Raw genomic sequence first — 57,671 nt, forward strand, 5'->3', positions numbered from 1 at the left:
TCTTGCCACGCTCTTTCAGCGTCACCAGTCGCTCATAGCCTGAGCCCCAAAAGTCTTCCATATGACCAACATTGGCCGCACCATGCGTGAGCGTCCCGATATCATGAACATAGACGATATCCACATAATCGGTCCCGAGACGACTGCGGCTGCTGTCCAAAGAGGCTTCGATACCATCGCCCGAGTAATCATACCGCACAGCGTTGGGAAGCGGGTTGATAAACCCATCCGCCTCGTCGAGCGGCGACCCCGGGGACAGCACCCGTCCAACCTTGGTCGAGATCACATAGGTGTCGCGCGGCTTGTTGTACAGGAACTGTCCAAGGCGCATTTCGGACAGTCCACGCCCATAGTGTGGCGCGGTGTCGAAATAGCGAATACCCGCCTCCCACGCCGTCTGCAGAACCTCCTGAGCCTGGGCATCGGAAATCTCACGATAGAGATTGCCGATACTGGCGCAGCCAAAGGAGACGTCACTGACCCAGACATCCGTGGTCCCGATGCGATTGCGCTTCATGATGTGAACTCCCCCGTCAGCCGTCCGAAAACAAGAACGCGTCTAGCGTATCTTCTTTCATTTCTATCGAAAATCCGGGCGCATGCGGCGCCTGATACGCTCCGCCAGTGACAATGCAGGGGTGTTTGAAATGCTCATGCAGGTGGTCGACATATTCAATGCGTTTGCTGTCTTTTTCCCCGCAGATCGCGACATAGTCGATCATGGACATGTGCTGCACATATTCGCAAAGCCCAACGCCCCCAGCATGCGGCCAGACAGGAAGATCATATTTCGCGGCCACCAGCATGACGGCTAGAACCTCGTTCAGTCCCCCCATGCGGCAACTGTCGATCTGCACGATGTCGAGCGCGCCGCTGGCGATGAACTGCTTGAACATGATCCGGTTCTGACACATCTCACCGGTGGCAACCTTGATCGGCGCCACGCCCTCGCGGATGGCCTTGTGTCCCAACACATCGTCGGGGCTTGTGGGTTCCTCGATAAACAATGGACGGGCGAAGGCGAGGCGGTTCACCCAGTCGATAGCCTCGTCAACTTCCCAGACCTGATTGGCATCGATCATGATATTCATGTCCTCGCCGAGTTCCTCACGCGCGATGGTGAGGCGGCGGATATCGTCCGACAGATCCCGGCCCACTTTGAATTTGGTGTGGGTAAAGCCCGCCGCGCGCGCCTCGCGGCACAGGCGGCGCAGCTTCTCATCAGAATAGCCGAGCCATCCTGCTGAGGTCGTATAGCAGGGGTACCCCTCCTCTATAAGACGCGCGATGCGCTCTTCCTTGCCGGGTTCTGCAGCCTTGAGGAGGTCCAAGGCCTCTTCGGGCGCCAGCACATCGGTCAAATAGCGAAAGTCGATCAATCGCAGAATCTCGGCAGGCGACATATCCGCCACAAGACGCCAAACGGGTTTTCCTGTATCCTTGGCCCAGAGGTCCCAGACCGCATTTACGACCGCGCCCGCCGCCAGATGAATGGCCCCCTTGTCCGGCCCGATCCAGCGCAGCTGACTGTCGCCCGTCACATGGCGCCAAAACCGGCCCATGTCTTCTCGGATCCAATCCAGATCGAGCCCGACCACCAAGGCGCCAAGCGCCTTGATCGCCGCGATGCAGATCTCGTTGCCGCGCCCGATGGTGAAGGTCAGACCGTGGCCTTCATGCGTACCTTCTGTTTCCAAGATCACATAAGCGGCGGAATAATCAGGATCGGGGTTCATCGCATCGGAACCATCAAGCCCCTCTGACGTGGGGAAGCGCAGATCATAGGTGCGCAAGCCTGTGATCTTGGTCATTCTGCTGCCTCTGTCACCTGTCGCTGCACACCGAGCCCCGCGATCCCCAGCTCCATCACGTCACCGGGTTTCAGGTAGGTCTCGGGCGTTTGCCCCATGCCAACGCCCGGCGGCGTACCGGTTGAAATTACGTCACCCGGTTGCAAGCTCATGAATTGCGACAGATGCGAGATCACCGTGGCCACATCAAAATGCATCGTCCGGGTGGACCCGTCCTGGTAGCGATGCCCATTGACCTCGAGCCACATCGCCAGGTTCTGCGGATCTGGGACCTCGTCGCGGGTCACCAACCAGGGGCCGATAGGACCAAATGTATCAGCGGATTTGCCCTTTACCCATTGGCCGGAGCGATGCAGTTGAAAGTCACGCTCCGAGAGATCATTCACCACGCAGTAGCCCGCAACGTGATCCAGCGCCTCATCTCGGCCAATGTATTTCGCCGTCTTTCCGATCACCACGCCCAGTTCCACTTCCCAGTCGGTCTTGACCGAGGTTCGCGGAATTTCGACAGCATCGTTGGGCCCGCAGATAGCAGAGGTCGCCTTGAAGAAGATCACCGGCTCCTCAGGCAGGCTCATGCCGCTTTCGGCGGCATGGTCTGCGTAGTTCAAACCGATGCAGATGAATTTTCCAACCTGTCCGACACAAGCGCCGATCCGAGGCGTGCCCTCGACCAGAGGCAAGCTCTGGGGATCAAGAGCGCGCAGGGCATCGAGACCCGCATCACCGAGCGTCGCAGCGCCAATATCTGCAACCTGCCCGGAGAGGTCGCGGATATTGCCGTCCTGATCAAGGAGTCCGGGTTTTTCCTGACCCAAAGGGCCATATCGCAGCAATTTCATGTGAAGTAACTCCTGTCGTCAAATCGCCCAGCCGCCGTCGATGGCGTGGGTCTGTCCAGTGGTAAAGCCGCTCTCATCGCTGGCGAGATAGAGCGCGAGCGCCGCAATCTCTTCAGCCTTGCCAATGCGCCCCATGGGCTGACGTGCGATGAAATCCTTGCGGGCCTGCTCATAATCGCCCGTAGCGCGCAGCCGATCATGCAGGCTGGGACTGTCCACCGTGCCGGGGCAAATCGCGTTGCAACGGATACCTTGGGTCACAAAATCTGCGGCAATGGATTTGGTCATGCCGATCACCGCCGCCTTTGACGCGCAATAGGCAAAGCGATTTGGCACCCCTTTCAGGGAGGAGGCCACCGACGACATGTTGATGATAGAGCCACCGCCGTTTTCCAGCATGCCGGGCAAAACCAGTTTCGTGAGGCGATACATGGCTTTGACGTTGAGGTCGAAACTGAAGTCCCAGTCGTTCTCATCGCAGTCCAAAATGCTGCCACTTGCGACATATCCCGCGCAGTTGAACAACACATTCAATGGCCCTGCATCTTGGATTGCGCGCGCAACTGCGGATGCATCCGTGACATCAAGCGCAAGGGCCGTGATCCCATCGACCTCCGCGAGTTCTGCCAATGACTCTGCATTGATGTCGCAGGCGATCACCTTGGCGCCCTCAGCCGCAAAGAGTTCCGCGCTGGCGCGACCGATCCCCTGCCCCGCAGCAGTAATCAAAGCTGTTTTTTCGGCCAGCCGGCCTGTGTTCTGTGTCATCGTGTTCAATCCGTGTGAAAAACTTCTTCCATCATCGCCCATTGCTCTCCGGCGTTGCGCGACGGCAGCGGAGACTGACAGGGGTCGGTGAATGCCCACCATTCCTGCGTACGCGGGTCTTGGGCCATCCGCGCCATATCGGCGGCAAAATCGCTGCCGTGGTATTCCCAGTACCCAAACAGCAGATTCTCCGGCTCGCGCAGAAAGATCGTGTAGTTGCGAATATTGCTCTGCCGGATCTGCGCCAGGACATCCGGCCAAACCGCCGCATGCAGGCGTTTGTACTCATCGAGCCTCTCGGGCTTGATCCCGATCACCATTCCCATTCTCTGCATCATGCACCTCCAATGGAGCGCGCGCCGATTTCTTGCGCTGTGATGGCGTCCCAATCCCAGTCGATGCCCAGACCGGGCTCATCCGAAGGCACGGCATCGCCATTACTGATCTGCATGTTCTGGCGGGTAACTCCATCGAGCTGCGGGATGTATTCGAGCCACTTTGCATTGGGCACCGCGCAGACAAGCGGCAGGTGCAATTCCATCAGGAAATGCGGGCACACCATAACACTATGCGCCTCGGCCAGATGCGCGACCTTGAGCCAGGGTGTGATGCCGCCAATCCGGGCGACATCCACCTGCACGATCTGCGCCGCCCCCACCTGCAGATAGTCCTTGAACTGGCTCAGCGAATACATGCTCTCGCCCACGGCAATCGGCACATGCGTGCGCCGCGAGAGCTCTTGATGCGAGAGCACATCATCTGCAGGAAGTGGCTCTTCGAACCAGCCGATGCCGAACTCCTCCAGCACTTTGGCACGGCGGATCGCCTCGGAAAGCGTGAAGCCCTGATTGGCGTCCGTCATGATCTCGTAGCTGTCGCCCACTGCTGCGCGTATCGCCCCAAGACGGGCACGGTCCTCACTCAGATGCGCGCGGCCAATCTTGATCTTGGAGCCGCGAAATCCCTGCTCTTTCATCGCCAAGGCGTCTTCGACCAACGCGGCGGTCTCGAGATGCAGCCAGCCACCCTCGGTCGAATAGAGCGGAATACGGTCGCGGCTCCCGCCCGCGGCCTTCCAGAGTGGCAGCCCCATCTTTTTGCAGCGCAGATCCCAGAGCGCGATGTCGATGGCTGCCAGCGCCAGCGAAGTGATCGGACCAACTGCGGTGGCATGGGTCAGGAACAACAGATCCCGCCAGATGCCATCGATCCGATCCGCATCTTTCCCGATCAGAGCAGGCACGAGCGTCTGCTCCAACAGCGCCATGACAGAGGGGCCACCGGTCCCGATGGTGTAGCTGTAGCCCGTCCCCGATGCCCCGTCGCTGTCATGAATCGTGACAATCGGGGTCTCCTGACTGACAAAGCTCTGGATGGCGTCGACCCGCTCCACCTTGGGCTTGAGGTCGATCATGCGCAATTCAACGCGAGTGATCCTGGCCATGCCGCTACCCTCTCAGCGCCTTGCCGCTTTTGCGGTCAAAGACGTGACATTTGTCGAGCATCAGATGAAACGGCAGCCGTTCGCCCGGCTGCACGGGACGCGGGTTGAGCATCTTGGCCTGCACCTCACGGCCCGCAAACTCGGCAAAGAGAAGTGTTTCCGTGCCCAGAGGCTCCGTCAGGGCGACCTCCAGTTCCAGCGGGGCCATCTGCCCGCTTTCCTCGACCGAGTGGCCGTCGGGCATCAGATTGTCGGCCCGGAAACCAAAGCTGATTTCCTGACCTGGCCGCACAGCACCGCGGGCTTCGCTCGGCATCGGCAACGTGATGTGATCACCAAGTCGGAGCGCACCGGTTTCGGTGACTATCCCATCAACGAGGTTCATCGGCGGTGAGCCAATAAAGGTGGCGACAAAGGTATCAACTGGCGCATTGAACAGGTCGAGCGGTGTGCCAGTCTGCACGATATGACCATCGCGCATCAACACGATCCGATCCGCCAGCGTCATTGCTTCGACCTGATCGTGAGTCACATAGATCACTGTATTCCCGACTTTCTGGTGCAGCTTCTTGATCTCGACCCGCATCTGAGTACGCAGTTTCGCATCAAGGTTTGAGAGCGGCTCGTCGAACAGGAACACATCCGGCTGACGCACGATCGCGCGCCCCATGGCAACCCGCTGGCGTTGCCCCCCAGAAAGCGCGGCAGGTTTGCGCTCCATCAACTCGTCCAGGCCGAGAATTTGCGCGGCTTCTGTGACGGCGCGTTCGATCTCAGCCTCAGGGCGCTTGGCAATCTTCAGTGAAAAGCCGAGGTTCTCGCGCACGGTCATGTGCGGATAAAGCGCGTAATTCTGAAACACCATGGAGATGTTGCGCTCGCGCGGGGGGAGATCATTCACCACCCGTCCACCGATCTTGACCTCTCCACCAGAGATATCCTCAAGCCCGGCAATCATGCGCAGGGTCGTGGACTTTCCGCATCCCGAGGGGCCAACCAGGACGACGAACTCACCGTCCTGAATATCGAGATTGATGCCATGCACAGCCTGATGCTGGCCATAGCGTTTGATCACGTCTGTCAGAGTAACTTCGGTCATCTCTTATCCTTTGACGCCGCCGAAAGTGAGACCGGCGATCAGGTGTTTTTGTACGATGAAGGTCAGGATGAGGGCGGGCACGATCATGAGCACCGCAAGCGCGCACATGCCGCCCCAGTTGATTGTAAATTCGGCGGTGAAGTCCAAAAGCCCAACCGGCATGGTCTTGGAGCCGACCGAACGGGTAAGCTGAGAGGCAAGTGCAAACTCATTCCAGGAGGTGAGGAACGCAAAGATCGCGGCAGAGGCCACGCCCGAGCGCGCGACGGGAAACTCGACCCGCCAGAAGGCTTGCCAGCGGGTGCAGCCGTCGATTTCGGCCGCCTCATGCAGCTCTTTGGGGATCTGGCGGAAAAAGCCGTCCGTAAGCCAGATGGTGAAGGGCACATTCATCGCCACATAGGCGAGGATCAGGCCAAAATGCGTATCGATGATACCGACGCGGGCAAAAACGATGAACAGTGGCAGCGACAGCGCCACGCCCGGCACCGCGCGAAACAGCATCAGCCCGACAAAATACCCGCTTTTGCCTTTGAAACGGTAGCGCGCAAAGGCATAGCCACCGGCCATCCCGATCAGGATCGCGATCAGGGTTGAGGTGACAGACACGATCAGGGAATTGCGGAAGTATTGAAAAACGGGCACCCCACCTTCGCCCGCACCGCCAAACATGGCACGATAATGCTCGAGCGTGAAAGACGGCGTCCAGACCGGCGGTTTTGCCATGATCTCCACCGTGGGGCGGAAAGAGTTGAGGACGATCCACAAACCCGGGATGCAGATTACGGCCATGGTCAGGAACAGACCGGTAAAATGCAGCGCCTTCAGCATACGTCGACGGTTGCGGTGATTGAGATTGCGGTCCATATCCGTTACCCCGCCATGCCCAGCTCGGCGCGTGCCGCGCTGAGTTTCCGGAAGAAATAAATGGTGAAGACAATCGAGAGCAGGATCGAGACATAGCCCATGGCATTGGCAAGCCCCATGCGCGCATCGACGTAGCCGGTACGGCTCATGAGGGTCCACAACAGCTCTGTGCGCCGGGCTGGACCGCCTCCGGTCATGATCTGAACGATGTCGTAGGCGCGTGCCACATCCAGCGAACGGATGGTCATCGCGATGTAGATAAACGGCATCAAGAACGGCAGCGTGATATGGCGAAAGGTCTGCCACGCGGTGCAGCCGTCGACCTTTGCGGCCTCCAGCGGGTCGCGCGGCATCGCAAAGAGCCCCGCAAGGATAAGGATTGCAAAGACGGATGTGCTCATCCAGATCTCGGCAAAGATGATCGAGAACATCGCCAGTTTGCCATCCACGAGCCACGGCAGGGCGGCATCACTGATCCCAAGCGATTGCAGCGCGTTGTTCACAAGCCCGATGTTGTCGTTGAAGATGAACTTGAACTGAAACCCGACCAGGATCGGTGAGAACATCATTGGAAACATCAGGACCGTGCGCAGGGTGCGCTGCCCCCATGTCACCTTGTTCATCATCAGCGCGATGCCCAAGCCGAGCAGCAACTCGAGATTGAGAACAATCGTGAGGAAGAGCACCGTGCGCCCAAAGGCCGACCAGAACTTCCAGTCGCTCAGGATCTTTTCATAATTGTAGGTTCCAACCCATCGCCACAACGTCGACGGACGTGTGAGCTTGTAAGGTGTGAAGCTCGAATAAAGTGAGAAGAGAAGCGGTATCAGCACCACTGCAGCCATTACGATGAAGGCGGGCAGAAGCAGCACGAACCACTCTGGCAGGCGTTTGGGTCGCATGACAGTCCGATCGCGTCAGAAATGAGTGAGGAAAGAGAGCCCCGGCCAAGTCAGGCGCTGGCCGGGGGTGGCATATGATTAGTAGTAGCCGGACTCGCGCATCAGCTCATCCACCGCCTCAGCCGCATCATCCAGCGCTTCCTCGACGGTTTTATCGCCAACGATAGCGGCCTGAAGTTCCGGGAAAACCAGATTGGTGGACTCGCCCCACTCCGGGATGGGCGGCACTGCAAAGGCATATTTCGCCCCTTCAGCAAAGGCTTCCAGCGCCTCGGTCCGGAACGGATCATCCCCGGCGCGCGCCTTGGCGATGTTGGCCTCCCAAACCGCCGTGCGGGTGGGCAACGAGCCGCCCGCAGATTCTGCCAGCTGGCTCTCTTCGCTCGTCAGAAAGGCCACAAGAGAGGCAGCAGCTTCTTTGTTGGCGCAGTCATCCGTCACCGAGAACCCATGATGGCCAGACCAGCCGGTGCGGGTCACCGATCCCATCGGCTGCACGGCAACACCCACGTTTCCAGCCGCCTTGGACGAGTCAGGATTATTGAAGAAGCCAGCCCAGCCGGGCCAATCGAGGTTCAGCGCTACGGTGCCACTTGCAAACCCTTGGCCAAGGTCGTCCCAGACATAAGACGTGGTACCCGCAGGCACCGCTTTGGCCTCGTAGAGATCGACAAACCACTGCAGCGCGCGCTGACCTGCGTCCGAATTGAAAATCGGTCGGTTGTCCTCATCAAGGAAATTGCCACCTTCCGCGACCACCATTTCATAGAAGCGACCGACGATAGCTTCGTCCTTGCCCGCATATTGCGTGCCATAAAAATTCGGCGGATCCGCAAAGAATATCGCCTGATCCTTCACCTGCTCCCAAGTCTGCGGCACGGCCAATGGATAGCCGAATTGGGCCTCGAATGCCTCGGCTTTCTGCGCATCCTCATAGTTGGACTTGAGGTAATACAGCACCGAAACATCAAACTGCGCCCGTGGCAGCATCAACAGATCCCCGCCAACAGTAGAGGCCGTAATGGTGCCTGGCACGAACCCCTCAATTACGCTTGCGTCGACATAGTCGTTCAGATCGACATAGAGGCCCTCGTATTGAGGCGCAAAGGACGAATGATTGGAGCCAATGCACCAATCAGTTGTGCCCGCGGCCATATCCGATTTGATCTCACGGTCGATTTCAAAGTGGCTCTTCTTCGAGATAATTTCGACCTTGGCACCGGTTGCAGCCTCCCAGTCTGCAATGCGGCCATAGAGCCCTTCATACTGCTGACCACCGATCAGCTTGGCTTCGATTGTCACGCCCTCGAATGAGCCCCAATCGCTCGACAGCGCCGATTCTGCTGATGCAAGGACCGCGCAACTTGCCAACAAGCCTTTGGTAAATTTGGATTTCTTCATGTTTTCCTCCCTTGCGAGGGACGGTAGAAGACTTGCCTCGCCGCTCGCACATTCAGATATAAAACATAAATTCATCTATCAATCAAGCTTGACAATTTTCCCGCCTGACAGCACTTTTCAATGAACACGAAGGACCATTAATCAATGACCCAAACCGCCGACAAATACCGCGCCCCGGCCCTTGAAAAAGGGCTCGATATCATTGAGTTGCTTGCAGATTACGGCGACGGGCTGGCCCAGGGCGACATCGCGCGGGCGCTGGATAGATCGCAAAGCGAGATCTACCGCATGCTCACAACTTTGGTGCGCCGCGGATATGTCGTGCGCTCTCCCGGCGATGATCTCTATACGCTCAGCCTCAAGATGTTTGCCCTCTCACAGCGCCACCCGCCGATCGGTCGGCTCTTGGAAACTGCAGCGCCGCAAATGCGTATGCTCACGCGCAAGGCCTGGCAGTCCTGCCACCTCGGCATGGAAAGCAACGGCGATGTCGTGATCGTCGCCTCGGCTGAATCGCCCGGGAACTGGGGATTGGCCCTGCGTGTTGGGACCGTCATTGGCCTCGGCAACACTGGCACCGGCCGGGTTCTGGCAGCATTTCGTCCAGAAGACGAATTGTCCGATCTCGTCGCGCAGCATCGTCTCGCCGTGGGCGAACCGCCGATCGACGCCTTCGAACTCAGGGATCACATCGCCAGAATTCGCGAGCTGGGCTATGAACGGATGCCCTCTGCCACCGCTGTAGGCGTCACCAACCTGTCCTACCCAGTGTTGAACCAGGACGGCCGCGCGATTGCCGTGCTCACCTGCCCGTTCCTCGAGCGCATTGACGACATGAAACCTCCGTCTCAGGACGAGGTACATCGTATGTGCAAAGCACTGGCCGAGGATTTGACCGCGTTCTATTGTGGCACCGGCGACCGCACGCTCTTTGAAGGTCTCGAGCCGTGATAGACACACATCAACACTTCTGGCGCCTGTCCCGGGGCGGTTACGCCTGGATGCCAGAGGACCTGCCCGCGCTCAATCGCGACTATGAACCCAAAGATCTACGTGACATTCTGAATGACACTGGGATCACAGGGACAATCGCGGTGCAAGCGGATGACTCCGTCGCGGAAACGGAATTCCTGCTCTCCCTTTCAGACGCTCACCCCTGGATTCTGGGAGTCGTTGGTTGGGTTGATCTTGAGCACGCGGACGCTACCCGTATTCTGACGGCTCTGGCGGAGCACCCAAAGTTTCTGGGTATTCGTCCGATGATTCAGGACATTTCTGACCCAGAATGGATGCTGCGCCCTACGCTGGCGGCCGGTCTCAACAGGTTGGTCGAGCTTGACCTTACCTTCGATGCACTTGTTCTGCCACATCATCTCAAGACGCTTGCGCGGTTCATGGAGCGATATCCTGAACTGCGCGTGGTGGTGGATCACTGCGCGAAACCCAATTTGCGCTCAGGTGCGCTCGATGAATGGCGCGACGGGCTTGCGGCAGTCGCGGCGCATCCAAACAGCTTCTGCAAGCTTTCCGGCCTCCTGACCGAAGCCCCTCCGGGCGCGGGGCTTGCTGAGCTGCGCGACTGCTTGGATCATGTGTCGCAGCTTTTTGGCCCAAATCGCCTGCTATTTGGGAGCGATTGGCCCGTCCTGAACCTCGCCACTGACTACGCGAAGTGGCAGCGCATCATTTGCCAATATATTGACGAGACCCCGGGCCTCGCGCAGGACACCATCGGGCAGTTGAATCCACACTTTGCCTACACGCGACTTTCACAACACTGTACAAATCCAAACGGCGCCGGTGCGTGACATTAGCCCCGCGCCAATCCTGCATCCTCCAGCCGTTCACGATCCGGAAGATCCTGTAGGGTTTCTAGATCGAACGCGAGCAGAAACTGATCGGTAGTGACAAAGGTATAGGGCGCGCCCCGCCGCGGCGCGCGCGGCCCGTTTCCAATCAGTCCGCGATCGTGCAGACGTCCGATCAAATCACGGCTGATGTCCTTGCCAAAGATGTCTTTCAACCCTTCTCGCGTGATCGGCTGGTGGTAGGCGATGGCCGCCAGAACAGCGACATCAAAGGCGTTTAGATCCATCACCTGATGGCCCGCGCTTTGTGCGTCGCGAATGGCGGAGGCGTAGGCACTGCGGGTACGCAGAAACCAACCATCCTTAACATGGGCGACCTGAAACGACCGGCTTTCGAGTTCAGCCGATAAATCGTCAATCAGAAGTTCGACAGAGACCCCCTGCCCCACTACGCGCGCCAGAGCCTCTCGGGACACCGGTGTGGCACTGGCAAACAATACCGCTTCAATTCGGCGCAACCATTCATACCAGCGCTGGTCCGGGGGCAACGCCTTCAACTCTCGGTCCAGTTGGGGCTCTGGTGTTTTGCGCATGTCTACACCCCATAAAGCCGAAAACTGTCGCGCCCACTCAGTTCACGCAAAACACCGAGCGAGGTTAGTCGGTCGCATAGCCTGCGCGCGGCACGGTCCGGCAAGGGCAATGCAGAGGCCGCCGCCGCATCCTGCGTGAGAAACACCTCCACCGCCCCCGCAGCTCCCTTCGCCCGCAGTTTCGGCACCACGGCGGCCAGATTACGCACACCTCGTGTACACTCGGAAATGTGGCGTAATATTTCAATAATCGCGACCTGCAAAGCCTGATGACAGGCCAGGCGCAAACTCTGATCGCGTTTTCTGAGGTCCGCGGTTGTCAACCCGAGCGCAAACACCGGAAGGATGCGCGCCCACCCTAAAGATCGGGCGAGTGCCGCGTCCGCAAGTATCAACGCTGCAACCACCGGTATCGAGTCGTCAGACACGCATTCCTCCAATACCGAAACAGCATGCTCGACCGGCGCGCGCCCTTTAGGGGCCAGACTCTGCGCAATCAGCTGTGACGAAACTGAACCAAGACCCTTGTGGAGCGCATTTGCTTGCACTGGACGCCTCACGGCCCGCTGCCAAGAAAGGTAGATCTCGCCAGCGGGCCCTGGCAGATCGCCGGGTTCCAGAAAATGTACGGCGTCTCTAAGCTCTGCTGCTGTTTCGTGACGTCCTGCAAAAGCAACCGTTACCTCTGCTGCGCGCAGCGCCAGTCGATCTCTCACCAAGTTCATTGGAACCTCATCCAGAGAAATCGCGTGATGTAGGTGCGATAGGGCTGCGCCTGACAAGAACGACACATATTCAGGGGCTTCCGCGCGCGCCGAAGTGACCCACGAGGGTAGAAAAGGTATTCTGTTCTGGTCTGTCAGAGATTCTCTGTCTGGCGCGTACATATTGCAAGCCTAGGCGCGCGCGGCGCTTTTGTCCACAAATGGGCACCCTAACCGCCGCTTGCTTGTGGATCTTATTATGTCCAATAACATTGAATTATTAGACACACTTCACCATGATTATGTCATAGCGGGCTGACACGCGTTTGAGACAGCCCATTCACCGCCCAAACAAGAGGTTTGAACCAAGGCATGGGACCGACAGAAAGCACGATTTCTGAACACACCCGCAAAGCCTATGCGACGGATTGGGCGCATTACACACGCTGGTGCCGCTTGAACGGACATCCCACGCTACCACCCTCAGTCGCACACATTGAGAACTATCTGACAGATCTGTCACGTTCGTCTCAACTTGCCTCGAGCAGTCTCAGGCGGCGGCGCGCCGGGATCGTGTGGAACTACAGGCAACGCGGCTTCGATCTCGAAATTCAGTCTACCCCTCTCCCGGACACGGTGACCGCGCTGCCGACACATCAAGTGCAGCGCCCAGCCACAAAAGAGGCGATTACACCGCAGGAGATGCGAGCGATGCTGGCGACTCTCCCCTATGATCTCCGAGGTCTGCGCGACCGCGCAATGTTGTTGGTCGGGTATATAGGTGGCCTGCGGCGGAGCGAAATCATCGGTCTGGACGCATCTCCAGATCGGAGTGACGATAGCATGGGCGGGCTGGAGTTTCGTGACAATTTCCTACGCGTAACAATCGAAGCCAGAACCGAGGTGCGAACCGTAACGCTCCATCGCGGGACTAGCGCGCAGACTTGCCCAGTACATAGCGTGCAGCAATGGCTTCACTTCGCAAAGATCGAGGCTGGCCCGGTTTTTGTCCGAACTTCGCGCGACGGCAAACGTGCATTGAGCGCACGCCTAAACGATCGCCACATTCCAAGGCTCATCAAGAGCACTGTGCTCAGATCCGGCATTCGCGCCGACTTGCCGGAGAATGAACGCCTGGCGTTGTTCTCCGGCCAATCTCTCAGGGTCGCATCAGCGAAGCTTGCAACAGCAGACAACCGCGTTGACCTCAATTTGACACGAGCATTGGGATTTTGACGAGCTCAGCCCTCTGCCAAAAGATGCTTCTCAATCGCCTCAAGCAGTCGTTCAACATCATCGACATCTAGGTTAGCGCGTTTGAGGTCGATCCGAACACCTTTGGGTGAAACTTCGGCGCCAAGCTCCCCACCTGAGGCGAGCGAACGGGTTTGCAATTGCGTGACCTGTCGCGGTCGCCCCCCTCGGGCCTTGTCCTTTGGGGTCGCTTCCAGCTCCGCCAGTGCGGCCTCGATCACTCGCCACTCGTCGCGTTCATTATCCGGATCCGCTGTGCCCAATGCTCTTCGGAGAACGGCCTGCCCTCCTGCACGCAACGCCGCCGCGATTTTCAGACCTGCTTTCTCAGACATTGCATTTGGGTGGCGCAACAAATCACCCAGCCCCTCGTGAACCGCTGCAAAACTGCGGACCTTGGATCGTTTCGCTTTGGATGCGGCGGCAAACAATGTGTCGACCGCCTCTTCGACGGAGGCAAATACGCCCTGCCCTGCAACCAGCACTGCGATGCGTCCGCGTTCATACGGCGTGAGGTTTGCACGCAACTCATTCTCTTCGATCATCGACACATAGGCCGTAGCACTATCCGTCCCTTGCCGAAGAAAAGCAGGAATCTCGCTAAATCCGTCGCGATTGAGGTTTAGTCGCGCAAACGCCTCAAGACGACGAAACCCTGAAACAAGCCCGTATCTTCCATCTTCAAGAGCAACAACTTCGACCGGGCTACGCAGTCCATGGCTCTGGATCGAGGCGATGAGTTCCTGCAATTCTTCTTCATCGACCTGCATCCGGTCCCGACGCAGGTAATCCCGGTCGATCTCTGCCAAGGGGATCTGGCGAACGGCCTGCCCTGCATTTTCTGCGTCGCGCCATTTGTTCGCATCAGCTTTGTCACGCGCCAGCTCGACCCGGTCGGTCACTGCGGCCATCCCGCGCAGCTTGGCGGTTTCGGCAGAAACTTTGGCGATGGGCGGCGCGCTCTTCTGCCCTGTCTCAAACGGATTTACACTTGGTTTCGCAGCGAAACCCTCATCCAGAGCTTCTATTTCGGACGCATCAGGTGCGATCAACCGTCTCCGCTTTGCCATGTCATTCCGCCTCTTTCATTTGGGTGTCACGCCACCAGCTACCGATCAGAAGTTCCTTGAACTCTGCATATGTCCGGTCGAATGTTTCCCGACCACGCACATAGGTGTCTCGATTGAAGTCGCGATAATCGGCCTCATAAATCCCGTTCACCTGCTCTCCAGCCTGACCAACAAGCGCTGTGACATCCTGCCGGTAGGCATTCATGAAATCACCAAAGTATGCCTGAATGACATTCGCCATGTCCGTTTGTTGACTTGCATCAAAGCGAGTGATCAGCGCGCGCACCACATCCCACTCGAACTTGATCTCGGGCAATCCCGCTGCGCGTTGCGCCACGTTTTCACCTTCCTCGATCGACGCAAAGGTCGAATAAAGCATATCAAAGAAACGGCCTGTGGAATCAAACTCGAGAAACGATGCCCCAAGAGGCACCAGAAGAATATCCGCCGCCGCAAGCGCGTTAATGGTGAGGTAGCCAAGCGCAGGCGGCGTATCGAGAAAGACGATATCGTATTCGTCCAGAATGCCCTCGTCCTGCAGGAAGTTGCTCAACGCATCCCAAAGCGGCCAGCTCCGCAGCCCCATACGCCAGACAGGGATCTGGAACTCTGCCCAATAAAGGTTCAGCTGAGCGCCGATCAAGTCGATATTGGGCCAATGGGTTTTTTGAATGACGTTTCGCGGCGAAACCCGCAAGGCTTCGTTCAGGGTTTCATCGAGTGGCAACTCGGGCTCACCGGCAGCGGCACGCACAGCGTTTTCCTCCACCATCGCCTTTGCATAGTCTTTGGCAATGAGCGGAAACACCGTTGACCATTCATCTTCGATCTGCCCACCCAGGATAGACGTCATTGATCCCTGGCTGTCGAGGTCAATCACCAGAACCTTGTACCCATCAAGCGCCGCAGACATGGCCAAATGGGCTGCTGTTGATGTCTTGCCAACTCCGCCTTTGAAATTCGCAACAGCCGTTACTTTTGCGGGCAACCCTTCAGGCCGATAGGGGAGGTATTCCTTGGTCGATATGCCTTCGCTTGCAAAATGCTGGCGCAGGATAAGCACCTCTTCAAGCGTGAACCACTTGGAACCGCCATCACCATCGCCTTGAGGGAGTTCAGGGTTCGCCTTCAGCACCCGACGAAGATGTTGAGGCGCGACCGGGATAAGATAACGCGTGATTTCCCAAGTCGAAAACTTTCTGAGACGCTTCTCGCCATCTGGCGCATAGCCACGCCGAGCAAGATCCTCTCTACCTTTGGTGCAAAGCGCCGCCGCCTTGGCAAAGCGCGTAGTTTGAATAGGATCTGGTAGCTTGCTTGCCGCTTTCTCTGGGTCGAGATTGAAATACGGAGGGAGTGGAGGTGTACTCATGAGGTTGCTCGATCTCGATGAATGTATGTGGATTGTTGTTATATACGGGAGAATAGAGAACATCTTTGGCGATGCATAGCCCATGAGGGGCATGAGCGACAAATTTTGTGGGTACCTTTCAGGGTTTCGCAGCGAAACCTCTGTTTTTCTAACAAAATATTGAAAGAACGAACCCAACAAAGCGTTTAGATGTTTAAGGTATTTAGAATCTTTGGATCAGATTATACCTTTAATAACAAAGCGATATCTGGTTTTGGGGACCAAAGATCAGGATGTTAGGTACCCTTTCTCGGGATCATAGGTACCCGAACACAGGATAAAGGGGTCCTGAATCCGGGTGGAAAGGTTCCGATTCTCAGGAGCAGTATCTCAAACAGTGATGTGCGCACTGATGCGAGTGTAGGCTCTATAGGCCCTAACGTGGGCTTGTTTAGACCCTAAAGGGCCGAATTAGAGTCGTTGTTCTGCGGGCGCCTGCGCGGCTCTCAGAGAGGCGCTGGGGGCAGGGCGATTCGCATTATTGATTCAATGCGCGAATCTCATCCTGTTGATGGGTACCTTTCAGAACTACCAGGTGACGACAAGTCGGAATTCTGCTGACCCTTCTTAGGAACCCATCACCCATTGTCGGCTGGGTTCCTTTTGTGGCACATTGCTTCGAAAAAAGAGGCAGATGATTCCATGGCTGACCAAAGCTTTGATGGAGACCGGCTGAGTGGCGCCTTAAGCCGAGAGACGGTGAAAAAGAACGTAGCGGCGATCCATATCAGCGGCAAACTCACCCTGCTTCAACGCAAGTTGTCAAATGTATTGTTGCTCAACGCCTATGACTCTCTGACGTCTGCCCGCAGTCATACGATCGATGCGCGCACACTTGCGATGATGGTCGGCTACAACTCCAACGACGTAGACAGCCTGCGCGCAAGTCTCAGGGCCTTGGCCGAAACCGTCGCGGAATGGGATATGCTGGATGAGCAGGGGCATCAGGAATGGGGTGTGTCGGCGCTCTTGAGTTTTGCGAAGCTCAAGAACGGCGTTTGCGAGTACGCATATTCTCCTGCGCTTGCCCAGAAGCTACATGACCCGAAGATCTACGCACTGATCAATGTGAAGATCCAACGGAACTTTACATCTGGCCACGGTCTCGCGCTCTATGAGAATTGCTATCGGTTTGTCAGGACGGGCTCCACGGGGTGGTGGAGCCTGGATATCTTTCGCAAACTCATGGGGGTCGATGGCTCCTCATATTACGAGAGTTACAAGCACCTAAACGCGAAGATCATCAAACCCGCTGTCGCGGAGGTGAACAAGAGCTCTGATATCATCATCGAACCGCAGACCCGCAAAAAGGGGCGGTCGGTGAGCGACATTCGCTTCATCATCAAGGAAAATCCCCAGATGGCGATGTTCCAGATTGATGACAGTGAAGGGCTGCGCAATCTGGCGGTCTACAAGGCGTTGCGCGGGCAGGGGGTGTCTGACCGTTTGGCGCGGCAGTGGATCACAGAACATGGGCAGGACTATGTGCAGGAGAAACTCGACTATGTTGCGGGGCAGGGCGAGGTGAAATCGAGTGTCGGCTATCTCAGAGCCGCGATCCTTGGCGACTATAGTGCGCCAGAGACCACAAAGGGGACGGTTCAGAAAAAGGTCGATCCCGAAACACAGGCGAAACTCGATGAACTTCAGCGTGCCCGAGAGGCAGAAAAAGCGGCGGAGGACGCTGCGTTCAAGGCCCGCGCCGCGGAGCGTCGTGAACGCGCGAAACACTTGGACATCGTTGAGACACTGGTTTCGCGGCGAAACCCTACACAGAAAGATGCGGACAAACGGCTGTTTGTCTCTCGGTTGGAAAGCGATCTGGACCGGGAGCATTTTCGCCAACACGGCTGGCGCTCCGCTCTGAATGCGGCGGCGATCATTTCTTTCTGGCAGGAGTTGGAGCCTGATGCCTTTGCCGAGGACGTGGAATAGGGCAGGGGACACAAAAAACGGGTGATCCCGTTTTGGAACCACCCGCATGTCCAAAACGCATGATACGACGATGTCAGTCGCTAAACATGTCTTTGTAGCTGTCTCGAAGGATGTTCTTTTGAACTTTCCCCATCGTGTTTCGCGGCAATTCGTCGACAACCATCAATTTGCGAGGATGTTTGAACCGAGCAAGCTGGCCTTGAACTGACGTCATGATCGACTCGAGGTCCGGTGAGGTACCCGTTTCCGGGACGATGATTCCCAGCACGGTTTCGCCAAAATCCGGGTGCGGAACGCCGATAACCGCGCTTTCCAACACGCCAGACTGTTCATCCAGCACCAGTTCGATCTCCTTCGGATAGATATTGTACCCACCCGAAATGATCAGATCCTTGTTGCGGCCCACAATGTGCACATAGCCATCTTCGTCGATCATACCGAGATCGCCGGTAATGAAAAAACCGTCCTCTCGCAGTTCTGCGGCAGTTTTTTCAGGCATCTGCCAATATCCTTGAAAGACGTTTGGCCCGCGCACTTCGATCTGTCCAATGTCGCCTCGTGGCAGTGAGGTACCCGTTTCCGGGTTGGTGATCTTTAACTCCACACCGGGCAGTGGGAAGCCAACAGTGCCCGCACGCCGTTCTCCGTCGTAGGGGTTTGAGGTGTTCATGTTGGTTTCCGTCATGCCGTAGCGTTCGAGAATCCGATGCCCAGTGCGCTCTTCGAATTGGATATGGGTTTCCGCCAACAAGGGTGCGGAACCTGAAATGAACAGGCGCATGTGTTGGGTCAGCTCTTTGGTAAAGCGCGGATCGCTCAACAGGCGGGTATAGAAGGTAGGCACGCCCATCATACTGGTCGCTTTGGGCAGTTGCGCGATGACGCGGTCCAGATCGAACTTGGGCAAAAAGATCATCGCGCCTCCGGCCAGAAGCGTCACATTGCTCGCCACAAAAAGCCCATGCGTGTGAAAAATCGGCAAGGCGTGCAGCAACACGTCTTTATCTGTGAACCGCCATTCCTTTACCAAGGTCTCAGCGTTCGACAGTAAATTGTCCTGCGTCAGCATCGCCCCTTTGGAGCGTCCCGTCGTCCCGGACGTATAAAGGAACGCGGCAAGATCATCGCCGCTGCGGTCTACGGTCTCAAAGTCCGTTGCCATTGCCGCTGCGCGCTCAATCAAAGAGCCGCTTCCATCTGCGTTCAGCGTCTCCACACTTGCGTTCAGACCTTCAGCAATCGTGGCCAGCGTGCTTTGGTTCTGGCCGTCGCAGATAACAAGCGATGCACCACTGTTTTCGATGAAATACGAGAGTTCATCGGCGGTATAGGCGGTATTGAGCGGCAAGAAGATCAGACCGGCCTGTACGCAGGCGCCATAAAGCGCAAGCGCTTCGGGGGATTTTTCGACCTGAACGGCCACGCGATCCCCTGGCGTGAGGCCCGCCTTGATGAGCACATGTGCGATCTGGGCAACCTGATCCAAAAAACGTGCGTGCGTCCAGACCTGGCCATCTGCCAGATACAAGAAGGGGGTCGTCTTGCCGGCGTAAACACCGAAAAGGCGATCAAACAAAGGGTTAGCCATGAGGTGAGCCTTTCTGAAACTGAATAGCGTGTGAGATCACCAGCCTGAGGTCTGGGCATATTAAAGGGGCATGCGCCCCTGTGATCTCGAAATTCCCTTGGTTGTGGGCAATTTTTCCAGAAGCGTAAAGTGCATCCACGCTCCCAATCGTTCGAAGCGGCCCGGCCTTTGTCGTTTCCTGCGCGCGCGCAGCTGCTTGTGCTGCTCAAACGTGATCTGCTTGTCGCGATTGACCACATCGCCAAGAGCGCGCGAGAGCGCCAAGCGTCAGGGGGAAGCTGACGCATTCAAGTGGATCTGCAAGGGGCTACAGGGGTTCCTTCCGGGGCGCGGGAACAGAGCTTGTCAAAACATCCGACACCGAGAGCATAGAAGGTGAGTTGCAGTAGGTTGTGAGACAACACCTTTCTAAAGAGGATTGAGCGTTCACGCTCTGCGATGCGCGATGTTAGAACAACGCGTCTCCGCAGTTGTTTTCAAACCTTTTGTATAGGTCACAAATCCAAGTGGGTTCGTTTCCCGAGAACGCGCTGCGGGTGAACAAGGTTCACGATGGTGTATCAGAAAATACCTGACCGCTCTCGCTCGGTGCCTGAGACCCAGTTTTCAGTCTAGGTGCCGTCGGCTATCTTCGGCGTATGGGATGGATTTCGACGGTCTTCGTACACAAAGCACTGGACGCTGCAGTCTCTCTTGCAAGCGCCGATGAAGATGCACGCGGGAAACTTTTCAAGAGCGTTGGTCTTGATCCTTCGGCTCCGGTTGATCCCGGCGCAATGATCTCAGATGGCGACTTCTTTGGGTTATTGGAACGCATCGCAAAACTTGATGATCGCGGTCGGTTCGTTCCGGTTCAGATGGGCGCCTCTATGTGTTGCGACGATTACGGCGCTTTTGGCCTCGCGTTCAAATCCGCACCCGATCTGCTCAGCTCCTACGCGCGGGTAGAACGCTTTGGAAAGGTTGTCACCTCGATAGCTAATTTCCGTGTTAAACAGGTGGGACCCTCCGTTTTTATGGAAGTTGTTCAAGGAGGGGACCCGCGTCTTGGTCTTAGGATGACCAATGAACTGGCTTTGGCCGCTACGATGTCGCTCAGTCAGGAGGTCAGCAGCGAGGATTTTTCTCCCGTCGCCGTTCACCTCATGACGGAGCGCCCCGAAGTCGACGACGTGTATCACGCGCATTTTCGTTGCCCTGTTCACTTTGGCGCAGACCACGATGCGCTTGAGGTGGCTACCACGGCAGCTGTCCGGTCCAATCGTCTTTCCGACAATGGGATGTCCAGGTTTTTTGAGACACATCTCGACAACCAGCTTAGCCAAATCAGTGACAGGTCCGAACTGGAGCAGGGCATTCTGGATCAAATCGGCGAAGCGTTGAGCGAAGGTGTGCCCACGCTCGCCGAGATCGCCGGGTGTATGGGGATGAGCAGCAGAACCTTGCAACGCCGCCTGTCCGCAGAAGGTCTGGCTTACCAAGACCTGGTTTCAAGCGCGCGGAAATCACTCTCCGAACAGCTTTTGAGACGCACGGACTACGCTTTGGCAGAGATCGCCTTCCTGACTGGTTTCTCCGACCAGAGCACGTTCACACGCGCCTTTAAGCGTTGGCACCAGCAGACACCCGCCAACTACCGACGCGGCACGCCTGTTTAGACTCGACCTGTTGCTTTGCTCGCAGCGTTGGCGTCTTGAGCCAAAACACTGGCGTCCGAAGCAAATACCTTGGCCTCGGACTGTGGCTATCCCTTGGACTTCGATCCACCCAAGGGAGTTCATCATGGCATCCAAGCCAATCCTTATCACAGGCGCGACCGGAAAAACCGGATCTCGCGTTATGGGCCGGCTCAAATCTTTGGGGTTTGATGCGCGCTCAGGCTCGCGCAAGGCGCCCGTTCCCTTTGATTGGGACAATCCTGCCACATGGGAGAAGGCCCTGCGCGGCATTGGGGCCGTCTACGTCAACTATCATCCGGACTATGCATTCCCCGGCGCCATCGCCAACCTAACACGCTTCACCCGTGTGGCGGCCTCCTGCGGTATTGAGCGCTTGGTCATTCTGACAGGTCGTGGTGAACACCATGCGCAACTTGGCGAGGCGGTCGTAGCAAAATCGGGCCTGGACTACACGATCGTTCGCTCTGCTTGGTTTGCGCAAAACTTCTCTGAGGGCGCCCTTTGGGAACCTGTGATGGAAGGTGTGGTACCGATGCCGGGCGCAAACCTTGCAGAACCGATCATCGACATTGATGACCTCGCCGATGTCATTGCGGTGTCTCTCACAGGCGAAGGCCACTCCGGACAGACTTACGATTGTACAGGTCCGCGGCTGCTCGACTTTGCGGAGGTCGCTGACATTTTGTCCGGCGCGATGGGGCGACGCGTCAACTATCTGCCGATCTCGTTCGATGACTTTCATGCAGAGCTCGCGGCGACAAGCGGCACAGTCTTTGCCGACATCGTCACAGGCATTGCTCGAGAAACCTTCGACGGGCGCAATGCCGTGCTTGGCGACGGCGTGATGCGCGCGCTTGGTCGTCAACCGCGGGACTTCACCGAATTTGCGCAATCAGCCGCGTTGGCGGGCAAGTGGGCCAACGCGGCCTGGGAAATGAAAACAAACAGGAGCACATCATGAAACTCAATCGCTTTCAGCAGATCATTCTCGGAATCAGTGGTGTCACCGCATGCGCCATCGGCACGCTTATCGCTCTGGCGCCGCATGCATTCTATGCCAGTTATGGCATCACACTCGGGCAAGATCCCAACCTCCTGAATGAACTGCGCGCGCCGGGCGCGGGATTGGCGGTGTTTGGGGCCCTTATGCTCGCGGGCATGTTCCGTGCGGCCATGGTGCCGATCTCCCTCGGCGTCGCCCTCACCGTGTATCTCGCATTTCCTGCAGGACGTATCGTAGGGATCGTTCTGGATGGCATGCCAGCAGGAAGCGTGATCGGCGCGCTGGGGTTTGAGATCCTCATCGCGGGCCTTCTTCTCGTCGCCTTCAGGCCGATGCGCAAAGTCGACGCCAGTGCTGAGCGGTTTGTCGATTTGTCTAGGTAGCCAGCAGCGTTGAGCCTTTTTTTGGGGGGGGCGTGGGCTAGGCCGGCAATCCATCGGTGTTCGATGAAATGAACGAAGATGCCTGTTCGGTGAGATACGCAACGCAAGAGGACCATGCCCTCGGAATTGTCAGATTTGTTGCCGCTGGGATCTATGAAACCAGCGGCAACAAACCTTCGACACTCCACGCCCGTGTCTCTCAGGAGCCTTCGCCCCCGCTCTAGCCATTCCGTCATAAGAAGGGCAGGGGGACTCGCAAAAAGGGGGCCAGTCGGCCCCCTTTCTTTCGTCTCTTACCCGCCGAAGTCGTCGAGCATGATGTCTTCGCGATCCACGCCCAGTTCCAAGAGCATGTTGATCACCGATTGGTTCATGATCGGCGGACCACACATGTAGAACTCGCAGTCCTCGGGCGCCGGGTGGTTCTTGAGGTATTCCTCGTAGAGCACGTTGTGGATGAAGCCGGTGTAGCCTTTCCAGTCGTCCTCTGGCAGCGCGTCCGAGAGCGCCACATGCCACTCGAAGTTGTCAAATTCTTCGGCCAGTTGGTCGAAATCCTCGACAAAGAACATCTCCCGTTTGGAGCGTGCCCCGTACCAGAAGGTGATCTTGCGATCACGGTTCTCCAGACGCTTGAGCTGGTCAAAGATGTGGCTGCGCATCGGCGCCATACCCGCACCACCGCCGATAAAGACCATCTCTTTTTGGGTGTCGCGCGCAAAGAATTCGCCAAACGGGCCGGAGATGGTGACCTTGTCACCGGGCTTCAGGTTGAAGATATACGAAGACATCTGGCCGGGCGGAATGCCGGTGGAGCCCGGCGGCGGCGACGCAACACGGACGTTGAGCATGATAAGGCCCTTTTCGTCCGGGTAGTTGGCCATAGAATATGCACGTTCAATGGGTTCGGTCACAGTCGATTCATACTGCCACAGATTGAACTTGTCCCAATCGGGGCGGTACTCTTCCTCGACGTCGAAGTCCTTGTAGGACAGCTTGTGTGCCGGAGCCTCGATCTGGATATAGCCCCCTGCGCGGAAGTTTACATCCTCGCCCTCGGGCAGTTCCAGTACCAGGTTCTTGATGAAGGTTGCGACGTTTTCATTGGAGCGCACGGTGCACTCCCATTTTTTCACGCCGAACACCTCTTCGGGCACTTCGATGTCCATGTCCTGCTTCACGGCCACCTGACAGGACAGGCGGTCACCACAAGAGGCTTCGCGCTTGGTGATGTGGCTTTCTTCGGTGGGCAGGATCGACCCGCCACCGGAATGCACACGCACGCGGCATTGCGCACAGGTGCCACCCCCGCCACAGGCGGAGGGGACGAACATTTTCTCGGCTGCCAGCGTTTGCAGCAGTTTGCCGCCCGCCGGAACAGAGATGGTTTTCTCACCGTTGATGGTGATGTTGACGTTGCCCGAGCTGACGAGCTTGGAACGCGCCGCCAGAATGATCGTCACCAGTGCAACAACGATCAAAGTGAACAGGAGAACGCCTAGTCCGAATGTAGTCACGTCTGCGCTCCTATCAGAGTTTCACGCCGCTGAAGGACATGAAGGCCAGCGCCATCAGACCTGCGGTGATGAAAGTGATGCCGAGACCCTGAAGCCCGTCGGGAATGTCAGAGTATTTGAGCTTCTCGCGCACGCCCGCCATGGCGGTGATCGCCAGCGCCCAGCCAAACCCGGACGAGAGACCATATGTCGCCGCCTCGGCGAAATCATAGTTGCGTTCCACCATGAAGAGCGAGCCCCCAAGGATCGCGCAGTTCACGGTGATGAGCGGCAAGAACACACCCAAGGCGTTGTAAAGCGGCGGGAAATACTTATCGAGCAGCATCTCGAGGATCTGCACCATGGCCGCGATCACACCGATGTATGAGATCAGACCCAGGAAGGTCAGATCCACATCGCCAAACCCGGCCCAGGCCAGTGCGCCCGGCGCCAGAAGGTAGGTCAGGATCAGGTTGTTTGCAGGCACGGTGATGCCCTGCACCAGCATGACCGAAACCCCAAGACCGATTGCAGTGGAGATCTTCTTGGACACCGCCAGGAAGGTACACATGCCAAGGAAGAACGACAGGGCCAGGTTCTCAACAAAGATCGCCTTGACCGCGAGGGACAGTAAGCCTTCCATCAGTGGGCCTCCACCGTCTGAATTTTATACTCACGCTCTTCGACCTGTGCCGGTTTCCATGTGCGGATCCCCCAGATCAGAAGGCCGATCACAAAGAAGGCCGACGGCGGCAGCAGCATCATGCCGTTGGGCACATACCAGCCGCCGTTGTTCACGGTCTCCAGAATGGTCACACCAAAGAGCGATCCGGCGCCGAAAAGCTCGCGAAAGAATGCAACGATCAGCAGCAAAAGCCCGTAACCAAGACCATTGCCAACCCCGTCGATAAAGCTCGCCACGGGCGGGTTCTTCATCGCAAAGGCTTCGGCGCGGCCCATCACGATACAGTTGGTGATGATGAGACCCACAAAGACCGAAAGCGTCTTGGAGATTTCATAGGCGTAGGCCTTCAGGAGCTGATCCACCAGGATCACCAGCGAGGCGATGATCACCATCTGCACGATGATCCGGATCGAAGAAGGGATCTGGTTGCGCAGCATCGAGATGAACATCGACGAAAAGCCGGTCACGAAGGTCACCGCCAGTGCCATCACAAAGGCCACCTGCATCGAGGAGGTCACAGCAAGCGCCGAGCAGATGCCCAGAACCTGCAACGTGATCGGGTTGTTGTCGATCAGCGGATCGACCAGTTGCGAACGATAGGTTTGTGCCATCAGTCGATCTCTCCTGCTTTGAGCCGCTCGAGGAAGCCGCCATAGCCAGCCTCACCCATCCAGAACTTCACCAGATTGTCGACGCCAACCGAGGTCAGTGTCGCACCGGCCAGCGCATCTACGTGATATTCCTTGCCTTCGGGAGGCGCGGCCTTGGCCACGGTGATGGCCAGTTGCCCGTCCTCGGCAAAGAGTTTCTTGCCATTCCACAGCGCTTTCCAGCGCGGGTTGTCCACCTCGGCGCCCAGACCGGGGGTCTCGCCGTGTTGGTAGAATTGCAGGCCGAAGATGTCGTTGCCGTTTTCTTCCAGCGCGATGAAACCATAAAGCGTGGACCAGAGGCCATAGCCCTCAATGGGCAGAATGACTTTGTCAATCGCACCGGCCTCGTCACGCAGCAGGTAGATCATGCGATACGCCTGCATGCTGCCACCAAGGCCCGCAGGATCTTCGTCGAGGGCGCGCACGATTGCGGGATCGCCCGCTGCGGCGAGCGCGTCAAAGGTCTCGATGTCGAACTGATCGGTATATGCTCCGGTCGACAGATCCAGCACATGCGGTTCAAACGCGGCAAAGGCTTCTGTGACGGAGACGCCCTCTTCATAGACGCCCGCCACCTGCAACACGTTGATCCGTTTGTCGCGCAGCTTGTTTTCTTCCTGCACCGGGCGCAGAGCAACGGCAGCTGCAGACACAACCATCGAGGCCACCAGACAGAGCGCTACGGCCACAAAGATGGTCTTGCCGACGGAGTCGGGCGGTGCGTCGATGAACCGACGGATCAGGCCCTTGTTCTCGTTTGCGTCAGACATTGCGCTTTGCCCTCCGTTTGATGTTCGCCTGCACGACAAAGTAGTCGATCAGCGGGGCGAAGACGTTGCCGAAGAGGATCGCGAGCATCATGCCTTCGGGGAAGGCCGGGTTGATGACGCGGATCATGACCACCATGAAACCGATGAGCGCGCCATAAATATAGCGACCCATATTGGTGTGCGAGGCGGACACCGGTTCAGTCACCATGAAGGCCAGACCAAAGGCATAGCCACCCAGCACCAGATGCCAGTACCACGGCATCGCGAACATCGGGTTGGTGTCCGATCCGATCCAGTTGAGCAGCGTCGAGAAGGCGATCATGCCAGCCAGACAGCCGACGACCAGACGCCAGTTGGCGATCTTCACGATCAACAGGAACGCCAGACCGATCATTGCAGCCAGTGTGGAGGTCTCGCCAAAGGAGCCCTGGATGGTGCCAATAAAGGCGTCCATCCACTCGATGCCGCGCTCCGGGAGGGCCGCGTGACCTTCGGAGGCGCCAATCGCCAGCGCGGTTGCGCCCGAAAACCCGTCAACAGGCGTCCAGACCGTTTCGCCGGACATGTAAGCAGGATAGGCGAAATAGAGGAACGCCCGGCCGACAAGCGCAGGGTTCAGGAAGTTTTTGCCGGTGCCGCCAAAGACTTCTTTGCCGATCACCACGCCAAAGATAATCCCAAGCGCAACCTGCCAGAGCGGTGTCGTGGCCGGTACGATCAGCGTGTAGAGCATTGAGGTCACGAGGAAGCCCTCATTGACCTCATGGCCACGGACCACCGCAAAGATGACTTCAAAAATACCGCCCGCAACCAGCGTCACGATGTAGATCGGCAGGAAGTACAACAACCCGTGCATGATATTGGCAAAGGGGTTGTTGGGATCAAAACCGATGCCCAGCGTCTCGAGGATCGCTGCGCGCCAGCCCGACGCACCATACTCGGCAATCGCCATGTTGGTCTGCAGACCGGTGTTATACATCCCAAAGAGGATGCAGGGAATGGTTGCGATCACCACATAGGTCATGATCCGCTTCATATCGATGTAAGAGCGGGCATGAGGGGCAACGGTCGTGACCGTCTTTGGGGTGTAGATGAAACTCTCCACCATCTCATAGACGGGGAAGAATTTTTCGTACCGGCCACCTTTCAGGAATTGCGGCTCGATGCGATCAAAGAAATTGCGAAGACCCAAAGTCTTATCCCTCTCTTTCGATCTTGCTGAGGCTGTCGCGCAGGGCGAGGCCATATTCATATTTGGCCGGGCAGGCAAAACCGCAGAGCCCGAGGTCTTCTTCGTCCAGCTCAAGCGCACCAAGCGCCTGGGCCTGATCGGTGTCCATCACCAGGAGGGCCCGCAAGAGCTGCGTGGGCAGGAAATCCTGCGGCATCAGCTGCTCGAAGGTGCCGATCGGCACCATGGCGCGACGCCCACCGTTGAGGTTCGAGGTCAGCGCGTGAAGCTTCTTGGAGAAGGCAGAGCCCAGAACCGGCTGCACGGCATACTTCGAGGGCATCGGACGAATCCAGCCCATCGGGATCTGCTCGCGGTCTTCTTTGATCAGCGTAATCTGGCGGGCGTAGCGGCCCAGATAGGCGGTTGTGCCTTCGCCAGCGCGACCGGACAGGATGGAGCCGGAGATGACACGGATCGGATCCTCGCCGCCGAGATCCTCGGCGCAAAGATCTGTCATGGACGCACCGTTGAGTGTGCGCACAAGGCGCGGACGGCTGCATTTCGGGCCGGAGAGCGCAATGACACGTTCACTATTGATGCGCCCCGTGAGCAACAGATGGCCGATGGCGATCACGTCATGATAGCCAATGGTCCAGACCGTTTTTTCGGCGGTGGGCGGCTCGAGGAAATGCATGTGCGTTCCAGCCAGACCCGCCGGATGCGGGCCGGCAAAGCCGACAGCAGTAACGCTGGCAAGATCCGCACCGGGGATGGTGGCGCCGCTGTCTTGGCACAGGTAGGTTTTGCCCTCGGTCAGGAGCGTGACGGCCTGAAGCCCCCGCGCAAAAGCCTCTGCCTGATCGTTGATGATCGTGGCCGCATCGCCCGACAGGGGTTCGCTGTCCATGGCGGTGACATAGATCGCCGCAGGTGCTGTGTCCGGCGCGGGCACTTTGGAATAGGGACGCGTGCGAAACGAGGTCCAGAGGCCCGATGCGCACAGTCGCGTGCGCAGACCCTCGGCACTGCTGTCATCGCCAATGGTCGAGAAATCCACCGGCTCTGCCGCGGCCTCGTCCACCTCGATCTCAACGCTGACCAACACCCGGCGCGCGCCGCGATTGATGGCCTTGACGCGTCCCGAAACCGGTGCGGTCACCTGAACCTCTGGCGTGTCCTTATGCGCAAGCACCGGGGCACCTGCTGCAATGACGTCGCCTTCTTGAACCGAGAGTCGGGGCTTAAGTCCGATGTAGTCTTGGCCGATGATGGCGACTGTCCGGACTTTTGCTGCGTCTTCGATCTTGGTGTCAGGTGCCCCCAGCACCGGAACATCGAGACCCTTTTTCAACGTATGTTGCTGCACGTCTTCATGTCCTGTCCATTTTCCGGCTGCCTTATGCGTCACTGCGGCGCGGTTTGAAAGTTCTTTAGAGGGAAATTTTATAATTTCCTGTTGAACCCGTCCTGTTTCTGTCCCAGAAGCGCACGGAACCAAGCGTTGAACACCTAGCAACACTAGCGGAGTAGGCCTGTGTCGAACCCTCTTCTCCTTTCTCGCCGTAGCTTTATGGTCATGCCTCTTGCCCTGATGGCCTGCAAGAAAGGGTGGTCGCTGTTGGAACTCAGCGGGCTGACGATGGGGACAAGCTACTCGATCGTTGCGATCGATCACAGCAAATCCGTCGAGAAAGCAGAGCTGCAGGCGGCTGTCGACAAGGCGCTGGCGCAGGTCAACGTGCAGATGTCCAACTGGGATGCCGCGTCCGAGGTGTCGCAGTTCAACGCGCTGGCCGCTGGCGAGAGCCTGTCGGTCTCTGGCGAGCTGCATCATGTGATGCAGGCTGCGCAGGACGTGCATTTTGCAAGCGACGGTGCGTTTGACGTGACCGTGGGTGGTCTCATCGATCTTTGGGGCTTTGGCGCGGGTCAGACCCGCAGCGATCTTCCCTCCGAGGCCGAGATTGCGGCTGCCATGGGGTGCTGCGGTCAGGCGCAGTCGGTCGAGCTTGAGGCCGGTGGCCTCAAGAAGCTTAACGCTGGCGCCGAGGTCTATCTGTCCTCCATCGGAAAAGGGTTCGGTGTTGATCAGCTGGCCCGAGTCCTCAAGGGCTATGGCATCACCGACTACATGGTCGAGATCGGTGGCGATCTCTACACCGCTGGGCGCAACCCCGATGGTCAGCCCTGGCAGATCGGGATTGAGACGCCCGAGGCTTTTGACCGTGGCGTGACCCAGGTGGTTGGGCTTTCTGACATGGGCATGGCCACCTCTGGCGATTACCGCAACTTCTTTGACGTCGATGGCAAGCGCTACTCGCATATCATCGACGCCACCACGGGCCGTCCGGTGGAACACGACACCGCGTCTGTCACCGTTCTGACCGACAACGCGATGCTGGCGGATGCATGGGCGACAGCGATGCTGGTGCTGGGTCGCGAGCGCGGTCTCGAGATCGCAAATCAGCGTGATCTCGCGGTTCTGTTCCTTGATCGTGCGGTTGCAAATGGCGACAATGGGTTTACCTCTGTCGCATCAAACCGTTTCGAGGCGCTGACCGCGTAATCTGCGCCGCCTGATCTCTGGGAGCCCGCAATGTCGACCTTTCTGCTGACCTTTGGTTTGTTCCTTATCGTCATGGTGGGAATGGCCTTTGGGGTCATGTTCAGCGGGCGCACCATCAAAGGCAGCTGCGGCGGTCTCAACGCCATTGCGGATGCGGACAAATGTCTGGTTTGCAAGAAAGACATCGACCCCGACAGCCCTCTGCGCGAACGTCTTGCCTGCCCGCGCGCGCGCAAGATGCTCGAGGAGATGGAGCGCGAGCAGGGCTGAGTACGGCATCCTGGCCACAATTCTGAGTTTTCGAGATCCCCGGACCAAAGCATTGCGCCAAGGGTCCGGGGATGTTTGTTTTGGCGGTTGAGCAGCCGGTTCGGCGGGTTCAGGCCGGGGCGCCTTATTGGCTGTCCGCAGCAGGAGATGCGCGCCTGCTCCAGCTGCGCATGTGCTCAAACACGATGAACAACAAGGGGATCAAGATCACGCCAATGACAGCGGATCCGATCATCCCCGCAAAGACTGGCACCCCAACGGCGAACATGCTGTCAGCCCCCGGACCCGAGGCAGTTACCAGCGGAACCAGACCTGCGATAAAGGCAAAAGAAGTCATCATCACCGGACGGAAACGCTCTTGCGCCCCCAAGGCGGCGGCGTCCTCAATCGATTTGCCCTCTCCCAATCGCAACAAAGCAAACTCTACGATCAGGATCGCGTTCTTGGCCGCCAGCGCGATGAGAACCACGATTCCGATCTGAACATAGACATCAAGGGAAGATCCCGCGACCCAGACGCCAAAAATGGCGACCATTACCGCGGCCACCACAGAAAGCATGACGCCCACCGGGACATTCCAGCTCTCGTAGAGCGCGACCAGAAACAGATAGGCAAAGAGCAGGGCAAAGCCCAGAACAATCCCCGTTTGCCCGGCCGAGCTTTTGACCTCGGACGCCATGCCGGTCCACTCATAGGCAAACCCATCCGGGATGGTTGCTGCGCCGATTTCCTCCATTGCGGTAATTGCATCGCCATCGCCCACGCCAGCGGCCGGGCTGCCGTTTATCGCCACAGCGCGATAGTTGTTGTAGCGCACCTGAGAGCGTGTGCCGGATTCTAGGCGCGCGGTCGCAAAGGATGAGACCGGCACCATTTCGCCCGACGCATTTCGGATGCGGATGTTGTTGATCGCGCCAATGTTGCCTCGGTAGTCTGCATCGCCATTGACCCAAACCGTAAAGCCTTTGCCAAAGAGGGTAATGTCGTTCACGTAGACCCCGCCCAACGTGCCCTGCAGAGAAGAAAACACCTGCGGCAGTGTCAGCCCCAGCGTGTAGAGCCGGTCCCGATCAATATCGAGCCGCACCTGTGGAGTGGCTGCCTCAAAGGTAGAGTAAACCGCCGAGAGACGCGGGTCCTGATTGGCGGAGACGACGACCCCGTTCATGACGGCTGCCATCTCGCGCGGCGATTGCCCCTGTAGCGCCTCCAGCATCATCTCAAAGCCGCCCGTCGCCCCGGCGCCCGGAAGCGCTGGTGGGTTCAAGGCGATGAAGTTGGCGCCGCCGATCTGCTGCAGGCGGCCCGTGATCCGTCGCACGATCTCCGTCGAGTGCATGGCAGGGTCTTCGCGATCGGCAAAATCCGCAAGACGGATAAAGACGATGCCCGCATTCGAGGCCAGACCACCGTCGATCAGGCTGAAACCTGCGATGGTAACGATGCTCTCGACGCCCTCTTCCTGGCGGATCAGGGCGTCGCCTGCCTCCAGCACGGCGGTGGTCCGATCCAACGAGGCACCGGGGGGCAGGGTTGCGACCGCAAGGATGAAACCCTTGTCTTCTGCCGGCAGAAATCCCGAGGGGGTAATGCTGCCCAGCCGGAAGGTCGCAAAGCCAAAGAGCGCCGTCAGGGCCAGGCTCAATACAGCCAAACGCGCCAGCCTGCGGATCAGGTTGCCATAGCCTCGGCTGAAGGCATCGATCCCATCAGAGACCCTACGCATGAAGCGGATCGGTTCGCCAGGTTTCATCAGGATCGCGCAGAGGGCAGGAGAGAGCGTCAGCGCATTGATCGCAGAAATCACCATTGCCGCCGAGATGGTAACCGCGAACTGGCGAAACAGGACGCCGCTTGATCCGGGCAGGAATGCCACCGGCACAAAGACCGACAATAGCACCAGCGTGATTGCAATGATCGGCCCGGTGATCTCTTTCATGGCCTTGCGCGTCGCGTCGGCGGGCGACAGGTGCGGCTCTTCATGCATGACCTTTTCGACGTTCTCGACCACCACGATCGCGTCATCCACCACGATTCCAATTGCAAGGATCATCGCCAAGAGCGAAATCGTATTGGCCGAATACCCAAGCGCCAAGAGCACCGCGAATGTGCCCACGATCGAAACGGGAACCGCGATCAGCGGAATGAGCGTCGGGCGCAAGCGTCCCAGAAAGACAAACACAACGATGCCGACAAGGACAAAGGCCTCGATCAGCGTGTGTTCCACCTTCTTGATCATGGCTTCGACAAATTCGGCGGTGTCATAGATAAAGCTGTAGCTTACGCCGTCGGGAAACCGTTCCTGCAACTCTTCGAGCTTGTGGCGCACGGTTTCGGCCACCGCGACCGCATTAGCTCCGGGGGAGAGAAACACCGCTATTGGCGCACTCGGCGTGCCTTCAAATCGAGTCTCGACATCGTAGGTCGCTGCGCCAAGCTCCACGCGGGCCACATCCTTGACGCGCACAAAAGATCCATCGGTCTCGCTGCGGAGGATGATGTTTTCGAACTCATCGGCGCTGGTCAGCTTGCCTTTGGTAACAATCGTCATCTGCAAGCCCGCACCATCTTCCACAAGAGGGGCCGCGCCGATCCGCCCGGCCGAGGCCTGCAGGTGCTGGCTGCGTATGGCGCTTACGATGTCGTCGACGCTCATCTCGCGATCCGACATTTTTTGCGGATCAAGCCAGATGCGCATCGCGTAGTCCCGGACACCGTAGTTGAACACGTCCCCTACGCCGTCGATGCGCTTTAGCTCGTCGATGATGTTGATCGCGACGAAATTGGCGAGGAACAGTTGGTCATGCGCCGGGTCGTCTGAGTGAAAAGTAAAGACCTGCAAGATGTCCGTGGAGGCCTTTTTGATCTGAAGGCCCTGATCGCGCACCGCCTGTGGAAGTCGGGGTTCAGCCAACTTTACGCGATTTTGCACGTTCACGGTGGCGAGATCCGGGTCTTCACCCAACTCGAAGCTCACAGTGAGGCTGTATTCGCCCGCGTTGTTGGAGTTGGAGCGCATGTAACGCATGCCTGAAACCCCGTTGACCTGGCTCTCAATCGGCACCGCGATGGCTTCTTCTACGGTTGCCGTGTCCGCACCGCTATAGCTGGCACTGACCTGGACGGTGGGGGGCGCGATCTCGGGGTACTGCGCCACCGGAATGGCAGACATGGCGATCAGGCCGGCGATGGTTATGACGATGGAAATCACCATGGCCAGGCGTGGGCGGCGGACAAAGACTTCTGAAATCATGGCGCCGCTCCCTAGTTGTCTGTGTTCACAAGCGAGACGGTAACCCTGTTGCCCGGACGTGCCTTCTGGATGCCCTCAACAATGACCCGCGCACCTGCCTCCAGCCCGTCTTTGACCTCCAGGTACCCGGCCCGCTGGGTGCCCACTTCGACCCGTTGGGCCTGCACTCTGTCGTCACCGTCAACCACCAGCACATATGCTCCCTGCTGATCCAGCAAGAGTGCCTGCGCTGGCAGGGCAAGCGCGCGGCTGTCGGCGTTGGCCACCAGATGCACATCCACAAGGCCGTTGTTGATCAGGAGGTTGTCCGGATTTGGAACCGTCGCGCGGACGATGACCGCATCGCTGGAAGAGGCCGCGCTCACATCGGTGAAGGTGATCACGCCGTGATGCGGATAAACAGAGCCATCTGCCAAGGTGAGCGAGACAAACACGTCCTCGTTACGCGCGCCCCGTTTGCGAAAATCGATCATGCTGCGCTGAGGCACCGGAAAGCTCGCGTAGATCGGATCAAACTGCACGAGGGTCGCCATCGGGCCGGATTGTGGGCTGATCAGATCTCCTGTGGCAACTGCAGATCGCCCGATGAGCCCCGAAATAGGCGCGCTGATCTCCGTATAGGCGAGGTTGATCCTCGCTGCTTCTACCTGAGACTGGGCGGCGGCAACATTCGCCTGGCTGACGGCAAGATTGGCCTGAGCTTCCTCAAGGAGCGCCCGAGATTGCACGTCCCGCCGGGTCAGTTCCTCTTGGCGATCAAACTTCTGCTGCGCCAGGGTTTCGGTGGCTTGTGCCACGGCTAGTGCCGCCTCTGCCTGATGCACCGTGTTGCGATAGATGTCCTGATCGAGCGTATAGAGAGGCTGCCCTTTCTCGACAAATGCCCCTTCTTCAAAGTGCCGCGCACTAAGATAACCTTGCACGCGCGCGATCAGATCGACGGATTGAATGGCCTCGATGCGACCCGAAAAAGTTTCGGCTTCTTGAAAGTTTCGCTCCTCAATGATTGCAACGGTGACGGCAGGCGGTGGCGGCGCGGCATTTTGGTCTTGTGCTGCGGCAGACAAAGGAAGCGCAGTCAACGCGCATATAAGCAGACAGTTAAGGCGGATCCACGCGCAAAATTGATCCGTTCTGCGATCAATAGAAGAAGCCATTTCGACCTCCTTCAACTTATGTGTTCAAAAAACAGAATGTTGCAAAACTAATGTTAGTTAGACACAAGTTGGTGTCGGCTGCCAAGAAAATCTTTGGCGCAGACCCGCCACATATGGATTGCCTCGCGTCTTGGCTTGGCAGCCTATGGCGCGGGGTGGGCGGCACCATAGACGTGTTGAGTTTGCCGAACGGGCCTCCTATACAAAAGCTCTCGAACTGCCACAGGAACCAGTATGTCGATTTCAAAGTGCCGGATCATCGACCTCCCACGCATAGCGGATGCCCGTGGCAATCTGACCTTCATTGAAGGGCAAAACCACATCCCGTTCGACATCAAGCGTGTCTACTATCTCTACGATGTGCCAGGCGGGTCCGACCGCGGGGAGCACGCGCACAAGAACCTGCATCAATTCATGGTCTGCATGTCGGGTAGTTTTGATGTGTGTCTGGACGACGGTTTCGAGAGCAAGCGCATTCAGCTCAACCGGTCTTATTTTGGCATCTACATCTGTCCAATGATCTGGCGGTATCTGGACAATTTCTCCTCAGGTGCGGTTTGCATGGTGCTCGCTTCCGAGCCATATGACGAGGCGGATTATATCCGGGATCGGGATGAGTATCTCCGCGCGGTGCGCGCGTCATGAGCGTTTCGTTCCTGGATTTGAGCGCGGCTTATGCAGAGGTTTCGGCAGAACTCGAGGCGGCCGCTCAGCGTGCGATGCGCTCTGGCTGGTACATTGGCGGGCCAGAAGTTACGGCGTTTGAAACCGCCTTTGCCAAGTTCTGCGACGCAAAAGACGCCATCGGCGTGGCCAATGGTTTGGAGGCGATAGAGATTGCCCTTCATGCCTTTGAGATTGGCGCAGGGGACGAGGTCATCGTTCCGGCCAACACATTCATCGCGACCTGGCTTGCGGTGGCTCGCCGCGGTGCGGTGATTGTGCCCGTCGAGCCGGATCCCGAGACCTACAACATCACACCCGAGGCAGTTGCAGAGGCAATCACACCGCGGACACGGGCGGTGATTCCGGTACATCTTTATGGTCAGCCAGCGGACATCGATGGGATCATGCGCGTCGCGTCAGAGCGTGATCTGATCGTGATCGAAGATGCTGCGCAATGTCATGGGGCTCGGTGTCACGGCGCGCGGATCGGGAGTGTCGGCCACGCCGCGACTTGGAGCTTTTATCCGTCCAAGAACCTCGGCGCGCTTGGTGATGGCGGTGCGATTACCACCAACCATGCCGAAGCCGCCGCGCGCATGCGGTTGCTAAGCAACTACGGATCTTCCCAGAAGTACATTCACGACCTTCCGGGAACAAACAGTCGCCTGGATCCGCTGCAAGCCGCGATGCTATCGGTCAAGCTTCCACTGCTTGACGAGTGGAATCGTCGTCGACAAGCCGTTGCAGCAGAGTATCTGGATGCTTTGGCGGAAACCGCGCTTGTTCTGCCCAAAATCGCTGATTGGGCAGAGCCGGTCTGGCATCTCTTCGTCGTCCGCCACCCAGATCGCGACGACCTGATGACCGCATTGCGAGAACGTGGGGTGGAGACACTCATTCACTATCCGATCCCGCCGCATCGACAAAACGCTTTCAAAGATCTCGGATTTGGCGAAGGGGCCTTTCCAATCACGGAACAGATGTCGCAGGAATGCTTTAGCTTGCCAATGGGTCCGCATCTTTCCACCGATGATACCCAGCGCGTGATTGCCGCCCTCAAGGAGCTCTTGGCGTGACGTCGCCAAGCGGGGAGGCCTCGGCATGTCCACGGTGCAGTGTGATTTGCCTCACGTATAATCACGCGGCGTATTCAGCTGCGGCGATCGCTTCGGTCGCAGAGCAGACCTATCCCAATATCGAGATCATCGTGGTTGACGATGGATCGACAGACGGCAATGCCGACATCGTAGAAGCGGCACTCAAGTCGTGCGGACGACCCTACAAATTTTTGCGACAAGAAAATACTGGCAATATCGCGATGAACATGAACCGGGGCATCGCGGCGGCCACTGGCGATTATATGTCGATGTTCTCACTGGATGACCTGCTGCTTCCAGATTGCATCGCGACCAAGATGGAACTTTTGATCGCGGATCCTAAATTGGTTTTCGTTGCCAATACCTGCAACATGGAGGTCGACGGGGCCGGGCGGGTGACGGATCCGCTCTACAAATCCGGGCTCTATGAGCTTGAGATCGCGACGGCAGAAGCCTTGCTTGAGCTTGAATTCGAACACATTGGATTGCTCTACATGCAGGGCGTGGTGATTTCGGCACATGTGGTGCGCGCGATCAAGGGCTATGATGAGGACCTAAAAGGGGATGACCTGATCATCCGCACGAAGATCTTTCGTCACATGCAAGCGCATCCTGAACTGGGTTTTTGCCTGCTGCATAGGCCCGGGGTGCAATACCGCAAACACAGCGAGAACATTCACCGTAACTCATGGCGTCAGGTAAAACTCGCGCTCGAATGGCGGGATCGCTTTTTTCCTGACCGCTCCATGCCGCACCTCTGGCGGGTTTGGGTCGTTCGTGCGCTCAAGACCTCTATTGCGGAGGGCGATATGGATACCGTGACCACCATGACGTCAGAGCATTCAGAAATTTCCGAGGTCTATAACGGCTACCGTGGCAGTTGGAAGTTCTGGCGCAACATGGCGAAAAACAAAATTCGACAGCTGTTTGCGCGCGCCTGAAGGGCGACCGAAGCCTGTTCTTTCTAATCTGGTGTGGGGTTTGATGTGGGCGCGACCGTCTCAGAGATCCAGAGCGTAGCGTTGATATATCACGCAGCGCGCGCCAAACATTTCTTTTTGTTGTGCAAGGCCCGGATTTAGGACAGCCCCCCCTTCGGTGGTTGAGATGCCAAAATCAAACCAGTCGCGATCGGCAAAAACGGATTGGATCAGGTGCAGGATAATCGCATCGATCGCACCTGCCGCCCGCCCTTCGGGGTTGCCTGCGATGTACTGAATATGGATGCAGCGCCCGCAGTCAAAGCTCACGACACCTGCCTGCATGGTGTTGCCTTGCATCGCGCCAAACAAGCGAATGCGACTCGGAAAACTCTGGGCAAGCTGCTCAATCTCTGCCAACGAGTGGGTGGGCGCAGCCTCATGTCGTTCGGCCAGAACATCAGTCAATATACCCCAGAACGCAGACCAGTCCTGCGTTTCCGAAACGACAAAGCCCTCTTTGGCGGCGCGTTTTGCGGCCTGACGCCGGGATTGGGATTCCTTTGGGCGGCGGGAGAGGGGAATAGCGGCAGAGGCATCGGTCTGGATCAAGCGTCCGCCAAGACGTGACAGCGCATAGAGATCTTCCTCTACTGGGGCGCTGTGATAGAAATGCGGTGTTGGCTTGTAAATCAGTTGGGTGGCGCCGGTCTGGCGCAAATACGCGCTGATTGCCGCCATGGTCTCCAACATCAAACCTGTGCGCATGTCATTTCCGACAATCACACCGCCATAGGTAAGGCCGCCGTGAGAGACAACTTGTGTCTCGCTACGGTTGGCAGGGAGCAGCGCCAGCACTTTTCCCGCGCGCTTCACCACGAGCGATGCATCATGAAACCGGTCTGCATGGTACTCCATGAAGCGGCGGTCATGCAAAAAAGTGCCATTGCGCGACGCCGCGACAAAGGCGTTCCATGCGTCCGCCTCGGACGCGTCATAGGGCTTGACGGTCAGATCAGTCATGCCTCAGCCTGCCATTCCGCGACGCCGACGCCGGTCTCACCCATGTTGTTTCCGTTGTAAAACAGATAGCTACGACCAGTTGGCGTGTCGATCCTTGCCGGATAGCATGTCATTTCTGCATCCCAGTCGCCGGGCGCTCCGCGAGGCAGTTCAACCTCATCTGAACGCTGAAACACGATCCCGTCTTTGGAGTGCGCCAAGTGGCTTGAATAGTGCTTGTCGAACGTATCCGACGTCACGCGCAGCTCAAAACTGCCATCTGCGAGACGATTGGCACGGGGGCGACCGATGCGGTATTCGGCCTCATTCACATCCATGATCTTCACTGCATCACGCATGTCAAAGTGAAGGCCATCTTCTGATGGAACCGTCCAGCAATTGTACTGTGGGTAGATGCGCCCGTTGATGTCCTGCCAGCGCTGACCGCAGGAAATCCACGCGCGAAACCCGGTCTCTGTTTGGGCAATGCTATGCAGCGCATTGATGAACAACGCTTCGGGCGCGCGATCTAGAACCGGGGTGGGGAACACCCGGTCAAAGCGCGTGCCAGACGCATCGCTGATCGCTACGCCCGTGAAGGCCAAAAACTTTGCCTTTTCAACAAGCTGAAAGCCCACGTAATACATCCGAAGTTCGGCTTCGGACGTTCTGATCACATCTCCAAGAATGACGCCGTTGTCGTCAAACATGCCCGGTTCGCCGAGGTCCAGCGCCGGTGCATCGCAGACCGCGATCACCCGAAGTGGGTTGTGGGCATCAAGATCGACCCAGCCAATCCGAGAGATACCCGCATCATCGCGCATGCCCCCATAGAGACGAATGACATCCGCAGACATCTGCACGGGAACCGGTGTCATGAAACTGTGCTGCGCCCAATCCGCAAATCCGTCGGCGCAATACACCCGACCAAGTTTGTGCCAAGCCATGTCAGTTCTTGAGTTTGAAGTAACGATAGGTGCTAACCCGCGATGGTTCGGCCGGATGCCCCGTCAGGAGTTGGCCAGGCTCTTTGAAAGACTTATTGACCACTGTTGCAAGCCCGACAAAGCAGTCTTCGCCGATCTCGATATTGTCGGCAAAGGATGCATTGACGCCGACAAAGCACCGCCGCCCGATCTTGCAATACCCCGACACCACGACATGCGAGGAGAGGAAGCAGAACTCTCCAATCTCGGTCTGGTGGCCGATGTGGTTCCCACTCCATAGTACGACACCGTCACCAATCTTGACCCCGTGTTGCACAACATTGTTTTCAAAGATGAAAACATTCTCGCCGAGCTCGGCGGTACGCCACACGAAGGCATGCGAACTGATGTAGTTGGCGAGCCCGTATCCTTTTTCTCGCATGACCCCAACCAGACGCTCTCTGACGCGATTGAGTTGGGTGTTGGTGACGGCCACATGCGCTTTCACTTCCAAAGGATCGAAATGATCTTCGACGGTCTCCAGATCGATCAGCGGTAGACCACAATGGGTGTCGCCCTCACGAAAGGCGGCCTCGACGGCAAACCCCACAACGTCATAATCGGAGTCATAGGTAAAATACTCATAGGCGATGTCGGCAAATTCGCCTGCGCCCACGATCAACAAGGGTGTCGTCATATCATCACTGCCTCAGCTTTTTACCTGCCAGTGATATACGTGAGTCATGGCGTGAATGAAATCCAAGAATGTTTCGTGACGTGGCAGCCCTTAAGCCGAGACCACTATATGGGGCTTCATATTGGGCTTCGTAACTCCTTCCCGCACGTCTCGTCGTCTTTGAAAGGATCTTAAGTTTCGCACGGTACGCTCGGGTTCTGACCCACGACACCCAGCTTTGGAAGACGGACCTTGAAATGACCATTGCGTTTTCTCCCCGCGATCTGACCCCGCTCTATGCTTCGGCGGTTGCGCTGCTCAATGCGGGCAATCTTGCAGCAGCGAGGGAACAGCTTTTGCGGTCTTTGCATGAAGAAGGGGAGACGGCGCTCAGCTACCACTATCTCGCGCAGATCCTCGAGCGCGCCGGTGGGCCCGGCACCGAGGTGCTGGCGGCGCAGGCCAATGCGTTGAAATGTGCGCCCAACCACCCGGTGTTTCTGGCAGCACTCGGTGTGCGCTTGGTTGATGCCGGGCGCGATCAAGATGCGCTTGTGCTCCTCAGGAAGGCGCTGGAGATCGACCCCCAAAACCCTCTGGCGCTCCCCTGGGTCATGCGGCTCAATCGCCGCTACTTGCAGTGGACCTCATATGAGGAAGAGGCCGCAGCATGTGAGATGCTCCTCAAGAGCGCGCACAAGGTGGATCCGCTGCTCTCGCTGACATTTGTGGATGATCCAGCCCAGCAGTTGAAGATCGCCGCACGCAGCGCGCCCGATGTCGCCGTTCAGCCGCTGGAGCCGCATGCCCCGCATGAAAAGATCCGTGTCGGGTATTTCTCGGCAGATTTCAGCGAACATGCCACGATGCATCTGATCGAAGGGCTGATTGAGGCGCACGACAAAGGCGTCTTTGAATTCCATGTGTATGATTTCAAACCGGATCCCACGTCTCGCCAGCATCAGATCATCCGTGATTTTGCAGATTGCTATCACGACGTTAGTGCGCTTTCGGCCGCAGAAACGGCCGCGTTGGCCCGCCAGGAGCAGCTTGATATTGCCGTTGATCTCAAGGGGATCACCACCGACTCGCGACCAATGATCTTTGCGCTCCGGGTCGCGCCTGTGCAGGTTTCATTTCTGGGATTTCCAGGCACAACCGCGATTGCGGAAATGGACTATATGATCGCGGATCGCATCACCATTCCTGACGGGGATGAACGGTTTTACAGCGAAAAGATTCTCCGCCTGCCGGGATGCTACCAGCCCAACACGAATTCGCGCATCCTGCCTGAGGGGGCAGGTGGGCGCGCCGCCTTTGGCCTGCCGGACGACCGGTTTGTATTCGCGAGCTTCAATCATCCGCACAAGGTTGGCCCGAGCGAATTTGCAACTTGGATGGAGATTTTGCGCGAGGTGCCGCAGGCGGTGCTCCTGTTCTATTCCGGAAAGGCGGACCTGGGCGCCGCGCTGGCCGAACGAGCCCAGGCCCACGGGGTTGAGCCGTCGCGGGTCTTGGCCTGCGGCCCGCTTCCCCAGACGGCGCATCTGGAGCGGATCGCGCAGGTCGATCTTTGTCTGGATTGTTTTGCCTACAATGCCCATACCACCGCTTCGGATGCGGTCTGGGCGGGGGTGCCCTTGCTGACGCTTGCAGGTCGTCAGTTTGCGGCACGCGTTGCGACCAGCATCCTGTCTACGGCGGGTGTGCCGGAACTCTCGACGGTCTCGACCAAGGACTATGTGGCAAAGGCGGTGCATCTTGCCACCCACCCAGAGGATCTTCTGGCCCTAAGGCAGAAAATTTCAGCGGCGCGGCACGGCTCGCCTCTCTTTGATACCAAGCGCTGGACCCGTGACTACGAGGCTCTCTTGCAGATGTGCTATCAACGCCACCGGGCCGGTGAGGCACCCGACCACATGTCCCTCAGCGACGGCTGAGGTCTCAGGCTTCTTGAATATCGCCGCGCTCGCGCGCGAGCCGGATCTGTTTCTGACGCTCGCGAAAGCGCATTTTGTCCTGCGCGCTGGTCTCATTGATGCAATTGTGACAGGAAACGCCCGCCTCGAACTCCGGGCGTTCTTTGTCTTCGGGCAGGATCGGGCGGCGGCAGCCATGGCACAGCTCATGCGGGCCTTCTTTGAGCCCGTGACCGACCGAGACGCGGTTGTCAAAGACGAAACATTCGCCCTGCCAGCTGCTCTGGTCCTGCGGGACCTCTTCGAGGTAGCGCAGGATTCCACCTTTTAGGTGGTAGACATCCTCGACGCCCTGCCCGAGCAGAAAATTCGTGGATTTTTCACAGCGGATGCCGCCGGTGCAGAACATCGCCACACGTTTGTTGTGAAAGCGGTCCTTGTTTTCCTCCCACCACTGCGGGAATTCGCGAAAGCTCTCGGTCTTGGGGTCGATGGCGCCCTCAAAGGTCCCGATCGCCACCTCGTAGTCGTTGCGCGTGTCGATTACCACCACGTCGTCCGAACGGATCAGGTCGTTCCAGTCCTCTGGTTCAACGTAATGTCCAACCGAGGCACGCGGATCGACATCGGGTTGACCCATGGTGACGATCTCTTTTTTCAGACGCACCTTCATTTTGCCAAAGGGCGGATGGTCCGCAGTGGCCTCTTTCCAGTCCAGATCCGCGCAGCCCGGCAGGGACTTGATATGTGCGAGCACGGCATCAATCCCGGCGCGGGGACCGGCGATCGTGCCGTTGATCCCTTCATGGGCCAGCAGCAAGGACCCTTTGACGTCGTGCTCCAGACACAGCGCGAGCAACGCAGGCTTGAGAGCAGCGGGATCCGGGAAGCGGGAGAATTGATAGAGTGCGGCGATGGTATACATGAGAGGGCGGATAGAGCGAGTTGCACGCTTTTGCAAGATGCGAAAAAGTCAAGCAACAGCCATAAAATAAACACCTGAAATGTAGGATTGGCTTGCTATAAAGTCACAGCGCTGCAGTGCTAGGATCTCCCCAAAGGTGATTGCGCTTGAAACTCTGTCAGGCGCGGTTTCCTTCTAGTGAAAACAACAGCAATGGAGGCGGCAGTGACACAGGCTCTTCTCGTTATTGATGTGCAGAATGATTTTTGCCCCGGTGGCGCGCTGGCGGTGACGGAGGGCGATGAGGTCGTTGCCCCGATCAACGCCATGATGGAGCGGTTCGACACCGTGATCCTGACGCAGGACTGGCATCCCAAGGGGCATTCGTCCTTTGCCAGTTCTCATCCCGGGCATGCGCCCTTTGACACGATGGAAATGTATTATGGTCAACAGGTTATGTGGCCCGATCATTGTGTTCAGGGCAGCCAGGGCGCAGAGTTTCACCCAAGGCTGCGCACTGACGGGGACATGATCATCCGCAAAGGGTTTCGCCCCGAGGTGGATAGCTATTCCGCGTTTTTTGAAAACGACCAGACCACGCCGACCGGGCTCGAAGGCTACCTGCGCACGCGCGGGATCTCGGATCTGACACTGGTGGGCCTGGCCACGGATTTCTGCGTCGCGTTTTCGGCTCTGGATGCGCGCCGACTTGGTTTTTCCGTGGAAGTTGAGCTGGCAGCCTGCCGTGCAATCGATCTGGATGGGTCCCTGGCAACGCAGCTTGAGAATATGCGTCAAAAAGGCGTGAAAATTTCGTGACAGCGCAGGTCATTTGTTAATCTCGGTCGAATATAAGAACAACAGCCTGACGTTTCAGGGCGACCTAGTCGGATCAGCGGAGCATGGAGCAAACACAGCCTGACACGGATGGACCGTTGTCCCAGCACAATGCGCGCTTCAGCCCTCGTGGGTTGTTGATCCGGTACGCGGTCATCCGCGCGCGGATGTATTACGCGCGGATGTTTGCGGCGGCAGGTCTCACATCGGTGCTGGCGGTGATCTTTGGCCCCTTCTGGCCGCTCGTCTTTTTTGTGCTCTACCTGATCACGGACAAGGCAGAGACCACCTATCTGCGCGGCCTGCCGGAGCGGCTTGAAAATGGCACATCGCTTGCCAAAGCCAAGCGGATCATCTTTGTGTTTTCTGTTCTCTACGCTGGCAGTGTCTGTGGATTTGCCGCCATCCCCTATGTGCAGATGCATACGGAGGCGGGCGCGCATGAAATCCTGGCGGAGCCGTTCTTTGCGCTGTGTATCGTGCTTGGACCCGCGCTGAGTGCCGCTTTGGATCTGAGATATGTGCCGCTTGCCGCATCGGTGCGCCTCTTGATGCTTTCGCTTTTGCCATTTGGCCTGACCGCGCATATTTTGCTCCAGAACCAGACACATGGCGCTGATTTGCAGCTGATGGTGGCGGGGCTTGTCGCCTTCTTTTTCACGCAGATCTGGTTTGTCGTGATGGTGCAGAAACGGCACCGCAATTCACGTCGGAACCTGCGGTCTCAGGCGCTGCAACGGCAGGCGCTCGAGGACGCCTACATGCGTCTCTTTGACCAAAAACAAGAAGCGCGACGCCTGGCGATGATTGCCGAACACGCCAATGATGGCGTGATGCTGATTGGTCGGGACGGGATCGTGCGCTGGGCCAACGACGGGTTTTCGCGCCTCACAGGCTACACGTTTGACGAACTTGTCGGGCAGAACCCGGGCAAGATCCTCAACAGTGAAAACACCGATCCCGCCGCCCTGCGGGTCATCGAGGCGGGGCGCGAAAAAGGAGAGCCTTTCCGCGCCGAGCTCATCAATCGACGCAAGGATGGCAAGGAAATCTGGATCGAAACCAATCAGGTTCCGGTCTTTGACGACACCGGGCAGATCGAAACCTACATCGCGGTAGAGCGGGATGTCACGGCCACCAAGGAGTATGAACGCCAACTGAAAGAAGCGCGTTTGGCCGCGGAAGAAGGCGCACGGATCAAGGAAGAGTTCCTGGCCACCATGAGCCACGAATTCCGCACCCCGATGAACGGGGTGATCGGCATGGCGCAGATGTTGCAGGCAACGGATCTGAGCGAGGATCAACGCCTGTACACCGACACGATCCTTGGGTCCTCGCGGGCGCTTCTTGCGCTGATCAACGATGTGCTTGATCTGTCGCATATGAACGCTGCCGGGGTGTCGCTGTTCAACGTTGATTTTGATCTCCATGCCTGTGTCGGCGACATCGTCCGCCTGCTGAGCGGTCAGGCCGACGAAAAGCATCTGGAGCTGTCGGTTGAGATTGACCCGGACGTGCCCGTGTGGGTCACCGGAGATGACCGCCGGCTGCGCCAGATCCTCGTCAACCTGCTTGGCAACGCAGTGAAATTCACCACAAGCGGGTCGATCTTCATTCGGCTGCGTGGCGTGGTGACCGGAGATCAGGTCGCGCTTAAGATTGAGGTCGAAGACACCGGGATCGGTATACCTGCCGACAAGCTGGAGAAGATCTTTGAGCGCTTCTCGCAGGCGGACAATGCCATTTCCCGCAAGTATGGCGGCAGCGGGCTTGGGTTGTCGATCTCGCGCGGGTTGGCGCAGGCGATGGGCGGCGACATCGATGTCACCTCGGTCGAAGGGGAGGGGGCCTGTTTTACCCTCATGCTCGACATGGGGGTCGCGGACTGCCCTTCTATCGTCGCCGATGAGGCTGAGGATGCGGACTCCCTGCCCGCGTTGGACCAGCTTCAGGGTTTGCGCTTGTTGGTTGCCGAGGACAATCGCGTCAATCGCCTCCTGATCCGCAAGTTTCTCGACGATGCCCCGCTCGAGCTGCGCTTTGCCACCAATGGCGCAGAGGCGCAGGAACTGGCGAAACGGTTCCGCCCACAGGTGATCCTGATGGACATGTCCATGCCCGAGGTGAACGGGCTCGAAGCCACCCGCGCGATCCGCTCGTTTGACATAACCCAGCCCTATATCGCGGCGCTCACAGCCAATGTCGACGAGACGAGCCGGCAGGCCTGTGTAGATGCAGGTATGGATACGTTCCTGAGCAAGCCTCTGTCGCGCAAGGAACTTTTGAACCTGCTTCTGACGTTTTCCGAAAGGGCGCGGGCATCAGAACGCGGTTGAATGGCTTGCCCAAGGGGGGCGCACTGTCCTATCAATCGGTGAACAACCGCGAGAGGGCGACCCTTGGATATTGCAACGCGCGTCTACAATCACAAGTGGAAGATTGATCCAATCGTCCGGTCGCTGATTGATACGGATTTCTACAAACTCTTGATGTGTCAGTCGGTCTTTCGCAACAAACCTGATACGCAGGTGACCTTCTCGCTGATCAACCGCTCTGACAAGGTGCCGCTTGCGCGTCTCATCGACGAGGGCGAGCTGCGCGAGCAGCTGGATCACATCCGCTCCCTGAGTCTCAGCCGCGGCGAAAGCACATGGCTGCGCGGCAACACGTTCTACGGCAAACGCCAGATGTTTCGGCCCGACTTCATGGAGTGGTTCGAAAACCTGCGCCTGCCGCCTTATCACCTTGAACGCAAGGGTGATCAATACGAGCTGACCTTTGAAGGGTCCTGGCCCGAGGTCATGCTGTGGGAAATTCCCGCGCTTGCGGTGCTGATGGAGCTGCGCTCGCGCGCGGTCCTGAATGACATGGGCCGGTTCGAGCTGCAGGTGCTCTATGCCCGAGCGATGACCAAAGTCTGGGAGAAAATCGAACAATTGCGCCAGATCGACGGTCTCGGGATCGCGGATTTTGGCACCCGGCGCCGCCATAGCTTTTTGTGGCAGGACTGGTGCGTGCAGGCGATGATGGAAGGGCTTGGCGGGTCTTTTACCGGCACCTCCAACTGTCTCATTGCGATGCGCCGCGAGGTCGAGGCCATTGGCACCAACGCGCATGAGCTGCCGATGGTCTACTCTGCTTTGGCCGAAGATGACGCGGCGCTTGCCCGCGCGCCCTATGATGTCCTGTCGGACTGGCACGAGGAACACGAGGGCAACCTGCGCATCATTCTCCCGGACACCTACGGCACCAAGGGCTTTTTGGAAAATGCGCCGGACTGGCTGGCGGGATGGACGGGTATTCGGATCGACAGTGGCGATCCGGCGGCGGCGGCAGAAATCGCTATCAAGTGGTGGCAGGATCGCGGCGAGGATCCCACTGAAAAACGTGTGATCTTTTCCGATGGGCTGGATGTGGGCAAGATCGCAGAATTGCACCGGCAGTTTTCGGGTCGGGTCAAAGCCTCCTTCGGCTGGGGTACGCTTTTGACCAATGATTTCCGCGGCCTCGTCCCTGATGACGGCCTCGCGCCCTTCTCGGTGGTGTGCAAGGCGGTTTCGGCCAATGGGCGCCCGACGGTCAAGCTCTCGGACAATCCCGAAAAGGCGATGGGCCCCAAGGATGAGATCGCGCGGTACAAGCGGGTGTTCGGCGTCGGCACGCAAGAGCGTATCGACGTGATTGTCTGATCACTCCGGCGCAGGGTCGGTGATTTCAAAGGTAAAGCTCTTCACCTGATGGGGGGTGAAGGGCGCGCCGTCGCGCAGGCCCCTGATATTGGGCATCAGGCTCAACCGGGTGCCCCAAAAGGCTGCCGCGCCCTTGGAATGGTGCGAAATTCCCATGCGCCAGAACCCCGGAAACTCATTGAGGATGAGGGCCGCCGCTTCCATCCCAAGCCCCTTGCGTCGATGCTGTGGCAGGATCATGAATTCCGAAAACTCGCGCCGGTCATCGGGCAGATTGAGCACGATGGCAAAGCCCACGCGCGAGGCGTCTGCATGTATCCAAAAGGCGGTGACATCCTTGCGATGCAAGAGCTGCCCGGCCCGTTCGGAAGGGTCAATGCCCGCCGTCGGGGCGGTTTCGGCAAAATAGGGCGCCAGCAGAGTGGCGAGGCGTCCACGCTCTCGCGGCAGGATCAGCGAGAGCGTGACAGTCATGCGGGGGCCTCAACGGGCTCGGTTGGCGTGATGTCCGGCAGCACCGGCGCCGCCGCCAGAAGTTTCTGCGTGTAGCTGTGCTGTGGCGCGGTAAAGACGTCGTCGACGGGGCCTTCTTCGACGATTTCGCCCTTCTGCATCACCAGCACCCGGTCGCAGACCTCGCGCACCACGCTCAGATCGTGGCTGATAAAGAGATAGGTGAGCCCATAGGCCTCGCAGAGCTCGGCAATCAGGTCGAGAATACGGGCGCGCACCGAGACATCGAGCGCCGAGACCGCCTCGTCAAAGATGATGAGCTCGGGCCGCGTAATCAGCGCGCGCGCAATGGCGATGCGCTGACGTTGCCCACCGGAAAACTGATGCGGATACTTGTTTGCATCCGAAGCCTTGAGCCCCACGTCCTCCAGCACCTGTCCCACCAGGTCGCGCCGCTCTTGGCCGGTTGCGGCGTCCGGCGATAGATGAAACGGTTCCGTCACCAGCCGCTCAACCCGGTGGCGCGGATTGAAACTGCCATAAGGGTCCTGAAACACCACCTGCATCGCTTGCCGCTGGGCGGCGCTGCGCTGTTGCGACAGGGGCTGACCGTTCAGCAGCAGCTCTCCGCCTTGCAGCCCTTCGAGGCCCAGAATGGCCCGGGTCAGGGTGGATTTGCCGCATCCGGACTCGCCCACAAGGCCCAGACGCTCGCCCTTGTGAAGCGTGAAGCTCACATCGTTGACGGCGCGAAACGTGCCTGGTTTGCCCAGCCAGCCTTTGCGAGGCGTTGCATAGTCGCGCACGGCGCCTCGCACCTCCAGCAGCGGGGCAGGGGCCTCGGGCGCGGCAGGCAGCGCAACCTTGTGAGCGGACGCCTCAAACAGCATGCGCGTATAGGGGTGGCGTTGATGGGTGAGCACGCTCAGGGTCGGGCCGCGCTCGACCACCTCACCCTTGCGCATCACCACGATCCGATCGGCAAGATCGGCCACAACAGCAAGGTCATGGGTGATAATGAGCAGCCCCATCCCGTATTCGCGCACCAGGTCCCGCAAGAGATCAAGGATCTGCGCCTGTGTAGTCACATCCAGCGCGGTTGTGGGTTCATCCGCGATCAAGAGCTTGGGCCTGAGCGCAATCGCCATCGCGATCACAACGCGCTGACGTTGTCCGCCAGAGAGCTCGTGCGGGTAGCGATCCATCGGGAAACGCTCCGGCGGCAGGCCGACCCGGGTCAACACGCGCGCGGCCTCGGCCTTGGCGTCGGCTTCGGCGGTGTCGGTGTGCAAGAGGATCGTCTCCATCACCTGCGCCCCGATGGTCATCACCGGGTTGAGCGCCGTCATGGGCTCTTGAAACACCATACCGATGTCACGCCCGCGCCGCTGGCACATCTCGTCTTCGGAGAGGGCGCAGAGGTTTTCGTCCTCAAGGTAAATCGCGCCGTCAATCTTGGCAGCCTGCGGCAACAGGCGCATGACGGAAAAAGCCGTCATCGATTTGCCAGATCCGCTCTCGCCCGTCACCGCGAGGATCTCGCCTGCCGCTATCGACAGGGTCACATTCCGCAGGATCGGCAGCGCCCCGATCGAGAGCGAGAGGTTGGAAATATCCAGAAGGCTCATGCGCGCCCCTCCATCAGGCGGGGATCAAAGCGGTCGCGCAACCCATCCCCCAGCAGGTTCAGGCCCACGACGGTCACGATGATGGCGCAGCCCGGCACAATGGCCAGATGCGGCGCGAGGCTCACGAGGGTTTGCGCCTCAGCAAGCATCCGACCCCAGCTCGGGGTGGGGGGCTGCGCACCAAGCCCCACATAGGACAGCCCCGCCTCGGCCAAGATCCCAAGCGAGAACTGGATTGTGCCCTGCACGATCAGGAGGTTGGCGATATTGGGCAGGATATGTTCGGCCGAGATACGCGCGCGCGATTTCCCGGCAACCCGGGCCGCCATGATGAATTCCCGCGCCCAGAGGCTGAGACTGCCGCCGCGCGCCACACGGGCAAAGACCGGAATATTGAAAATGCCGATGGCGATGATGGCATTGACGGCGCTCGGGCCAAAGACGGCCGTGATCAGGATCGCAATCACCAGCGAGGGAAAGGCAAAGACCAGATCATTGCCGCGCATGATGATCTCATCAAGCCAGGAGCCGCGCGTGGCCGCCGCTGCAAGCCCCAAAGGCACGCCAAGGCCGATGCCGATCCCCACCGCCAGAAGCGCCACCGCCAGAGAGGTGCGCGCGCCGACCATGACCATCGACAGGATGTCACGGCCAAAATGATCGGTGCCCAGAAGATGTGTGGCATTTGGAGTCTGCAACTTCTCGGGGATGTTCATCACCGCATGGTCAAACGGCGTCCACACGAAGGAGACGATCGCCAGAAGCAGCATGACCCCAGAAAGGAGACCGCCAAGAAACAGGCTTCGGTTCATGATGTTCTCCTGAGCCGAGGATCGACCACGGCATAGGCCATATCGACAAGAAAGTTCACCAGGATCACGGCAAAGACCAAGAGCATGACGACGCTTTCGACCACAATGAGATCGCGCGCGGAAATCGCCTGAAACACCAGCCGTCCAAGGCCCGGCAGATAAAAGACCTGTTCGATGATGATGGCACCGGCAAGCAGGAATGAAAACTGCAGGCCGATGATCGTAAGCACGGGAATAAGCGCGTTGCGCAGCCCGTGACGGCGGATCGCCTGCTTCTGGCTCAGACCTTTGGCGCGAGCCGAGCGCATGAAGTCCTCGCCCAGCACTTCCAGAAGGGCCGAGCGCATAACCCGCGCAAGGATTGCCGCCTGCGGCAACGCCAGCGCAATCGCCGGCAGGGTCAGCGCGTGCAGTCCCGCCCATAGCCCCTTGTCCCAGCCGACAAATCCGCCCGCCGAAAACCAGCGCAGATTGATTGCAAAGACCAGCACCAAGAGCATCGCAAACCAGAAATTCGGCACCGCGACCCCAAGCTGGGTCGCGCCCATCACGGCCATGTCCCCGGCTTTGCCCCGCCGCGAGGCCGCATAGATCCCGGCCGGAAGCGCGATCAATGTGGACAGCGTCAGCGCATAGATCGCGAGCGGCAGAGAGACCCAAAGCCGCTCTGCAACCATTTTGGCGACCGGGGTGCGATATGTGTAAGAGGTGCCGAAATCTCCGGTCAGCATGCCGCCAACCCAGTCGAGATAGCGGCTCACCTTGCTTTGATCGAGGCCCAGCTCGCTGCGCAGGGCGGCGACGGTTTCCTCTTGGGCGCCGGTGCCCAGCATGAAGGAGGCCGGATCGCCCGGAGCGACTTCGATCACGGCGAAAATCACCATGGATGCAATGGTGAGACTGAGAGCGAGCGACAGCAGTCGTTTGGCGAGATAATGCAGCATTGGCAGAACGTTATGGGGCGCCGCAGCGCGCGTCTAGGGGCAGCGAGGCAAAATGGATTTGCAGAACTGAGGGGGTGGAGGTGGGGTCGAAAACGCCGGGCCTGATCGGTAAGGCCCGGCGCAAGACGAGGGTTTTACTCAGCCCAGCTGAGCGCCCCGATTTCGATGGCAGCGGCCGGAGCATTGGCCCAGATGCCCTCAAGGCCGGCTTTGGCAACGCCGAGCTTTGCCAGCTGGAACAGGTAGCCGTTAACATAGTCATCCGCGATCATGCGCTGGGCGTCCTGCAGGAGCGCCGTACGCTGGTCCGGGTCGGTGGTCGCGTTGAGGCGGCTCATCACGCCCTGGAACTCCGGATTGTCATACTGGAAGTAATAATCCGGACGGCCATAGATCCCGATGTCCATCGGCTCGGTGTGGCTGACGATCGTGAGACCATAGGTCTTGCCTTTGAACACGGTCTCAAGCCACTGCGCCCATTCCACATTGATGATCTCGGCGGTGATACCCACCTGGGCCAGCTGCGCGGCCACGATCTCGCCACCGCGACGGGCATAGGCGGGGGGCGGCAGGTGCAGCGTGGTGGTGAACCCATCTGCAAGGCCCGCTTCGGCCAGAAGCGCGCGGGCTTTGTCGGGGTCAAAATCGGACTGACCGGTGAGATCCACATAGGCCGGGTTATGCGGCGCAAAATGGGTGCCAATCGGCGTGCCATAGCCAAACATCGCACCATCCACGATGGCCTGACGATCAATCGCATGGGCCAGCGCCTGACGCACTTTGGGGTTGTCAAAGGGTGCCTGGGCGTTGTTCGTCGACAGGATCGTCTCGCCTTCGGTGGAGCCAACGATCACCTGAAAACGCGGATCGGCCTCGAACTGGATCATATTCTCTGGCGCCGGGAAATTATCAAAGGCGTCAATGTCTTCGGCCATCATCGCGGCAAAGGCGGCGGTGGGGTCGGAGATGAACTTGATCGTGGCGCCCGTCAGCTCGGGGATCTCGCCCCAGTAATTCGGGTTGCGCACCATCTCTACCCGGTCTCCCTGCACCCATTCGCCAAAGCGGTAGGGGCCGGTGCCCACAGGAGCAGTTTTCAGGGTCTCGACCGACTCTTCGGCCACGATCACCGCATCGCCCCAGGCGAGGTTGAAGAGGAAATTGCCGTTGGGCTCGGAGAGCGTCACCACCACGGTTTGCGCATCACTCACTGTGACGTCCGCAATGTCCGCAAAGAGCGCCTTCTGGGCGTTGGTGCTGTCCTCGGCGCGGGCGCGATCGAGCGAGAATTTCACATCCTGCGCATCAAGCGTGCTGCCGTCGTGAAAGGTGACGCCCTCTTGCAGAGTGAACGTATAAGTCCGACCGTCCTCGGAAATCTCCCAGGATTTCGCAAGAAGCGGCACCACAGCCCCATCCGGGGTAAAGCGCGTGAGGCCCTCGAAGATATTGAGATACACCACCGTATCGATGGCTTGCGCCGCGCCGCCAGTGGGATCGAGATGCGGCGGCTCCAGCTGGGTGGCGTAGGTCACGGTGTCCTTGGCCAGCGCAGGCCCCGCCAGAAGGGCGAGCGCAGAGACGGCCGCCAGAATGGGTTTTTTGAAATTCATTGTCGTTTTCCTCCTCTTTCGGTGGTGTACCACCGCGATTCATTCGCCATTTCACGCTGGCGTTATGTGCAGCAAATGATTTTTCCCTCGCGTAATCAAGCTTTGCTGCACTGCCGCACGGCTGGTAAGCCCGGCTGGCAAATGGTATCGACGGCAAACTTTGTCCGCTTTGGCCCTGTGCCCGTTGGCTCTGAGACGGGTCAGGAGTGTTTAACGAGGTAACAAAATAATGAGCGCATCATCGCAAAAAACGGCCCTAACGGCCGAAGACATCCGGGCCATGAAAGGGCGGACCCCGATTGTCAGCCTCACGGCTTATACCACACCGATGGCGCAGCTGATGGATGAACATTGCGATTTTGTACTGGTCGGGGACAGCGTCGGCATGGTGTTGCATGGGCTGCCGTCGACGCTTGGGGTCACGATGGAGATGATGATCCTGCACGGTGCTGCCGTCGCTCGCGGCCTGAAGCGCGCGATGATGGTGATCGACATGCCCTTCGGAAGCTACGAACAATCGCCAGCGCAGGCCTTTGCGAATGCCGCCCGTCTGATGGCGGAAACCGGTGCGGCGGCTGTCAAACTCGAAGGCGGCGAAGAGATGGCCGACACCATCCGCTTTCTCGTGAAACGCGGTATTCCCGTGATGGCGCATATCGGGCTCACGCCGCAGTCGATCAACACGCTGGGCGGCTACAAGGTGCAGGGCCGCGACGACGCTGCCAAACCCCTTATCGCCGATGCCCGCGCGGTTGCTGAGGCCGGGGCCTTTGCGGTGGTTCTGGAAAAAGTCCCGGCAAGCCTTGCCGATCAAGTGACTGAGATCGTCGACATTCCCACCATCGGCATCGGGGCCTCTGCGGGCTGTGATGGCCAGGTGCTGGTGGTGGATGACATGCTTGGCTTTTTTGGCGCCTTCAAGCCGAAGTTCGTCAAACGCTACGCCGAGCTTGGCCCCGCCGCCGAAGAAGCAATCGCAGACTACGCCTCCGAGGTCCGCGCGCGGCGTTTTCCCAGTGCAGAACACACCTTTGCGGACCACGCGCCGCAAAAAGCCCCTCAACAAGACTGAAGGACTGCTCCCGATGACTCCCCCGATCTTGCGCCGTCTGGATGATCTGCGCGCCTTGCGGCGTGACTGGATGAAGAAGGGCGATACCCTCGGTCTTGTTCCCACCATGGGCGCATTGCACGCCGGGCATCTGTCCTTGGTAGAGGCCGCCAAAGCCGCCTGCGATCATGTGGTTGTCACCATTTTTGTGAATCCCAAGCAGTTCAACAGTCCCGAAGACCTCGCCAATTATCCGCGCACGGAACATGAGGACGCGCAAAAGCTCGCACCCTACGGTGTCGATGCGATCTATGTGCCCGATCCGGATCAGATCTACCCCGAGGGCTACGCCACCACGGTCAGCCTCACGGGCGTCACGGATGTGATGGAAGGCCCCAACCGCCCCGGCCACTTCGAGGGGGTCGCCACGGTGGTGGCCAAACTGTTCCTTCAGTCCGGGGCCGACCGCGCGTTTTTTGGCGAAAAGGATTATCAGCAGCTGATGGTGGTGCGGCGTATGGCGCGGGATCTCGATATCCCGATCGAGGTGATCGGCTGCCCCACCGTGCGCGAGGCCTCGGGCCTTGCCATGTCCTCGCGCAATATGCGCCTCTCTGCTGCGGCCACAAAGACGGCCGGCCAGCTCAATCCCCTCATGGAAGCCGCGGCCACCCGTCTGCGCGCCGGCGAGGACTATGCCCCGCTTGAGGCCGAGATGCGTGCCCAGCTCAGCGATTTGGGGTTTGCCGAGATCGAGTATATCGACCTGCGCTGTGCTCAGGATCTCACGTCTCTGGACCGTCTGGATCGCCCCGCACGCATGTTCGTTGCGGCCTGGCTTGATGGGGTGCGGCTCATTGACAATATCGCCGTCTGAGCCCTGTCCCGCGGTCGCTTTGATACTAATTTATTAGTAGGGGCTGGTCGCGCTAACAGATTTATGTCTAATCTCCGCAGCAAGAGACGATTTGGAGGGCGCGCTCATGACCTATATTCTCGCGATTGATCAAGGGACGACTTCGACCCGCGCGATCCTGTTTGACGGTGACATGCAGGTCGCCGCTGTGGCGCAGGAGGAGTTTACCCAGCATTACCCCAATGCGGGATGGGTGGAACACGACCCCGAGGACCTTTGGTCCACGACCCTGGCGACTTGCCGCAAAGTGATGGCAGACAAAGGTATTTCCGCCTCTGATATTGCCGGGATCGGCATCACCAACCAGCGCGAAACCACCGTTGTCTGGGACAAGGCCACCGGCCGCGCGATCCACAACGCGATTGTCTGGCAGGACCGCCGCACCGCCGAGATCTGCGAAGGTCTGCGCGACGAAGGCCATGAGGACATGGTGCGCGAAACCACGGGGCTTTTGCTTGATCCCTATTTCTCCGGCACCAAGGTCAAATGGATTCTCGACACTGTCGAGGGGGCCCGCGCCCGTGCCGAGGCCGGTGATCTGCTGTTTGGCACCATCGACAGTTTTCTGATCTGGCGTCTCACGAACGGGCAGTCGCACGTCACGGACGCCACCAACGCGGCGCGCACCCTGATGTATGACATCAAGTCCGGCAGCTGGAGCACAGAGATCTGCGCCATGCTGGAGGTGCCGCAGGCCATGCTGCCCGATGTGCTCGACAGCGCGGCAGACTTCGGCACCACGTCCCCGGACCATTTTGGTGGCGCGATCCCCATCCTGGGCGTTGCGGGCGATCAGCAGGCGGCGACAGTGGGCCAGACCTGTTTCAAGCCGGGGATGATGAAATCCACCTATGGCACCGGGTGTTTTGCACTCTTGAACACGGGCGATACGCCGGTGCTGTCAAAGAACCGCATGCTCACAACCATCGCCTACCAGCTGGATGGCAAACCCACCTATGCGCTCGAAGGCTCGATCTTTATCGCAGGCGCAGCGGTGCAATGGTTGCGCGACGGGCTTGGCATCATCGGCAAGGCCAGCGAGTCCGGGGTGCTGGCTGACAAGGCGGATCCAACCCAGGACGTGATCCTTGTGCCCGCCTTTACAGGCCTTGGCGCACCCTACTGGGAACCGGACTGCCGCGGCGGCATGTTTGGCCTCACCCGCAACTCGGGCCCTGCGGAATTTGCCCGCGCCGCGTTGCAGAGTGTGGCCTACCAGACCCGCGACCTCTGGGAGGCGATGCGCGCCGACTGGGAAGGAGAGGCCAATGTCACCCTGCGCGTCGATGGCGGCATGAGCGCCAGCGACTGGGCCATGCAGAGCCTCTCCGACACGCTTGGCGCTGCCGTCGATCGCCCCGTCATGCAGGAAACCACCGCGCTGGGCGCGGCGTGGCTTGCGGGCATGAAAGCAGGCGTCTACCCCGATCAGGAGGGCTTTGCGGCCACTTGGGCCCTGGATCGCGAGTTTAAACCAAAGCTCGACGCTGCCCGTCGCGAAGAGGCCTATGCCCGTTGGAAACGCGCCGTGCAGGCTGTCATCGGAGTCTGACGCGGCGCCTGAAAACCGCCCCCTCGCGTCTTCTAACAAAAAATATCCCGGGGGTTACAGGGGGCAGCGCCCCCTGTCTTTATGTCAAAGGCGTCAAACCTGCGCCCCGGCCGGAATGGTCGGGGGCTGCGCATTCAGGGCCTCAATCGAAAACCCCGAAATTGCCTTGTACTTGGCCGCATGCGCCGCAAGATCCGCGCGCGCAATAACGGCGTCGATCTCCTCAAACGCCCCCCCGCAGAGGTCCTCAACGCGCTGCAACACCGCATCCGGCCCGTTTCCGGACCGGTTGGCCAGGCCGATCTTGGTGGCTGCCGGGCGCATCTCGGCCTCATAAGCCTGCAGCGCCTCTGTCGTCACCCCATGCGCGAGGATCTGTGCACCGATATTGCGCGCATCCAGAATCGCCTGGCTCGCACCGTTAGAACCGATGGGATAGGTCGGATGCGCCGCATCCCCCATCAATGTGCGATGCCCAAAGCTCCACTGCGGCAGCGGGTCCCGATCCACCATCGGGTATTCATAGACCACCTCGGCGCCGCGAATGAGCGCTGGCACATCAATCCAGTCAAAACGCCAGTCTGCAAAGTCACCGACAAACTGATTGATATCGACCGCCCGGTTCCAATCCTCGCGCTGGAAATCCTGGTTGGGGTCAAAGCGTTTTTCGGCAATCCAGTTGAGCGTCGCAAGACCGTCCGCATCGGGCGCAGAGATCGGATAGGACACAAAGCGCAGATGATCGTGACCGATCATCGCCATCGCGCCTTCGCCTTTGAACACCGGCGCGCGGGTGGTGGCCCGCCACAGAATACGCCCGTCCCAGATCGGCGCGCCCTCGTCGGGGTACTGGCAGGCGCGCAGGGCCGAATGGATGCCATCCGCTGCCACCACAAGACGTCCCGCGACGCTTCGCCCATCCGAAAGATGCAAGAGCGCGCCCTCTGCGGTGTCCTCCCAGCCCTGCGCGCGCGCGCCGGTTTCAATCACCTCTGGTCCTGCGCGCTCCAGAAGGCTGCGATACAGAAGCATCTGCAATTCGCCCCGATGAACGGAAAACTGCGGCCAGGCATAGCCTGCGTTGAGGCCGCGCGGCTCTTCCCAGATCGTGTTGCCCAGCTTGGAATAAAACCCAAGCTGCTGCGTGCGCACACCAATCGCATCAAGCTCCGCCTCAAGGCCGAGATCAAACAGCTCGCGCACCGCATTGGGTTGCAGGTTGATGCCAACGCCCATGGGTTTGAGCCTGCGCGTGGCTTCAAAGACCTTAAACGGCACACCGATCTGGTGCAGCGTCAGCCCCAGAGCCAGCCCCGCGATGCCGCCACCTGCAATCAAAATTGTCATAATTCATGTCCTCCCGCGCGGCATAAGATCATGGCGCTAGAGGCAAAGACAAGCCCGCAAAAGGACGGGAGTCAGGGCTTTGCGGAGACGATCAGCTCGGGGCCAAAGATCACATCCGCATAGTCGGCCAGAT

The 57,671-nt window shown here is 58.6% G+C and carries 53 protein-coding genes (2 of these 53 only partly in view); 19 read left to right on the forward strand and 34 right to left on the reverse strand.

Annotated elements, in window-relative coordinates:
- From TM1040_RS02370 to TM1040_RS02415, 10 genes are all read right to left on the reverse strand, one after another.
- A protein-coding gene (locus TM1040_RS02370; RefSeq protein WP_011537005.1) for an aldo/keto reductase crosses the window boundary here: on the reverse strand, positions 1–517 show its 5' portion. Its footprint begins 452 nt before the window's first position; 517 of the gene's 969 nt are visible here — the first part of the coding sequence; the start codon lies at positions 515–517; its stop codon lies beyond the left edge, outside the window.
- A gap of 16 nt (positions 518–533) precedes the next feature.
- Positions 534–1,811, reverse strand: a complete 1,278-nt coding sequence (locus TM1040_RS02375; RefSeq protein WP_011537006.1) for an L-fuconate dehydratase — start codon at positions 1,809–1,811, stop codon at positions 534–536.
- A complete protein-coding gene (locus TM1040_RS02380; RefSeq protein WP_011537007.1) occupies positions 1,808–2,653 on the reverse strand; it encodes a fumarylacetoacetate hydrolase family protein in 846 nt (281 codons plus the stop codon). The genes TM1040_RS02375 and TM1040_RS02380 overlap by 4 nt, the downstream gene beginning before the upstream one ends.
- A gap of 18 nt (positions 2,654–2,671) precedes the next feature.
- Entirely contained in the window at positions 2,672–3,421 is a 750-nt protein-coding gene (locus TM1040_RS02385) for an SDR family oxidoreductase (RefSeq protein ID WP_044026463.1), read from the reverse strand.
- Positions 3,422–3,426: 5 nt separating this feature from the next.
- Positions 3,427–3,756: an L-rhamnose mutarotase gene (locus tag TM1040_RS02390; RefSeq protein WP_011537009.1), complete on the reverse strand. Its 330-nt coding sequence runs from the start codon at positions 3,754–3,756 to the stop codon at positions 3,427–3,429.
- Positions 3,756–4,865, reverse strand: coding sequence for a mandelate racemase/muconate lactonizing enzyme family protein (locus TM1040_RS02395; protein WP_011537010.1), 1,110 nt, complete (start codon positions 4,863–4,865; stop codon positions 3,756–3,758). The genes TM1040_RS02390 and TM1040_RS02395 overlap by 1 nt, the downstream gene beginning before the upstream one ends.
- A gap of 4 nt (positions 4,866–4,869) precedes the next feature.
- Entirely contained in the window at positions 4,870–5,964 is a 1,095-nt protein-coding gene (locus tag TM1040_RS02400; RefSeq protein WP_011537011.1) for an ABC transporter ATP-binding protein, read from the reverse strand.
- 3 nt (positions 5,965–5,967) lie between these two features.
- On the reverse strand, positions 5,968–6,831 hold the full coding sequence (locus TM1040_RS02405; RefSeq protein ID WP_011537012.1) for a carbohydrate ABC transporter permease: 864 nt from the start codon (positions 6,829–6,831) through the stop codon (positions 5,968–5,970).
- A 5-nt stretch (positions 6,832–6,836) separates the two neighbouring features.
- Positions 6,837–7,733, reverse strand: coding sequence for a carbohydrate ABC transporter permease (locus TM1040_RS02410; RefSeq protein ID WP_011537013.1), 897 nt, complete (start codon positions 7,731–7,733; stop codon positions 6,837–6,839).
- Positions 7,734–7,811: 78 nt separating this feature from the next.
- Entirely contained in the window at positions 7,812–9,134 is a 1,323-nt protein-coding gene (locus TM1040_RS02415) for an extracellular solute-binding protein (protein WP_011537014.1), read from the reverse strand.
- Positions 9,135–9,278: 144 nt separating this feature from the next.
- On the opposite strand from TM1040_RS02415, the gene TM1040_RS02420 reads away from it, so the two are divergent.
- Together TM1040_RS02420 and TM1040_RS02425 are read left to right on the forward strand one after the other, a co-directional pair.
- Positions 9,279–10,085: an IclR family transcriptional regulator gene (locus TM1040_RS02420; RefSeq protein WP_011537015.1), complete on the forward strand. Its 807-nt coding sequence runs from the start codon at positions 9,279–9,281 to the stop codon at positions 10,083–10,085.
- Positions 10,082–10,942, forward strand: a complete 861-nt coding sequence (locus TM1040_RS02425; protein WP_011537016.1) for an amidohydrolase family protein — start codon at positions 10,082–10,084, stop codon at positions 10,940–10,942. Before TM1040_RS02420 ends, TM1040_RS02425 begins: the two co-directional genes overlap by 4 nt.
- A 2-nt stretch (positions 10,943–10,944) precedes the next feature.
- On the opposite strand, the gene TM1040_RS02430 is transcribed toward TM1040_RS02425, so the two are convergent.
- Both TM1040_RS02430 and TM1040_RS02435 read right to left on the reverse strand, forming a co-directional pair.
- Positions 10,945–11,535 (reverse strand): SMC-Scp complex subunit ScpB, encoded by a 591-nt coding sequence (locus TM1040_RS02430; RefSeq protein ID WP_011537017.1) that lies wholly within the window; start codon positions 11,533–11,535, stop codon positions 10,945–10,947.
- A 2-nt stretch (positions 11,536–11,537) separates the two neighbouring features.
- Positions 11,538–12,422, reverse strand: a complete 885-nt coding sequence (locus TM1040_RS02435; protein ID WP_011537018.1) for a DUF1403 family protein — start codon at positions 12,420–12,422, stop codon at positions 11,538–11,540.
- Positions 12,423–12,611: 189 nt separating this feature from the next.
- On the opposite strand from TM1040_RS02435, the gene TM1040_RS02440 reads away from it, so the two are divergent.
- Positions 12,612–13,475, forward strand: coding sequence for an integrase (locus TM1040_RS02440; RefSeq protein ID WP_166485497.1), 864 nt, complete (start codon positions 12,612–12,614; stop codon positions 13,473–13,475).
- Between the two features lie 5 nt (positions 13,476–13,480).
- On the opposite strand, the gene TM1040_RS02445 is transcribed toward TM1040_RS02440, so the two are convergent.
- Together TM1040_RS02445 and TM1040_RS02450 are read right to left on the reverse strand one after the other, a co-directional pair.
- A complete protein-coding gene (locus TM1040_RS02445) occupies positions 13,481–14,563 on the reverse strand; it encodes a ParB/RepB/Spo0J family partition protein (protein ID WP_011537020.1) in 1,083 nt (360 codons plus the stop codon).
- 1 nt (position 14,564) lies between these two features.
- On the reverse strand, positions 14,565–15,935 hold the full coding sequence (locus TM1040_RS02450; RefSeq protein ID WP_044026465.1) for an AAA family ATPase: 1,371 nt from the start codon (positions 15,933–15,935) through the stop codon (positions 14,565–14,567).
- A gap of 681 nt (positions 15,936–16,616) precedes the next feature.
- Here TM1040_RS02450 and TM1040_RS02455 point away from each other — a divergent pair.
- Positions 16,617–17,909: a replication initiation protein gene (locus tag TM1040_RS02455; protein WP_011537022.1), complete on the forward strand. Its 1,293-nt coding sequence runs from the start codon at positions 16,617–16,619 to the stop codon at positions 17,907–17,909.
- A 73-nt stretch (positions 17,910–17,982) separates the two neighbouring features.
- Here TM1040_RS02455 and TM1040_RS02460 read toward each other — a convergent pair whose 3' ends face one another.
- Positions 17,983–19,497, reverse strand: coding sequence for a malonate--CoA ligase (locus tag TM1040_RS02460; RefSeq protein ID WP_011537023.1), 1,515 nt, complete (start codon positions 19,495–19,497; stop codon positions 17,983–17,985).
- 638 nt (positions 19,498–20,135) lie between these two features.
- Here TM1040_RS02460 and TM1040_RS02465 point away from each other — a divergent pair.
- From TM1040_RS02465 to TM1040_RS02475, 3 genes are all read left to right on the forward strand, one after another.
- Positions 20,136–21,155: an AraC family transcriptional regulator gene (locus TM1040_RS02465; protein ID WP_011537024.1), complete on the forward strand. Its 1,020-nt coding sequence runs from the start codon at positions 20,136–20,138 to the stop codon at positions 21,153–21,155.
- Between the two features lie 124 nt (positions 21,156–21,279).
- Complete coding sequence (locus tag TM1040_RS02470) at positions 21,280–22,137, forward strand: NAD(P)H-binding protein (RefSeq protein WP_011537025.1); 858 nt, start codon at positions 21,280–21,282, stop codon at positions 22,135–22,137.
- A complete protein-coding gene (locus tag TM1040_RS02475; RefSeq protein ID WP_011537026.1) occupies positions 22,134–22,562 on the forward strand; it encodes a DUF4345 domain-containing protein in 429 nt (142 codons plus the stop codon). Before TM1040_RS02470 ends, TM1040_RS02475 begins: the two co-directional genes overlap by 4 nt.
- A 293-nt stretch (positions 22,563–22,855) precedes the next feature.
- Here TM1040_RS02475 and nqrF read toward each other — a convergent pair whose 3' ends face one another.
- Genes nqrF through TM1040_RS02505 form a run of 6 tightly spaced genes read right to left on the reverse strand, consistent with a single transcriptional unit; the run spans position 22,856 to position 28,706 of the window.
- A complete protein-coding gene (nqrF, locus tag TM1040_RS02480; protein WP_011537027.1) occupies positions 22,856–24,079 on the reverse strand; it encodes an NADH:ubiquinone reductase (Na(+)-transporting) subunit F in 1,224 nt (407 codons plus the stop codon).
- Between the two features lie 13 nt (positions 24,080–24,092).
- Complete coding sequence (gene nqrE / locus TM1040_RS02485; RefSeq protein WP_011537028.1) at positions 24,093–24,701, reverse strand: NADH:ubiquinone reductase (Na(+)-transporting) subunit E; 609 nt, start codon at positions 24,699–24,701, stop codon at positions 24,093–24,095.
- Complete coding sequence (locus TM1040_RS02490; RefSeq protein ID WP_011537029.1) at positions 24,701–25,354, reverse strand: NADH:ubiquinone reductase (Na(+)-transporting) subunit D; 654 nt, start codon at positions 25,352–25,354, stop codon at positions 24,701–24,703. Before TM1040_RS02490 ends, nqrE begins: the two co-directional genes overlap by 1 nt.
- Positions 25,354–26,166 carry a Na(+)-translocating NADH-quinone reductase subunit C gene (locus TM1040_RS02495; RefSeq protein ID WP_011537030.1) on the reverse strand — a complete coding sequence of 271 codons (813 nt, stop codon included), beginning with the start codon at positions 26,164–26,166 and terminating at the stop codon, positions 25,354–25,356. Before TM1040_RS02495 ends, TM1040_RS02490 begins: the two co-directional genes overlap by 1 nt.
- The gene (locus tag TM1040_RS02500) at positions 26,159–27,358 is read right to left on the reverse strand and encodes an NADH:ubiquinone reductase (Na(+)-transporting) subunit B (protein ID WP_011537031.1); all 1,200 of its coding nucleotides are present in this window, start codon (positions 27,356–27,358) and stop codon (positions 26,159–26,161) included. Before TM1040_RS02500 ends, TM1040_RS02495 begins: the two co-directional genes overlap by 8 nt.
- Before the next feature lie 4 nt (positions 27,359–27,362).
- Positions 27,363–28,706 (reverse strand): Na(+)-translocating NADH-quinone reductase subunit A, encoded by a 1,344-nt coding sequence (locus TM1040_RS02505; protein ID WP_011537032.1) that lies wholly within the window; start codon positions 28,704–28,706, stop codon positions 27,363–27,365.
- A 168-nt stretch (positions 28,707–28,874) separates the two neighbouring features.
- Between TM1040_RS02505 and TM1040_RS02510 the strand changes: the two genes are divergently transcribed.
- On the forward strand, positions 28,875–29,906 hold the full coding sequence (locus TM1040_RS02510; protein ID WP_011537033.1) for an FAD:protein FMN transferase: 1,032 nt from the start codon (positions 28,875–28,877) through the stop codon (positions 29,904–29,906).
- Between the two features lie 30 nt (positions 29,907–29,936).
- A complete protein-coding gene (gene nqrM, locus TM1040_RS02515) occupies positions 29,937–30,176 on the forward strand; it encodes a (Na+)-NQR maturation NqrM (RefSeq protein WP_011537034.1) in 240 nt (79 codons plus the stop codon).
- A gap of 124 nt (positions 30,177–30,300) precedes the next feature.
- Here nqrM and TM1040_RS02520 read toward each other — a convergent pair whose 3' ends face one another.
- Positions 30,301–33,429: an efflux RND transporter permease subunit gene (locus TM1040_RS02520; protein ID WP_011537035.1), complete on the reverse strand. Its 3,129-nt coding sequence runs from the start codon at positions 33,427–33,429 to the stop codon at positions 30,301–30,303.
- Between the two features lie 11 nt (positions 33,430–33,440).
- Positions 33,441–34,496 (reverse strand): efflux RND transporter periplasmic adaptor subunit, encoded by a 1,056-nt coding sequence (locus TM1040_RS02525; protein ID WP_254658801.1) that lies wholly within the window; start codon positions 34,494–34,496, stop codon positions 33,441–33,443.
- 324 nt (positions 34,497–34,820) lie between these two features.
- Between TM1040_RS02525 and TM1040_RS02530 the strand changes: the two genes are divergently transcribed.
- Genes TM1040_RS02530 through TM1040_RS19680 form a run of 3 tightly spaced genes read left to right on the forward strand, consistent with a single transcriptional unit; the run spans position 34,821 to position 37,290 of the window.
- Positions 34,821–35,231 (forward strand): sugar 3,4-ketoisomerase, encoded by a 411-nt coding sequence (locus TM1040_RS02530; protein ID WP_011537037.1) that lies wholly within the window; start codon positions 34,821–34,823, stop codon positions 35,229–35,231.
- Entirely contained in the window at positions 35,228–36,328 is a 1,101-nt protein-coding gene (locus tag TM1040_RS02535; protein ID WP_011537038.1) for a DegT/DnrJ/EryC1/StrS family aminotransferase, read from the forward strand. The genes TM1040_RS02530 and TM1040_RS02535 overlap by 4 nt, the downstream gene beginning before the upstream one ends.
- The gene (locus TM1040_RS19680) at positions 36,325–37,290 is read left to right on the forward strand and encodes a glycosyltransferase family A protein (RefSeq protein ID WP_011537039.1); all 966 of its coding nucleotides are present in this window, start codon (positions 36,325–36,327) and stop codon (positions 37,288–37,290) included. The genes TM1040_RS02535 and TM1040_RS19680 overlap by 4 nt, the downstream gene beginning before the upstream one ends.
- Positions 37,291–37,350: 60 nt before the next feature.
- Here TM1040_RS19680 and TM1040_RS02545 read toward each other — a convergent pair whose 3' ends face one another.
- The 3 genes from TM1040_RS02545 to TM1040_RS02555 are packed head-to-tail and all read right to left on the reverse strand — an operon-like array spanning position 37,351 to position 39,894.
- On the reverse strand, positions 37,351–38,292 hold the full coding sequence (locus TM1040_RS02545; RefSeq protein WP_011537040.1) for a GNAT family N-acetyltransferase: 942 nt from the start codon (positions 38,290–38,292) through the stop codon (positions 37,351–37,353).
- On the reverse strand, positions 38,289–39,218 hold the full coding sequence (locus TM1040_RS02550; RefSeq protein WP_011537041.1) for a hypothetical protein: 930 nt from the start codon (positions 39,216–39,218) through the stop codon (positions 38,289–38,291). The genes TM1040_RS02545 and TM1040_RS02550 overlap by 4 nt, the downstream gene beginning before the upstream one ends.
- Position 39,219: 1 nt before the next feature.
- Positions 39,220–39,894, reverse strand: coding sequence for an acetyltransferase (locus TM1040_RS02555; RefSeq protein ID WP_011537042.1), 675 nt, complete (start codon positions 39,892–39,894; stop codon positions 39,220–39,222).
- 236 nt (positions 39,895–40,130) lie between these two features.
- On the opposite strand from TM1040_RS02555, the gene TM1040_RS02560 reads away from it, so the two are divergent.
- Complete coding sequence (locus TM1040_RS02560) at positions 40,131–41,813, forward strand: UDP-N-acetylglucosamine-peptide N-acetylglucosaminyltransferase (RefSeq protein WP_011537043.1); 1,683 nt, start codon at positions 40,131–40,133, stop codon at positions 41,811–41,813.
- A gap of 4 nt (positions 41,814–41,817) precedes the next feature.
- Here TM1040_RS02560 and TM1040_RS02565 read toward each other — a convergent pair whose 3' ends face one another.
- A complete protein-coding gene (locus TM1040_RS02565) occupies positions 41,818–42,717 on the reverse strand; it encodes a rhodanese-related sulfurtransferase (protein WP_011537044.1) in 900 nt (299 codons plus the stop codon).
- 192 nt (positions 42,718–42,909) lie between these two features.
- Here TM1040_RS02565 and pncA point away from each other — a divergent pair, with 192 nt between their 5' ends.
- The 3 genes from pncA to pncB all read left to right on the forward strand — a co-directional run bounded on the left by pncA (position 42,910) and on the right by pncB (position 47,222).
- On the forward strand, positions 42,910–43,515 hold the full coding sequence (gene pncA, locus TM1040_RS02570) for a bifunctional nicotinamidase/pyrazinamidase (RefSeq protein WP_011537045.1): 606 nt from the start codon (positions 42,910–42,912) through the stop codon (positions 43,513–43,515).
- 116 nt (positions 43,516–43,631) lie between these two features.
- On the forward strand, positions 43,632–45,869 hold the full coding sequence (locus tag TM1040_RS02575; RefSeq protein ID WP_254658803.1) for a hybrid sensor histidine kinase/response regulator: 2,238 nt from the start codon (positions 43,632–43,634) through the stop codon (positions 45,867–45,869).
- A gap of 63 nt (positions 45,870–45,932) precedes the next feature.
- Entirely contained in the window at positions 45,933–47,222 is a 1,290-nt protein-coding gene (gene pncB, locus TM1040_RS02580) for a nicotinate phosphoribosyltransferase (protein ID WP_011537047.1), read from the forward strand.
- On the opposite strand, the gene TM1040_RS02585 is transcribed toward pncB, so the two are convergent.
- From TM1040_RS02585 to TM1040_RS02605, 5 genes are all read right to left on the reverse strand, one after another.
- Positions 47,223–47,696 (reverse strand): hypothetical protein, encoded by a 474-nt coding sequence (locus TM1040_RS02585; RefSeq protein ID WP_011537048.1) that lies wholly within the window; start codon positions 47,694–47,696, stop codon positions 47,223–47,225.
- Entirely contained in the window at positions 47,693–49,303 is a 1,611-nt protein-coding gene (locus tag TM1040_RS02590) for an ABC transporter ATP-binding protein (protein ID WP_011537049.1), read from the reverse strand. Before TM1040_RS02590 ends, TM1040_RS02585 begins: the two co-directional genes overlap by 4 nt.
- Positions 49,300–50,115, reverse strand: coding sequence for an ABC transporter permease (locus tag TM1040_RS02595; protein ID WP_011537050.1), 816 nt, complete (start codon positions 50,113–50,115; stop codon positions 49,300–49,302). The genes TM1040_RS02590 and TM1040_RS02595 overlap by 4 nt, the downstream gene beginning before the upstream one ends.
- Positions 50,112–51,059 carry an ABC transporter permease gene (locus tag TM1040_RS02600; RefSeq protein ID WP_011537051.1) on the reverse strand — a complete coding sequence of 316 codons (948 nt, stop codon included), beginning with the start codon at positions 51,057–51,059 and terminating at the stop codon, positions 50,112–50,114. The genes TM1040_RS02595 and TM1040_RS02600 overlap by 4 nt, the downstream gene beginning before the upstream one ends.
- A gap of 134 nt (positions 51,060–51,193) precedes the next feature.
- Positions 51,194–52,672: an ABC transporter substrate-binding protein gene (locus TM1040_RS02605; protein ID WP_011537052.1), complete on the reverse strand. Its 1,479-nt coding sequence runs from the start codon at positions 52,670–52,672 to the stop codon at positions 51,194–51,196.
- Between the two features lie 229 nt (positions 52,673–52,901).
- Here TM1040_RS02605 and panB point away from each other — a divergent pair, with 229 nt between their 5' ends.
- From panB to glpK, 3 genes are all read left to right on the forward strand, one after another.
- Entirely contained in the window at positions 52,902–53,744 is an 843-nt protein-coding gene (panB, locus tag TM1040_RS02610) for a 3-methyl-2-oxobutanoate hydroxymethyltransferase (RefSeq protein WP_011537053.1), read from the forward strand.
- 13 nt (positions 53,745–53,757) lie between these two features.
- Positions 53,758–54,600, forward strand: coding sequence for a pantoate--beta-alanine ligase (gene panC / locus TM1040_RS02615; RefSeq protein ID WP_011537054.1), 843 nt, complete (start codon positions 53,758–53,760; stop codon positions 54,598–54,600).
- Between the two features lie 106 nt (positions 54,601–54,706).
- Positions 54,707–56,191: a glycerol kinase GlpK gene (gene glpK / locus TM1040_RS02620; protein WP_011537055.1), complete on the forward strand. Its 1,485-nt coding sequence runs from the start codon at positions 54,707–54,709 to the stop codon at positions 56,189–56,191.
- Positions 56,192–56,284: 93 nt separating this feature from the next.
- On the opposite strand, the gene TM1040_RS02625 is transcribed toward glpK, so the two are convergent.
- Together TM1040_RS02625 and idi are read right to left on the reverse strand one after the other, a co-directional pair.
- A complete protein-coding gene (locus TM1040_RS02625) occupies positions 56,285–57,538 on the reverse strand; it encodes a flavin-dependent oxidoreductase (protein WP_011537056.1) in 1,254 nt (417 codons plus the stop codon).
- Positions 57,539–57,609: 71 nt separating this feature from the next.
- On the reverse strand, positions 57,610–57,671 hold the 3' end of the coding sequence (idi, locus tag TM1040_RS02630; protein ID WP_011537057.1) for an isopentenyl-diphosphate Delta-isomerase. The gene runs 493 nt beyond the window's last position; 62 of the gene's 555 nt are visible here — the last part of the coding sequence; the start codon falls outside the window, past its right edge; its stop codon occupies positions 57,610–57,612.

Origin of the sequence: Ruegeria sp. TM1040, from assembly GCF_000014065.1 — a bacterium.
GTDB lineage: Bacteria > Pseudomonadota > Alphaproteobacteria > Rhodobacterales > Rhodobacteraceae > Epibacterium.

Excerpts from the sequence above, each read along its gene's own strand:
- TM1040_RS02475 (WP_011537026.1), top strand. The coding sequence starts at position 22,134 with ATGAAACTCAATCGCTTTCAGCAGATCATTCTCGGAATCAGTGGTGTC.
- TM1040_RS02400 (WP_011537011.1), bottom strand. The coding sequence starts at position 5,964 with ATGACCGAAGTTACTCTGACAGACGTGATCAAACGCTATGGCCAGCAT.
- TM1040_RS02440 (WP_166485497.1), top strand. The coding sequence starts at position 12,612 with ATGGGACCGACAGAAAGCACGATTTCTGAACACACCCGCAAAGCCTAT.
- pncA (WP_011537045.1), top strand. The coding sequence starts at position 42,910 with ATGGAGGCGGCAGTGACACAGGCTCTTCTCGTTATTGATGTGCAGAAT.
- TM1040_RS02555 (WP_011537042.1), bottom strand. The coding sequence starts at position 39,894 with ATGACGACACCCTTGTTGATCGTGGGCGCAGGCGAATTTGCCGACATC.
- TM1040_RS02380 (WP_011537007.1), bottom strand. The coding sequence starts at position 2,653 with ATGAAATTGCTGCGATATGGCCCTTTGGGTCAGGAAAAACCCGGACTC.
- nqrE (WP_011537028.1), bottom strand. The coding sequence starts at position 24,701 with ATGGAAGGCTTACTGTCCCTCGCGGTCAAGGCGATCTTTGTTGAGAAC.
- TM1040_RS02520 (WP_011537035.1), bottom strand. The coding sequence starts at position 33,429 with ATGATTTCAGAAGTCTTTGTCCGCCGCCCACGCCTGGCCATGGTGATT.
- TM1040_RS02565 (WP_011537044.1), bottom strand. The coding sequence starts at position 42,717 with ATGTATACCATCGCCGCACTCTATCAATTCTCCCGCTTCCCGGATCCC.
- TM1040_RS02605 (WP_011537052.1), bottom strand. The coding sequence starts at position 52,672 with ATGAATTTCAAAAAACCCATTCTGGCGGCCGTCTCTGCGCTCGCCCTT.
- TM1040_RS02455 (WP_011537022.1), top strand. The coding sequence starts at position 16,617 with ATGGCTGACCAAAGCTTTGATGGAGACCGGCTGAGTGGCGCCTTAAGC.
- TM1040_RS02595 (WP_011537050.1), bottom strand. The coding sequence starts at position 50,115 with ATGAACCGAAGCCTGTTTCTTGGCGGTCTCCTTTCTGGGGTCATGCTG.
- panC (WP_011537054.1), top strand. The coding sequence starts at position 53,758 with ATGACTCCCCCGATCTTGCGCCGTCTGGATGATCTGCGCGCCTTGCGG.
- TM1040_RS02530 (WP_011537037.1), top strand. The coding sequence starts at position 34,821 with ATGTCGATTTCAAAGTGCCGGATCATCGACCTCCCACGCATAGCGGAT.
- TM1040_RS02430 (WP_011537017.1), bottom strand. The coding sequence starts at position 11,535 with ATGCGCAAAACACCAGAGCCCCAACTGGACCGAGAGTTGAAGGCGTTG.
- TM1040_RS02405 (WP_011537012.1), bottom strand. The coding sequence starts at position 6,831 with ATGGACCGCAATCTCAATCACCGCAACCGTCGACGTATGCTGAAGGCG.
- TM1040_RS02390 (WP_011537009.1), bottom strand. The coding sequence starts at position 3,756 with ATGCAGAGAATGGGAATGGTGATCGGGATCAAGCCCGAGAGGCTCGAT.
- TM1040_RS02410 (WP_011537013.1), bottom strand. The coding sequence starts at position 7,733 with ATGCGACCCAAACGCCTGCCAGAGTGGTTCGTGCTGCTTCTGCCCGCC.
- TM1040_RS02445 (WP_011537020.1), bottom strand. The coding sequence starts at position 14,563 with ATGGCAAAGCGGAGACGGTTGATCGCACCTGATGCGTCCGAAATAGAA.
- TM1040_RS02420 (WP_011537015.1), top strand. The coding sequence starts at position 9,279 with ATGACCCAAACCGCCGACAAATACCGCGCCCCGGCCCTTGAAAAAGGG.
- nqrM (WP_011537034.1), top strand. The coding sequence starts at position 29,937 with ATGTCGACCTTTCTGCTGACCTTTGGTTTGTTCCTTATCGTCATGGTG.
- TM1040_RS02625 (WP_011537056.1), bottom strand. The coding sequence starts at position 57,538 with ATGACAATTTTGATTGCAGGTGGCGGCATCGCGGGGCTGGCTCTGGGG.
- TM1040_RS02460 (WP_011537023.1), bottom strand. The coding sequence starts at position 19,497 with ATGGCTAACCCTTTGTTTGATCGCCTTTTCGGTGTTTACGCCGGCAAG.
- TM1040_RS02465 (WP_011537024.1), top strand. The coding sequence starts at position 20,136 with ATGGGATGGATTTCGACGGTCTTCGTACACAAAGCACTGGACGCTGCA.
- TM1040_RS02375 (WP_011537006.1), bottom strand. The coding sequence starts at position 1,811 with ATGACCAAGATCACAGGCTTGCGCACCTATGATCTGCGCTTCCCCACG.
- TM1040_RS02560 (WP_011537043.1), top strand. The coding sequence starts at position 40,131 with ATGACCATTGCGTTTTCTCCCCGCGATCTGACCCCGCTCTATGCTTCG.
- TM1040_RS02495 (WP_011537030.1), bottom strand. The coding sequence starts at position 26,166 with ATGTCTGACGCAAACGAGAACAAGGGCCTGATCCGTCGGTTCATCGAC.
- TM1040_RS02450 (WP_044026465.1), bottom strand. The coding sequence starts at position 15,935 with ATGAGTACACCTCCACTCCCTCCGTATTTCAATCTCGACCCAGAGAAA.
- TM1040_RS02490 (WP_011537029.1), bottom strand. The coding sequence starts at position 25,354 with ATGGCACAAACCTATCGTTCGCAACTGGTCGATCCGCTGATCGACAAC.
- TM1040_RS02435 (WP_011537018.1), bottom strand. The coding sequence starts at position 12,422 with ATGTACGCGCCAGACAGAGAATCTCTGACAGACCAGAACAGAATACCT.
- glpK (WP_011537055.1), top strand. The coding sequence starts at position 54,707 with ATGACCTATATTCTCGCGATTGATCAAGGGACGACTTCGACCCGCGCG.
- TM1040_RS02550 (WP_011537041.1), bottom strand. The coding sequence starts at position 39,218 with ATGGCTTGGCACAAACTTGGTCGGGTGTATTGCGCCGACGGATTTGCG.
- TM1040_RS02395 (WP_011537010.1), bottom strand. The coding sequence starts at position 4,865 with ATGGCCAGGATCACTCGCGTTGAATTGCGCATGATCGACCTCAAGCCC.
- TM1040_RS02535 (WP_011537038.1), top strand. The coding sequence starts at position 35,228 with ATGAGCGTTTCGTTCCTGGATTTGAGCGCGGCTTATGCAGAGGTTTCG.
- TM1040_RS02415 (WP_011537014.1), bottom strand. The coding sequence starts at position 9,134 with ATGAAGAAATCCAAATTTACCAAAGGCTTGTTGGCAAGTTGCGCGGTC.
- TM1040_RS02470 (WP_011537025.1), top strand. The coding sequence starts at position 21,280 with ATGGCATCCAAGCCAATCCTTATCACAGGCGCGACCGGAAAAACCGGA.
- TM1040_RS02545 (WP_011537040.1), bottom strand. The coding sequence starts at position 38,292 with ATGACTGATCTGACCGTCAAGCCCTATGACGCGTCCGAGGCGGACGCA.
- TM1040_RS02600 (WP_011537051.1), bottom strand. The coding sequence starts at position 51,059 with ATGCTGCATTATCTCGCCAAACGACTGCTGTCGCTCGCTCTCAGTCTC.
- TM1040_RS02585 (WP_011537048.1), bottom strand. The coding sequence starts at position 47,696 with ATGACTGTCACGCTCTCGCTGATCCTGCCGCGAGAGCGTGGACGCCTC.
- TM1040_RS02385 (WP_044026463.1), bottom strand. The coding sequence starts at position 3,421 with ATGACACAGAACACAGGCCGGCTGGCCGAAAAAACAGCTTTGATTACT.
- panB (WP_011537053.1), top strand. The coding sequence starts at position 52,902 with ATGAGCGCATCATCGCAAAAAACGGCCCTAACGGCCGAAGACATCCGG.
- TM1040_RS02590 (WP_011537049.1), bottom strand. The coding sequence starts at position 49,303 with ATGAGCCTTCTGGATATTTCCAACCTCTCGCTCTCGATCGGGGCGCTG.